The sequence below is a fragment of the Staphylococcus simiae genome, from assembly GCF_017357005.1.
GTDB lineage: Bacteria > Bacillota > Bacilli > Staphylococcales > Staphylococcaceae > Staphylococcus > Staphylococcus simiae_A.
On sequence record NZ_CP071589.1, the window covers coordinates 1499458 to 1557128 of the forward strand.

Genomic DNA, 57671 nt, shown 5'->3' on the forward strand with positions numbered 1-57671 from the left:
ATATTGTTGATGTGTAACAAGTACTCCAATTACAGTGGTAATTAAAATTGCTCCTGCTGATAATAAGACAGTATTGATAACTTCTTTTCTTGTTATCTTTATATCTTTAATGTTTATTCTCATTGTATAGATCATCGGAACAAGCACACCTATGATAAGAAATATAGTCACTGTATTTCCTCCTATGTATATCTTTCGTACGTATTATACACAAGTTTTGACATATATGCTATTAAGCTTAGTCTCTTTATTCAAAATATCCTTCTTCTACTAAGCTAGTGAATTTATTATCACCTATGATGATATGATCTAATAATTCAATTCCTAACAGCTCACCACATTCTTTCAAACGCATCGTTGTAATAATATCTTCTTGTGATGGTGTAACATCACCAGAAGGATGATTATGTACAGCAATTACAGCATTCGCCGTTTCTTTTATTGCTATATTGAAGACCTCTCTAGGATGAACTATAGAACTATTTAATGTACCTATAAAAACACAGACTTGTTTGATAACTATGTTTTTAGAATTTAATAATATCAACATAAAATGTTCTTGTGCTAAATCCTTCATTGATGACATCATTAATTCAGCAACATCTTCTGGCTTAGTTATTTTGAATTTTTTTATGATATCAGGTTGGCTTAGTCTTTCAGCTAATTCGAACACTGCCTTTAAAGTAATGGCCTTATGCAACCCTATACCTTTTATATTAGTTAATTCATTGATAGATACCTTTTTTAATTGACTTAAGCTGCTATACTTCCCTAATAATTCATTACTTATATCAATACTTGAAAATCCCTTTCTACCTGTATTAATAAGTATTGCTAACAATTCACTATTAGATAAACTTTTAGAGCCATAAGTTAAAAGTCTTTCTCTAGGCATTTCAGATATGTTCATTTCTTTAATTTTCAAATATAATATCCTCCTAAAAATCGAAATAAATTATCGTAGAATATTGAATTTAATATAAAAGCTATAAATATAAAAGGTACTAATGGTAATGCAATAATTCTTCTAAATATTAAAATACATAATGCTACCATACCTGCCAGTAGAAATGTCATTATTAAAAGAATGTTTAAAAAACTGAGTGGGAAAAATAAAGAAAGTACACTGATAACCAATATATCTCCATAGCCTATACTTGTTCTATAAACAATATAAAATAAATGGGCACTTAAAGTTACAATAAAGAAGGAGATTATGTATATATGAGTGAAAGTAGAAGTAACAATAACGTATATAATTAATATCCTTAAATCTATAGTCATTGAGTCAATATCGTTGATAGATAGAACTAGAAAAAATAAAAAGGTTGATATCAATAATTGCGAATGAATATTAGTAACGGAAAAGTAAATGAGAAAAAATGGGCAAATTGCTAAAACTTCACCAACAAAATGCGTAAGTGGAATTTTTTGTTGACAATATCTACACTTTGTCTTTAATAAGATATAACTAAATATAGGGAATAATTCAAACCATGCTAATTGGTGATGACAAGCATCACATTTAGATCTAATGAGACATGCTTTAAAATTTAATGTTTTCACACTAGAAATTTGAGATAAAAAACTATATAAACAACTATAACAATACGTTAATACAAGCACATATCTTTCCTCCTTTGTTAAAATTATAATTAAGCGAGTTAAAGTTGTAAATATTGTTAAATGTCATAAAATCCTACTCGCTATCTATGATTTTATTTAGTTATTTATAATAGCTTTAAATTTTCAGAAAGATACAACTTCATTTTTATAATAAATTGTAACTTTAAAGTTTTATATAAAATTTTGGTTCTCTATTTTTCAGGACTGATAAATAAAAAATGAATAATTTAATATATAAATTGTTTTGAAGCCGAGACTCCTGAGGGAGCAGTGCTAGTCGAAGACTACAGGCTGAGACAGCACCCTAGGAAAGCGAGGCTAAAAAAATAATTATGTATCAGTCCAATTTGGGAGAGAACCAAAATTTTTTTGTTTATTCATAAAAGATACCCTTGTTCGTTTTATCAATAAATGTATACGAACAAGGGTATTTCCAATATTTATCAAATTTTTTAATCATTAATGTAATAATACTAAAGTTTTACTCAAATTCAATTTTCGACTTCACTTCACTAATGAAATACAAACTACCTGTAACAATTAGTACCTCACCTTGATAATTACGAATAAATTCAACGTAATCATCAACTAATTGTATATTATCCATCTCAATGTTAGCCACGATTTCTTCTTTTCGTAACGCCTTAGGAAAGTCAAATTCAGTAACATAAATTTGTTGAGCAATCTTGCTTAAATGATTAATCATGTCATTAACTGGTTTACCTTTAATAGCAGAAAATAAAATATCTACTTTATCAAAATGATAATAGTTTTGTATTGTATCAATCAAAGCATCTATACTTTCTGAATTATGCGCACCATCTAAAATAATAATTGGTTGCTCTTGTACTTGTTCAATACGTCCTGACCAATAAACTGACTCAATTCCATCAATCATTTTATTAAAATCAAGTTCAATTAATCCAAGTTCATTTAATTCAATTAATGCTGTAATAGCAAGTGCTGCGTTTTGTTTTTGATGTTCACCTAACATATTCAAAATGATTGTTTCTAATTCATATTCTTTATAGCGATAAGTAAACTCATCCTTTTGTGATACAACTATAATTTCTCGATCTAATTCTATAGGTTTAGCATGTTGTTCAACAGCACGATCCCTAACATATTTAAGCGCTTCTTCATTTTTAACTGCATAAATAATCGGTGTATTAGGTTTAATAATTGCACCTTTATCTTTAGCAATATCTAAATATGAATTACCTAAAATATCTGTGTGGTCGAGTCCAATACTTGTCAAAATAGATAGCACTGGATTAAAAACATTCGTCGAATCATTTTTAATTCCTAAACCAGCCTCGACTATAACAAAATCAACTGGATGTAATTGACCAAAATATAAAAACATCATCGTAGTTATAATTTCAAATTCAGTAGCTACACCCAAATCTGTTTGTTCATCCATTTTTTCGCTAATGGGCTTAACTAATGAAACTAACTCTACAATATCGTCATTTGAAATAGGTGTACCATTTAAACTAATACGTTCATTAAATGTTTCAATGAATGGTGATGTAAACGTACCGACTTCATAACCATTTTCAACTAAAGCTGTTCTTAAATAGGCAACTGTTGAACCTTTTCCGTTTGTACCACCGACATGAATACCTTTGATATTATTTTGTGGATTATTAAATTGTTGTAACATCCATTCCATACGCTTAACGCCAGGCTTAATGCCGAACTTAGTTCTTTCATGGATCCAATACAAGCTGTCTAGGTAATTCATCGTTATTACTCCTATGCTTTTAATTGTTCAATTCTTGCCTTAACACCATTATATTTCTCTTTATAATCTTGTTGTTTACGTTTTTCTTCATTTATAACTTTTTCTGGTGCTTTGTTGACAAAGTTTTCATTTGATAATTTTTTGTCTACACGATCTACTTCACTTTGTAGTTTTTCAAGCTCTTTTTCTAAACGACTAATTTCTTTGTCCATATCAATTAATCCTTCAAGTGGCAATACAACATTACCAGCTAGTACAACTGAAGTCATTGCTTTTTCAGGTATATCAATATTTGTACTAATCGTTAACTCACTTGGATTACAGAATTTGTGTAAGTAATCAGCATTTTCGGATAGTGTAGTTTCTATTTCTTTATCTTTAGCTTCAATTAGAATTGGAATTTCTTTAGATAAAGGTGTATTAACTTCTACACGAGATTGTCTCACTGATTTAATAATTTCAACTAATTGTTGCATTGTTTCTTTACTTTCATTAAATATTAGCTCTGAACGAACTTCAGGCCATGCTGCTTTAACAATTGTGTCACCTTCATGAGGTAAACTTTGCCAAATTTTTTCAGTAACGAATGGCATGAATGGATGTAACATTCTCATTATATTATCTAAAGTATAACTTAAAACGGATCGTGTTGTTTGTTTTTGAGATTCATCTTCACCATTCATTGGTATTTTACTCATCTCGATATACCAATCACAGAAGTCATCCCAAATAAAGTTATATAAAGCACGGCCTACTTCACCAAATTCATATCTATCACTTAAATCAGTTACTGTGGCAATTGTTTCATTTAGCCGCGTTAAAATCCATTTATCAGCTAATGATAAATTACCTGATAAATCAATATCTTCGACTTTGAAATCTTCACCGATGTTCATCAAACTAAAACGTGCACCGTTCCAAATTTTATTAATGAAATTCCAAACAGATTCTACTTTTTCAGTAGAATAACGTAAATCGTGTCCAGGTGATGAACCAGTAGCTAAGAAGTAACGTAAGCTATCTGCACCATATTCATCGATAACATCCATTGGATCGACACCATTTCCAAGTGATTTACTCATCTTACGTCCATCTTCAGCTCTTACTAAACCATGTAATAATACGTCGTTAAATGGGCGACGATCAGTAAACTCTAAACCTTGGAAAATCATACGTGCTACCCAGAAGAAAATAATATCATAACCAGTTACTAACGCATTAGTTGGATAATAACGTTGGAAATCTTCACTTTCTGTATCTGGCCAACCCAATGTAGAGAATGGCCATAAGGCACTTGAGAACCATGTATCTAGTACATCTTCATCTTGTTGCCAATTTTCAATGTCTGTTGGTGCTTCTTCACCAACATATATTTCTCCAGTTTCTTTATGATACCATGCTGGAATTTGATGACCCCACCATAATTGTCTTGAAATCGTCCAGTCACGAATATTTTCCATCCATTGATTAAATGTATGTTCAAAACGACTTGGATAAAAATCAATACGATCATCAGTCTGTTGATTGTCTAGTGCTCGTTGCGCAAGTGTATCCATTTTAACAAACCATTGTGTTGATAAATAAGGTTCTACTACAGCACCTGAACGTTCAGAATGACCAACAGAATGCATATGTTCGTCAATTTTTATAACTAAATCTTGTTCCTTTAAATCTTCTACTAGTTGTTTTCGACAATCAAAACGATCCAAGCCTTCATATTTTCCAGCTTTATCATTCATCTTACCATTTTCATCCATAACGATGATATTTTCTAAATGATGACGTTGACCAATTTCAAAGTCATTAGGGTCATGTGCAGGTGTCACTTTCATAGCACCTGAACCAAAATCAATATCTACATATTCATCAGCTATAATTGGCAATTCACGACCAACAATCGGTAAAATCACTGTCTTACCAATAACATCTTTATAACGTTCATCATTAGGATTAACAACAATCGCTGTGTCTCCTAGCATCGTTTCAGGTCTAGTCGTTGCTATTTCAATATAGCCATTACCATCTGCATATGGATATTTAAAATGATAAAAGGCACCTTGTACATCTTCATGAATAACTTCAATATCAGATAATGCAGTACGAGCTTTAGGATCCCAGTTAATAATTCTTTCACCACGATATATGATACCTTTATTATATAAATCAACAAATACTTTTTTGACTGCTTTACTCAAACCTTCATCTAATGTAAAACGTTCTCTACTATAGTCTAAGCCTAGGCCTAATTTTGCCCATTGTTGACGAATGAATGAAGCATATTCTTCTTTCCAATCCCAAGCTTGTTCTAAAAATTTGTCACGACCTAAATCATAGCGTGATAATCCTTGTTCATTTAATTTAGCTTCTACCTTAGCTTGAGTAGCGATACCGGCATGATCCATCCCTGGTAAATATAAAGTGTCATAACCTTGCATACGTTTCATACGTGTAATAATATCTTGCAATGTTGTATCCCAAGCATGCCCTAAATGTAATTTACCTGTCACATTAGGTGGTGGTATAACAATTGTATATGTTTCTTTTGATTTATCTTCAGACGGCTTAAAATAGCCTTTTTCAACCCATTCTTCATAACGTCCCGCTTCTACTTCACGTGGATTATACTTTGGTTCCATTTCCATATTAAATACCTCCTAAAAAATAAAAAAATATCCATCCTATATATTAAAATAGGACGGATATTCCGTGGTACCACCTATATTCAAGAAGAATTTCCAACAATAATCACAATGTTATTAGTCAAATTCTTCAAGCACTCTAGATAATGATTAACGCTCAAACACGTCTTAGCCTACTGTACATATTTCAACTAAGATAACTAGTGGGCTACCTTCAGTTTAAATCATCTACATACTTTCACCAACCATATGCTCTCTTTGAAAATCATTTAAACTTACTCTTCCCAATTTGTATATTAAACTCTTAACTTATAGTATAATGATTGTCAAAATAAGTCAATGTATTGGTGGGAATATTATGAATGAATGTGCTTTTGGTACAACGGATCCAGTCTATTTAGATTATCATGATCATTTTTGGGGACAGCCCTTATATGATAGTAAAGCATTGTTTAAATTACTTGCTTTAGAATCCCAACATGCTGGATTATCTTGGTTAACGATTTTAAAAAAGAAAGATTCTTATGAACAAGCATTCTATAATTTTGAACCTAGTAAAGTTGCAACAATGACTGCTAGTGATATTAATCAGCTTATGGACTTTCCAAACATAGTTCATCATCGCAAAAAATTGGAAGCTATCGTGGCACAAGCTCAAGGATACTTAGCAATCGAGCAACAATACGGAAGTTTCAGTGACTTTTTATGGTCTTATGTGGATGGGCATCCAATTGATTTGAACTATAAACATGCTAATGATCGTATTACTGTGGATGAAAGAGCAACTCAGCTTTCAAAAGATTTAAAACAATTCGGTTTTAAGTTTTTGGGGCCAGTTACTGTATTTTCATTTTTAGAAGCTGCAGGATTGTATGATGCACATTTACAAGATTGTCCTTCTAAACCACAATATTAACTATCATTAATAAAAATGAGATGAACACTTATAATTTAGTGTCATCTCATTTTTTGCTTGTTACTCTATAATGTAAAATATAATTAATAATAGGTGCTATGATAAATAAAATGAAAAATATTCTAAAAATATGATAACTTGAAATCATCGCAACATCAGCACCTGTTGCAATTGCTACTAACACTATCTGATTAACACCACCAGGTGCAGCACCTAAAAATAACTCGTTAATTGGAATGTGATTAAATAAATGAACCACACACACCATTACAAACGATCCTAATATTAACATAATATTTTGAAATGCGATCGCGATTGCTATTCGTCCTTTCAAATCACCTAATAAATGTGCAATTTGAATACCGATTCTTATCATATACATTAATTGAGCGACATTTAATATCCAATTGTCTAATTTAAATGTTAAACCAGTTGTTAAATTCCAAATAATTAACACAATAATTGGGCCCAATAGTTGATAAGTTGGAAAATTTATTTTAACCATTATAAAATAAATTGCTACAATTGCGAGTGCTAATAATCCTATTTGCCATAATTGTAATGCCTCTGTTAATGGTGTAATTGGTGCAACTTTTTGATTAGAGCTTGTACCACCACTATCTCTAAAGAAATAGGAGATTAATGGTACTAATATGACAACGAAAATAATTCGTGATGTTTGTGTCAAACTAACGACTAATAAATTGGCTTTTTTATTTTGTTCAGCCATAACTAACATTTGACTTAATGCACCTGGAATAACACTGAGCAAAGCTGTTTCTGAGTTAATTTTGGCAATGCGTTTAAAAATCATCGCCATTATGAGTGCTAATGTAAGTAATAATAAAGTGACAAGAACAATACTCCCCCAGTCATCTTTAATATCAAGGATGACATTTTTGGTAAAACTAGCTCCAATTTGTACCCCTAAAACAACAATACCAATTTCACTTAACCAAAAAGGCCATTTTATTTCTAATTTAAAAACTTTGATACATAAAATAGCTGCTAAAATTGGACCAAACATAAAGGGTAATAAAATGTGAGCTAAACTTAAAATTGTACTAATAATAATAGCTGTGATTGCAACAATAATATTATTTCTAGTTATGATAGACATAAGTGCTCACTACCTTCGTTATATATATTTCACAAGATAATTCAAGTTAATTTACTATTATGTTGACTTATTCTTTACATTTTAAATTACAAATTTAAAGAGTCTGAACTTTAGTTCAGACCCTTATAGTAATTGTAATTATACAATACGACTTAAAGCGTTATCAAATGCTTGAATTGTCTTTTCAATATCTTCTTTTGTATGTGCTGTTGATAAGAATGTACCTTCGAATTGAGATGGTGGTAAGAATACGCCTTCTTTTGCCATTTCGCGATACATATTACTGAACAACTCTAAATCACTTTTGTTTGCTTGGTCAAAATTTGTCACTGGACCTTCATTTAAGAAATAACCAATCATAGAACCAGCTCTATTAACTGTAATAGGGACATCATGTTTGGCAAAGACTTTCGTTAAGCCTTCTTCTAATAAATCACCTAATTCATTAAAATAATCATATGTTTCTGGCGTTAATTGACTAAGTGTTTCATAACCACTTGTCATTGCTAATGGATTACCAGACAGTGTACCTGCTTGATAAATATTACCTAGTGGTGCTATTTGATCCATAATTTCTTTTTTACCTCCAAATGCACCTACAGGAAGCCCTCCGCCAATTACTTTACCTAAACAAGTTAAATCAGGAGTTACACCAAAGTATCCTTGAGCACAATTATAACCAACGCGGAACCCAGTCATAACTTCATCAAAAATAAGTAATGCACCATATTCTGTTGTTATATCTCTTAATCCTTGTAAGAACCCTTCTACAGGGGGAACAACACCCATATTACCTGCTACTGGTTCCACAATGACTCCAGCAATATCATCACCATATTTTTCAAAAGCAACTCTTAATGAATCTAAATCATTATATGGCACTGTAATAGTATTTTTAGCAATACCTTCAGGTACACCAGGAGAATCTGGTAAACCTAACGTTGCAACACCAGAACCTGCTTTAATTAATAAAGAATCACTATGTCCATGATAACAACCTTCAAATTTCACTATTTTATTTCTACCAGTATATCCACGTGCTAATCTTAAAGTATCTAAAGTTGCTTCTGTACCAGATGAAACCATTCTTACTTTTTCAATTGATGGAACTCGATCAATGACTAATTGTGCTAATTTATTTTCTTGCAATGTAGAAGCACCAAAACTTGTACCTTTATCAATTGCTTCATGTAAATGTTTAATGACTTGTGGATCTTTATGGCCTAAAATAAGCGGTCCCCAACTTAAAACATAATCTATATATTCATTTCCATCTATATCATATATTTTAGAACCTTCACCATGATCCATAAAAATAGCAGGTGTATCTACTGATTTAAACGCTCGTACCGGACTATTGACACCACCTGGCATTAAATCCTCAGCAATTTTCATGGCATCTTCTGAATTTTGATATCTCATGTAATTATTCCTCCTTAAAAATTAGTGAACTTATATTAATCCAGGCTTATTTATCTAAATAACGGCAAATATCTTTAGCAAAATATGTGATAATCATGTCTGCTCCAGCACGTTTCATTGATACCATTTGTTCCATTACTACTCGTTCTTCATCAATCCAACCATTTTGTGCAGCAGCTTTAGTCATGCTATATTCACCACTAACATTATATGCTACGACTGGAACATTCGTATGGTTTTTAACATCTCGTACGATATCTAAATAACTTAGCGCTGGTTTGACAATCATCATATCACAGCCCTCTTTTAAATCACTTTCTAATTCGCGTAATGCTTCTAAACGATTCGCAGGATCCATTTGATATGTTTTACGGTCACCAAATGATGGTGCTGAGTCTGCTGCATCTCTAAATGGACCAAAGAAACTTGAAGCATATTTAACACCATAACTCATAATAGGAATATTATAGTAACCTGCATCATCTAATCCTTGACGAATTTCAGCTACAAAACCATCCATCATATTACTTGGTGCAATTATATCCGCTCCTGCTTCTACTTGAGAAATCGCAGTTTTAACTAATAATGGTAATGACTTGTCATTATCCACATCATGTGTATGATCATCAATCACCCCACAATGGCCATGGTCAGTATATTCACAAAGACATGTATCAGCAACAATTAATAAATCACTATACATTTTTTTAGCAATTCTTGTTGCTTGTTGTATAACGCCATTGTGATCATATGCACCTGTACCAATGTTGTCTTTATCGTTCGGTACACCAAAGAACATGATTGCTCTAATTCCTAGCTCATATGCTTCTGTAATTTCTTCATGTAATAAATTAAGACTAATTTGGTATACACCAGGTAATGATTTAATTTCTTTTTTTATATCATCTTGTTCAACTACAAAAATAGGATAAATCAAGTCATCTTTTCTAACGTGATTTTCACGAACCATATCTCTCATTGTAGCTGATGAACGTAATCTTCTATGTCTATCAAATTTCATTTATAATTCCCTACTTTCTAATATTTTATCTATCAAAGCCTCTACTGTTTGTGTACGTGCTACTTTAACTGGTTGTCTATACTTTTTAAGTGTATGTGCTGTTTGTTGACCAATTGCAAAGTATTGCTCAAAATAAGGTGTTGGTTGTTGATTAAAATAGTAACGTACTGCTGATGAACTTGAAAATGCAATTGCATCTACACTTTGTTGTGATACCATTTCTTTTACATCTGTAATATTAGAAACATTCGGCACTGGTGTGTAGAGGTCAATTTTAACGACACTATTATGTTTTGACAATTCTTGTTGCAGTAACGGTCTAGCATGTGCGCTAGAAGGAATGAGTATCAATTGATTGTTTTGTTGAAATTGAGCTAAAAATCCTTCTTGTGAATAATCTTGTGGCACAAAATCTACTAAAATCCCCATATCGTGACAATAACGTGCTGTCTTCTCACCAATTGCAGCAATATGTTTAACATTCACGCTATCTAAATATTTAAAGAAGAATTTCACAGCATTTTTTGACGAAAAAATAAGCCAGTCATAGTTATCTTCCAACAAATGAGTATTGAACGAAAGTGGTTCAATATCAATAAACGGTTTATGAATAATTGATACTAATTCACTTTGTACTTCACTTGTTTGTGTCATAACTACAACTGGTTTCATTTAAAAGTCACCTCAAAGGTTATTGTTGTTCATTCAAACGCTTAATTATTTCGTATGCACCTTGATCTTTAAGTACCTGACTTACTTTTTTACCTAAAGTTACAGGATCATTACCATGTTCTGTATGTTCAAAACGCTCTTTACCATCTGGTGTCATAATTAATCCTGTAAATGTAATATCGCTATTATTTATTGTCGCATATCCAGCAATAGGAACTTGACAGCTGCCATCCATTTCAGCTAAGAATGTACGCTCTGCTGTAACACATTGAGCAACATCATGATTATGAACCTTAGATAACAAATCTAGTAATTCAGTATCGTCACTCCTACATTCAATACCTAATGCACCTTGCCCAATTGCTGGTAATAACGTATCGCGGTCTAAATATGTAGTCACAATATCATCTGACCATCCCATACGTCTTAAACCAGCTGCTGCTAAAATAATCGCATCATAATCTTCAGTGTTTAACTTTTCTAAGCGCGTATCAATATTTCCTCTTATCCATTTTATTTCTAAATTAGGATATTTAGATAAAATTTGAGCACCACGCCTTAATGAACTTGTACCAATAATACTACCATCTGGAAGTTGGTCTAAAGGTATATGATTCTTAGCAATATAAGCATCATATGGCAATTCTCTATCTGGTATACATCCTAAAGTTAAACCTTGTGGAATAACACTTGGGACATCTTTCAAGGAATGAATAGCCATATCTATTTCTTTATCAAATAATTCTTGTTGAATTTCTTTAACAAACAAGCCTTTACCGCCAACTTTAGATAATTGCTTGTCCACTATTTTGTCACCTTTAGTAACTATTTCTTTAATTTCTATTTCTAAGTCAGGTTCTATTGCCTTTAATTTATCAATAAATTGCTGGCTTTGTGTTAAAGCAAGTTTACTTCTTCTAGACCCAACAACTAATTTGCGCATATTGACTTCCTCCTAGGAAATACTACTACTAATTTTAATACTTAAGTAAAGTGTGTTGCAAAAAATAAGTTCACCATATTTAAGCAAAACAAGATGATATTAAAATATATTAAGTATCTTGAATTCATCCATTTTTTAATTCTAATAAGAATAAAACTACCATATAGTAACGTAATGATTGAAGATAATATAACCTTCGGATCTATAAATATACTCTCACCTACAGCTATAACACCCCACTGGGCACCTAAAATAATACTAAATATTAGAACAATCCAACCTGTTAATGTTGAATAAAAGACAATGGATTCTAATGTTGCCACACTGCCAATTCTGAAATACTTTTGATCAAAACGTTTTTCTTTTAGATTTCTATACTGAATGATGTATAGCAACGCATTAACAAATGCTAAGGCGAAAAATACGTAACTCAGTACAGCGAGTCCAACATGTATTAATAGCAATTCATTTACGATTGTAACTTTTTGAACATGGCCATTATAATGCGTTGGTTGGAAGGTATTCATAGCTAATAGAGTTAACCCTATTAAATTTAAAAAGAATACTGAAAAATTCAATACTTTGATGACATTTAATACTAATGAAATTGAAATAATTAACCAAGTTAATGTAAAAAAGACATCAGAAATCGAACCTAACGGTACATGCTTCATTTGTATAATAAAAATAGATAAAGAGATTGTTTGCAACACCCAAACAATCCCCAATAAATATATGCCTAAATTTCTGACTTTATGACTTTTTTGTACAAAATCGAAAAAATAACAAATAATACTTATTAAATAGATAAATAGTATTATTTCATGAAATCGGATAAACAGGTTTTCTTGCATATTATCACCATATTAATATGCTTATTCAAAACTAAAGATACGTCGAGCTGAAATCTCCTTAACTTTACTTTCTTTTTGTTGCATAGCTTGTTCGCGAGGATCTTCTGCTTCAATATCAAAAATGTTTTGAAATAGCTCTAATTTTTCGTTACCTTTTTTATCACTACTTAACTCTTTAGCCTGCTTAATTGGATCTTTCAACATTTGATTGATAATACTTTTAGTATGTTTTGAGATAATTTTACGTTCTCTTTCTGATAAATTAGGAAGTTTACGATCAATACTTTCCATTGTCTCAACTTGTATATTCATCGCTTTCTCTCTCAATGCACGAATTACTGGTACAACACCAAGCATATTAACCCAGTCATTATGTAGTTCTATTTCATGTGGTATTTGATCAGCAATTGTCGCTGCTGCTAATTGACGTTCACGTAGATTAGCATCAACTAAGCCTTTTAAATCATCAACGTCATAGTTGAAAACATTTGGAATTGCGCTAATATCTGGTTCAATATCTCTTGGAACCGCAATATCAATCAATACAAGTGAATCTTGCTTTCTAGTGTCTGCAATTGTTTCAACCATACTATTAGTTAAAATATAACCATTAGAACTAGTTGAACTAATTACTATATCAGCGTTTGCTAATAATGATGGTAATGCATCCAAACTATCATATTTCACTTGATGTTTATCAGCTAATCGTTTTGCATTATCCACTGTTCTATTAACAACGGTAATATCAGATATTCCTGAGCCTAAAAGATTTAATAGTGATAATTCACTCATTTCCCCTGCACCAATGATAATAGCCTGTTTACTTTTTAATTTGCCGAACACTTTTTTAGCCAACTCGACAGCTGCATAAGAAACACTCACTGCATTATCTGCAATATCAGTTTCATTATGTGCTTTTTTAGCAAAAGTTATCGCTTGTTTAAATAGATGATTAAAGATAGTTCCAGTTGTACCAGTTTCTTGAGCTAAGAAAAATGCATCTCGCATTTGTCCTAAAATTTGTGTTTCACCTAATACAATTGAATCTAAGCCAGAAGTGACTCGCAATAAATGATTTACTGCTTCGTCCCCCACTTTAACTTCTGACATTGCTTTAATATCATCTACTTCAAATCCAAATGAACGCGCTAAAAATCTTTGAATATAATAACGACCAGTATGGATTTGATCTACAATGGCATATACTTCTGTTCGATTACATGTAGATAATATGACATTTTCTAAAATAGATTTAGTTTCATATAAATCTTCATGGGCAATTCGTACGGCATCATCTCTAAAAGCAACCTGCTCTCTTAGTGCTACATCGGCAGTTCGATGATTTATACTTATTGCAATAAAATGCATTTAACACGCCCCCATATACTAACAATAACTACATTATAGCATAATTTAAAATTCAATTAAGCACGTTGCTTAAATAAATTAGAATCTTTCTAATTTGCATTCAATATTTTGTCAAATTTATGAACAACGTTTGATTCTATAACTAAAATTGTGGTCATGAGACGACTATCATTTTTTTAATAAATTGCTATCGCCAAATATGAGCTTAATTTCAAATAAGTTATTATGGTACTTATTAATACATAAACAGACTTCAATATAATTAAAAACGTCTCGTCCTCGCGAGTTAACATTGCTTAATATGATCTGTCAGCTTCTAGTATACATTAACATGATAGTTTGCCAAGTTTTAGATATACATATTCGTTAAGTTGAATCTATCAAGTTATTCCTAGATAATAACTATTATAAATAAGTTGATATTAAATCCCAAATTTGTTGTTGTTTTCCATTTTTTACAGATGAATAACTTATAATTGTATCATCATCTTCCATATCTAATTTATTTTTGATATTGTTCAAATGTTTCTGTACTTTACCTTTAGGGATTTTATCTTCTTTCGTACAGACAATTAATGTTGGAATATCAAAATGTTTTAAATAATTGTACATTAAGATATCATCTTCAGTAGGATTATGCCTTAAATCAACTAATTGAATAACAAGTTGTAAATTCTGTCTTTTAGTAATATATTCTTCAATCATTTTCCCAAATTTTTCTCTTTGAGCCTTACTTACTTTAGCATAACCATAACCGGGCACATCAACAAAAATGAGTTGTTCATCGATATTGTAAAAGTTTAAAGTTTGAGTCTTGCCTGGTTGTTGTGAAGTTCGCGCCATATTTTTTCTTCCAATCATACTATTGATAAAAGTTGATTTACCTACGTTTGAGCGTCCACTCAAGGCTACTTCAGTTAATTCAGTTTCTGGATATTGTGCTTCTTTAACTGCACTAATTATTAATTCGATATTATTAGGATTTACTTTCATTTTTTATCCTCACTTTATATATATTCTTAGTTAACTTTATCATTATATAATACTTACTGTCATTGGTATATCATCGATAATTACTTTAATATTATATGTCTTTAATTTTTACCTTGGATAACAATAATAAATAGTTTAGGTAATAAGATTGATATAGTCCTTATTATTTAATCAAATTATACTTTATTCATTTAACACGTAAAATTTTAAACCTTAAACTAAAATAATAAGTAATACTAGGATTCTTTTGATGATTAAACTAAATAAATCTATGGTATCAATTGTTTTTATTAGACTTTACCCTCGCTTCACATACAAGCGAAAAATAAAGGATTAAAATGTTTATTATGTTAAGCTTCTGTTACCACTTTTAAATTTATAAAGTTGAATAAACAATTTTTCAATGTTGAGTCTTCATATTATAAGTATTGATACCTTACTTTTTTAAAACTTATATTTCCTTTCTTCAAGTTTCAAAAAAGTCTACGCCATTTAAAAAAGTCCCAAGTTACTTAATTAGTAGCTTGGGACTAAAATTCAACAATATTTTATTAATACGTTACTACGCTGATGTCTTACTATTATTAATTAGATTACCTTCTGAATCATATAAATCTGGTTCAACTTCATCATTAATTGTTTTATCAGTAATGACAACTTTAGCTACATCTTCTGTAGATGGCACATCATACATGATGTCAATTAATGCTTCTTCTATAATTGAGCGTAATCCACGGGCTCCAGTTTTACGTTCAATTGCTTTTTCACTAATTGCTGATAATGCTTCATCAGTAAATTCTAATTCAACATTATCTAATTCTAGCATCTTAGTATATTGCTTAACTAGCGCATTTTTTGGCTGAGTTAAAATATTCTTAAGTGCTGAGACATCAAGTGTTTCTAAATTAGCAACAATTGGTACACGTCCGATAAATTCAGGAATCAAGCCATAGGCTTGTAAATCTTCTGGACGAATTTGTGCAAGTAAAGCTTGTTCATCATACTTATCAGCTTCGTTACTTGAGAAACCAATAACTTTTTCACCTAAACGGCGTTTTATGACTTCATCAATACCATCAAAAGCACCACCAAGAATGAATAAAATATTTGTAGTATCAATTTGAATTAATTCTTGGTTAGGATGTTTTCTTCCACCTTGAGGAGGAACACTTGCTGTTGTACCTTCCAAAATTTTCAGTAATGCTTGTTGAACACCTTCACCAGATACATCACGAGTTATTGAAGTATTTTCTGATTTACGTGCAATTTTATCTATTTCATCGACATAAATAATACCTTTTTCAGCTTTATCTATATCAAAATCCGCTGCTTGGATTAAACGTAATAAAATATTTTCAACATCATCACCAACATAACCAGCTTCTGTTAAACTTGTTGCATCTGCAATAGCAAATGGTACGTTAAGTGTTTTGGCTAATGTTTGTGCTAATAATGTTTTACCACTACCTGTAGGACCAATAAGAGCTATATTACTTTTTTGTAATTCTACGTCATCTTCATTAGGTCCCAATTGTTGGATACGTTTATAATGATTATACACAGCAACTGCTAATGATTTTTTAGCTTTTTCTTGTCCAATAACATATTCATTTAAATGATCCATGATTTCTTTAGGAGTTGGTAATTCAGTTATCGCTTCTGAAGTATTTTGTGATAATTCTTCTTCGACGATTTCAGAGCATAATTCAATACACTCATTACAAATATATACGCCACTTCCTGCTACAAGTTTCTTAACTTGATCTTGATCTTTACCACAGAAAGAGCATTTTAAATTTTCTTCATCTTCATTGAATTTAAACATTCTATTTACACCCCTATTCGTTAAAGACTATACTAGATTGAATTTTACAATGCAACTTTATTACCTTACAATTTTTATGCTCAAATAACAAGGCTGGGACATTAAGTGTCTCAGCCTCATATTTGTGTTTCGACAATCATAGTTCAAAATATAATAATATATTTGTAAAAATGCATTGCCAGGCAAAAGCTGCAAGTTCACAGTTAAACATTGATATGCAACTTAACCTATATTAATTGTATTGATGATTAGTCTTCTTTAGTTGATTCAACTAATTTAGCATTGTCTCTTAATAAGTCAATAACTTTTTGGATACGAACATCATTTTTAATGATATCAGTGTTACCAAGTGTTTTCTTGATATCGTCAACTGAAATATTAAATTGTTCGCTCATTTTTTCTAATTCTTTATCAATGTCTTCATCAGTAGCTTCAATATTTTCAGCTTCTGCAATAGCAGTTAATGTTAAGTTTGTTTTAACACGTTGTTCTGCATCATCTTGCATTTGTTCTCTTAATTGATCTTCATTTTGACCTGAGATTTGGAAATATGTTTGTAAGTCTAAACCTTGTTGTTGAATTCTTTGACCAAATTCTGAAACCATACGGTCTAATTCAGTATCAATCATAGCTTGAGGAATTTCAATTGTAGCATTATCAGTTGCTTTAGTGATAGCTTCCTCTTTTTCAACATTTTCAGCATCTGTTGCTTTTTGTTCAGCTAGACGTTTACGTAAATTTTCTTTATATTCATCAACAGTGTTAGCTTCTGAATCTAATTCATTAGCGATTTCATCTGTTAATTCTGGAACATCTTTAAATTTAATTTCATTTACTTTTGTTTTAAAAGTAGCTTCTTTACCAGCTAATTCTTCAGCATGATATTCTTCAGGGAATGTAACTACAACATCTTTTTCTTCCCCAACTTTTAAGCCTTCTAATTGTTCTTCGAAACCAGGAATGAATGAACCTGAACCAACTTCAAGGTCGTAACCTTCAGCTTGTCCACCTTCAAATTCTTCTCCATCAACTGAACCGTTAAAATCAATGTTTACAGTATCACCATTTTCAACAGCGCCGTCTTCTTTAACTACCATTTCAGCTAAATGACCTAAACTATGATCAATTGCTTCTTGTAATTCTTCATCAGTTAATTCAGTATCTTGTTTTTCGATTTCTAAACCTTTGTAGTCACCTAATTTAACTTCTGGTTCAACTGTTACTGTTGCTTCAAAGATAAAGTCTTTACCTTTTTCAATTTGTGTTACATTTACTTCAGGTTGAGCGACTGGTTTAATTTCTGTTTCATCGATTGCTTCACCGTAAGCTTCTGGTAATAAAATATCAATTGCATCTTGATATAATGCTTCCACACCAAAACGCTGTTCAAAAATTGGACGTGGTACTTTACCTTTACGGAATCCTGGTACGTTAATTTGTTTAACTACTTTTTTAAATGCTTGATCTAGAGCTTTGTTTACTTTTTCTGCTGGTACAGTAACGGTTAATAATCCTTCGTTACCTTCCTTTTTTTCCCAAGTTGCTGTCATGTATATATACCTCCATGATTAACTATTTTATTTTTTCAACTTCCCTATTATATCATAGGTCTTTTTGCTACACAAACATTGGAATTGCAAGGTTTATATAACTAAATTCCAACTATTTTCGTCAAAACTATATTAAATTGGTTTTATTATTTTTGCAACAAATTCAACTTTAGTCATTTGCATCTAAACGTTGAATGAAATGCAGTATTTGTTCATTATTAATTTGACACTCTAGTCCAATCATCTTTTTAAAATAATATTGATATGCATTTATCCAATCTTCTACTTTAAATAGTGCATCGACTTTAATTGGATATAATAGAATTGAATGGTTATTCATAATTCTTTGCGCCTCATCTGAAATATGAAGGGCACCATCTTCAAGTCTCAATAATACTTCAGGTATGATGACATTAGTGTGAAGAGTATTTTCAATTCCAGTAAGTTTGTTAGGCACAATATTTAGTAATTGATCATATTTATTAATCTGTATGTCATCATCGCTATTAGCAAACCTCAAATATTCAAGCATCAAACTAATAATATTGTTGTTAAGTGATAAGTTCTCTATGATATTAATTACAGAATTCTTAAATTGATAATGACCATTATCCATTAACTTTAAGATAATTTGAGTTTGGTCTCTAGCCGATAATAAATGAAATTCACTCAGCATTTGAGACATTTCTTTTTCGTCAATAATTAATTGAGATTGCGCATATTCTTTAAGTGGAAATAATTCCATTCTAGTCATATGGTTATTGACTTCATCGATGATTTGATTAATTACTTCTACAGCTTCAAAATATTGGTGTAAACCTATTAAACTTTTGACATAATAAATCATTAAGGCATCATATTGTTGAATTCCTCTTTTTAACAAAACAATTGTTTCTTCTCTTAATTCTAAAAAAGAATCCATATGATAAAGCATACGACATTTAGTCATTGCTAATTGCTCATCTAACTCAAACTGACTTTCATATTGCGCTATCAGTTCATACATTCTGTCAAAATCTTGTCTTCTCTCAGCTTGGTTTATATCTTTTTTTAATTTTTCTGCTGATTGTGGGAATGGTATGATATCCGACACAATAGTCACCTCAATTATTTATAACTCTTGCAAAATCAATGAACTCCATGTTTCAAAGTCATCGTATGAGTCAATGCTTCCTTTTTCAACCCATTTGATACGTAATGTATCGGTTTCTTTTGCTTCAACATCATTTGAATTAACAGTAATTTTAAAAACTACACCAATATGAACTTCACCAACTTCATTAGTATCGTCATTGATAAAGCCAATATAGTCCATATTTTGTGAATCTTGAGATTGGATGCCAACTTCTTCTTCTAATTCTCTTTGAGCATTGACTCTTAATACCTCATTTATAGATTCAGCACCTGGGACATCATTCATATGTCCACCAACACCTATAGATGATTGACCGTGTAAACGTTCTTCACCACCGCCAGATAAACGTTCATAAACTAATATTTCTCCATGTTCATTTTCTAATAGACAGTACGATATTAATTGTTTATAGCGAGGGTCTTCCTCCATATCTCCACGACGTTTAACTTCATAATGTTTCAGTGCATCGAAAATATTTTGACCTGTTAACTTATTTTTACTTAAAAAACCATTAAAAGCATTTTTTTCATTATCGAATAAAGTCTTTCTTGGTACTACTATAATTTGTTCATCAAATTTAGACATTATGTGACTCCTTTTATTCTTTAATCTCTTACTTGCATTTTAGCAAAGAAATTATATTTAATCGATTAATATTAGGAATGGGCTACAATAAATTTTTCAAAAAATTTATTTCATAGATGTTGTTTTGTACATTAATATAAATTCTGCATATGGATTTTTGATAACGGGACTCCCCCTTAATAAGATAAAACTATTTTCCATTTAAATTCCAATAAAAAAAGAGATGACGAGTCATCTCTTTTACTAGTGATATTATTTTAAAGCATCTTTAGCTTTAGTTACTAATTCAGCAAATGCTTTGTCATCTGAAATAGCGATTTCTGATAACATTTTACGGTTAATGTCAATACCAGCTTTTTTCAAACCGTTCATTAAACGTGAGTAGCTCATTTCGTGTTGACGAGCTGCTGCGTTGATACGTGTAATCCATAATTTACGGAAGTCACGTTTACGTTGACGACGGTCACGGAATGCATATTGACCTGATTTCATTACTTGTTGTTTTGCTACTTTATATAATGTATGTTTTGAACCAAAGTAACCTTTAGCTAATTTGATCGTTTTTTTACGACGCGCTCTTGTTACTGTTCCACCTTTAACTCGTGGCATAAATAATTCCTCCTTAGGTAATTCCTACCGATTTCTATATTTGTTCTTATTTTTTATATGCTAATAATTGTTTTACACGTTTCATGTCGCTCTTAGACACTAATCTAGCTTTACGTAATTGACGTTTTTGTTTAGTGCTTTTGTTCGCGAATAAGTGAGATGTGAAAGCTCTTGAACGTTTTAATTGACCTGAACCAGTTCTTTTAACACGTTTAGCTGCTCCGCGGTGAGTTTTCATTTTTGGCATAATATATATCCTCCTGTGATAGCTTTAATTATTTTTCAGCTGTAGGCGCTAACATAATAAACATTTGGCGCCCGTCCATTTTAGGTTTTTGTTCAACAGTTGCGATATCTTTACATTCATCTGCAAATTTTTCTAACACACGTTGACCAATTTCCTTATGCGTAATGGCACGCCCTCTGAAACGAATAGAAACTTTACATTTATCGCCTTTAGATAAGAATTTACGTCCATTTTTCAACTTAGTTTGGAAGTCATGTTCCTCAATAGTTGGACTTAAACGAATTTCCTTAACATTGATAATTTTTTGTTTCTTTTTCATTTCTTTTTCTTTTTTCTGTTGTTCGAATTTGAATTTACCATAATCCATAATTCTAGCAACTGGTGGCTTCGCATTTGGTGCTACGACTACTAAGTCTAATTCTACACGTTCTGCCATTTCTAATGCTTCACGTTTTGATTTCACACCTATTTGTTCACCATCTTGACCGATTAAACGTAATTCTTTTGCACGAATTTTGTCGTTAATTTGAGTTTGATCTTTTGCTATGGTTGACACCTCCAAAATTTTTACGAAATTTGTACCAAGCAAAAAAGAAGAGCGAGTATTTAGCATACCCGCTCTTCTTATACACATTAAAATGTGTAACATGATTAACCTGCCAACTGCTTTATGCGTCGCTACAGGTGAGAAGCGGGTGCTTCTACTTGGTTCGTTTCGTATTCAACGTTGTTAATCATATCAACATTTCAAATATAAGTCAACACTATTTGTATTAATTATGATGTTTTATTTCTTCCATATCTACTTCTTGTCTTAAATCAACTTCAGATAATGGGATTTTTTTAGTTTTGTATTTAACTTTATGATAAATATAGAAAACTAAAAATACTGGAATACCCATATAAGTTATTAAGAATCTATTTAGATCAAAGTTACCTGTTTTAATAAAATCAACATCTTGGCCGATAATAACTAATACACAAAGTAAACCAGCGAATATCGGTCCAAATGGGAATAATTTTGCTTTATATTTCAATTTTGATTTATCATAATTTTGATAATCGAATGCACGTCTGAAACGATAATGACTAACTGCAATACCTACCCAGGCAATAAATCCTGTCAAACCACTTGCAGCTACAATGTATTGATAAGCGCCATCAGTTAATGTTTGTAAAACAAAGATGATAACAACTACGATTGCTGTTACTAATAAAGACATTAACGGAATACCACTTTTATTTGTTTTACCAAATGCAGGATAAGCTAATTTATCTTTACTCATTGAATACAGCATACGTGTTGATGCATACATTCCTGAATTTCCGGCTGACAAGACAGATGTTAAGATAACAGCATTCATAAATGACGCTGCAAAAGCAAGGCCAGCATTTTTAAATACTAATGTAAATGGTGATGTTGCAATATCATTGTCGCCACCCATTAATGCATTACTATCATATGGAATTAACATTCCAATAACAAAAATAGCTAAAATGTAGAATAATAAAATCCTCCAAAACACTTGCTTAATTGCTTTAGGTACTGCTCTTTCTGGATTTTCAGATTCACCAGCAGTAATACCGATAAGTTCTGTACCTTGGAATGAGAAACCAGCGATTAAGAATACACCTAAAATAGAAAGTAAGCTACCACCTAAATTACCACCTAATATAGGGCCTTCACCTTTCGTAAAGGTATCAAATCCAACGAATTCTCCACCCATAATACCTAATATTGTTAATAAACCAATAGCTATAAAGAATATAACTGTTATGACTTTAATTAAAGCAAACCAATACTCACTTTCACCATAAATACGAACCGAAAGTGAATTCAAGGCAAAAATAATCACTAAGAAAATGGAACTCCATACCCATGCAGGGATACCTTGTAACGGAGTCCAATATTGTATAACTTGTGCCGCGATGGTAATATCAGCTGCAACAGTAACAACCCAGTTAAACCAATAATTCCAACCTAATGCAAACCCTAAAGATGGATCCACAAAACGTGTAGCATAAGTACTAAATGATCCTGAAACAGGTAAATAAGTTGCCATTTCACCAAGTGATGTCATTAAGAAGAACACCATTGCACCTATAATTGCATATCCTATTAATGCACCAAGCGCTCCGGCATCATGGATTGCACCACCTGAAGTAACAAACAAACCTGTACCGATACATCCGCCAATGGCAATCATAGAAATATGTCGATCTTTTAATCCTCTTTTAACACCATTATTACTTTCATCTCTTACTTTCGTCATAAAAGCTCCCTTTCTATGCTTTAGAGGCTAGCCTGACTTAACCTTTTAACCTAGTAAATCATGTTAATTACCTTTAATTAGTCTTTAGTTAAACAAAAATTTACCATATTAAAAAAATGGCTACATACCTTAAAGATATGCAACCATTTTGGTTATTATCTATATAAGGTAGCACATCACAAACTGTGACAGTACAGTTTCTATTCGAAAACTGTCCCAATAAATACAACTTATGGGTTGTATTTATTTCGGCATTTTTACCTTTCACTTGTTCAACACATGTACCATAATACTTCTGACAAGTTAATATTTAAAAATGCAACCTCTAACTCAATTTATTATTTTAACTACCTTGTAATATACATGAAACGATTTATTTTGGCAACCCTATTCACTTGAGTGTGTGACAAAAATAAGTTTGCCTAAAATTTATCTTCTTACTTTCTATACAGCGAATGACTAAGGGGTGCAATATGTTGATTTACTAACATATTACACCCCAAATATTTACTGAGCTTGGGACCAAAACATTACACAGTTAATTTCAAACATTTGGCAGTAACTGTCTGGTTTGTAAATTGTTGATGTATCAATGTTTTACAAACCTAGTCAGTCTTGCCGGGGTGAGAGGGACCCGTCATAGAAAAATATAGGGATTACAATTGGTTGCTAACGCAACAATTGCATAAAAGCTACTAAAGATTAAAATCTAAGTAGCTTTAAATGTGCAAGACGGGCATATACGACATAAAGTTAATATAAAATTTATGTCTGTCCTACTCCCATTTCATGCTTTGTAATTCAGCCTCAAATACAATTTATTTCCTACCTGTGAAAACTTTAAGTATTGAGCAATTATCTTTATTTTCTATTCTTTTTCAAACGAATTTCATCTACTAAATTCCAGATAAACTCGTCTTTTTCCATTGTTTCTTGGTCTTGTGAACCATATTGACGTACATTAACTTCATTGTTTTCAACCTCTTTGTCACCAACAACAATTTGATAAGGGATTTTTTGCATTTGAGCTTCTCTAATTTTATATCCCATTTTTTCATTACGATCATCAATATTTACTCGTACACCTTGAGATTTTAATTCATCTTGCAGTTGACGTGCATAATCATAATGTAAGTCAACATTTACCGGAATAATTTTTACTTGTTTTGGTGCTAACCAAGTTGGAAACGCACCTTTAGTTTCTTCAGTTAAGAAAGCAACAAAACGTTCCATAGTAGATACTACGCCACGGTGAATAACCACTGGTTGATGTTGTTCACCATCTTGACCAATATATGTTAAATCAAAACGTTGTGGTAATAAGAAATCAAGCTGTGCAGTTGATAAAGTTTCTTCTTTTCCCATAGCTGTTTTTACTTGAACATCTAATTTAGGACCATAGAATGCTGCTTCACCTATGGCTTCTTCATATGGTAAACCAAGTTCATCAACAGCTTCTTTAAGCATAGCCTCAGCTTTATTCCACATATCATCATCGTCAAAATATTTTTCTTTATCTTCAGGATCTCTATAACTTAATCTAAAGCTATAATCTTCAAATCCAAAATCTTTATACACTTCAATAATCATATTCACTACACGTTTAAATTCTTCTTTAATTTGGTCAGGTCTTACAAAAATATGTGAATCATTAAGTGTCATACCACGAACACGTTGTAAACCAGATACAGCACCACTTGCTTCATATCTATGCATCATACCAAGTTCTGCAATACGAATTGGTAATTCACGATATGAATGAGGTTTATTTTTATAAATCATCATATGATGCGGACAGTTCATAGGTCGTAATACCATTGCTTCTGTTTCATCCAATTGCATTGGCGGGAACATATCTTCTCTATAGTGATCCCAATGACCAGATGTTTTATATAAGTCTACATTTGCCATAACTGGTGTGTAAACATGGTCATAACCCATACTTACTTCCTTATCAACGATATAACGTTCGATTTCACGTCTTATTGTCGCACCGTTTGGTAACCATAACGGTAAACCAGCACCAACTAATTGATTATTTGCAAATAGTTCTAAGTCTTTACCAATTTTACGATGGTCGCGCTCTTTGCGTTCTTCTAACATTTCTAAATGTGCTTTTAAATCTTTTTTATCAAAGAATGCTGTACCATAGATACGTTGTAACATTTTATTATCACTGTCACCACGCCAATATGCACCTGCAGTAGATAATAATTTAAATTCTTTAATTTTTGCAGTTGATGGCACATGCACACCACGACATAAATCCGTAAATTCACCTTGACTATATAAAGTAACATTTTCATCTTCTGGAATAGCATCAATTAATTCTAATTTATAAGGATCGTCTTTAAAGAATTCTTTTGCTTCTTCACGTGATACGACTTTGCGTTCGATTTTGTAATTTTCATTAACAATTTGTTTCATTGTTTTTTCAATTTCGTCAAAGTCATCAGATGAAATATTTTTTTCAATATCGAAATCGTAATAGAATCCGCCTTCAATGACTGGTCCTACACCAAACTTAACATCACCATATAAACGTTTTAAAGCTTGCGCCATTAAATGTGCAGTTGAATGACGTAAAACTTCAAGTGCTTCTTCGCTACCTGGTGTTACAATTTCAATTGCTCCGTCTACTTCTAATGGTCTAGTTAAATCAACTAGTTGACCGTTAAATTTACCAGCGACAGCTTTTTTACGCAATCCAGGGCTAATTGATTGTGCGATATCTTCAGTAGTTGTGCCTTTGTCAAAAGCTTTCTTATTACCATCTGGAAATTGAATATTAATTTGTTCCATATAAAACCCTCCTATAAAAGATTATGTCAATATCATCTGACCTCGTTAAAATAAATTGAATGCCTCCACGTATATGCATTTACTAAAATATTATCAAGTCATTTTCAGTTTTAAATAGATCGCATTACAAGCTAAAATGTTTCATTAATAAATGAATGATTCAAAAACTTATAACAAACAAAAAACCCCGTCCCTATACAAGGGACGAGGTTGTCGTGTTACCACCCTAGTTATTTAACATATTTATACTATGTTAAATATCTCTACATAAGATAACGGTCTTGAGCCGGGTGTTCATTACAAACACCTATAATGAAGTAGTAACAATTTAGTATAAGAACCATATTCTCAACGACTAATGGCTTTCTGTGTCATAGTGACTAAATTATCTTATCTTCAACTATTTCAACGATTTAGATTTGCCTTCATTATACACCATAAATTAAATTTTTCAATTGTTTCTATAATTTTCTCCGATTAAATAATAAGGTTGTGACAAAGACTTAATTCTTTCTATAATTCTTGCCGCTTTTGTTTTCTCTTCTCCATCTCGCGTAATTGCTAAATGATGTTCTAATTCATTGTAATTAAAATTAGAACTAAAGAATGTTGGTAATTCATGCACCATTCGATAGTGTAGTAATGGACCAATCACTTCATCTCTAACCCATGGTGTAACTTCTTCAGCACCAATATCATCTAACATCAAGACATTCGCTTCTCTCACACGCTGCAATTTGCTTTCAAAAGAACCATCTTTAAATCCACCTTTTAAAGTGCGTATAAATTCCGGAAGATAAACAATAGTTGAACTAATCTTTTTTGACTTAAGTTGATTAGCGATCGCACCTAATATAAATGATTTACCCGTTCCAAACGCCCCATATAAATATAAACCTTTAACTGTGTCACCATTTGTAATGGCCGTACAAATCTCATCAGCAGCCATAGCTACATCTAAGCGTTCGCGGTTAGTCATATAAATATCTTTTAACTTGGCATTTAAAGTATCACGTTGCATATGATGTGACGTGATTAATTGTGAGTCAAAGCGTTCCTCATCATATTTAATTTTACAAGGACATGGTAAATAACGAATTTTGATACGATTGTTTTCAATATACAACTCTGGCACATGCCCTTTGACAAAATTAGGACAATTTGCAAAAGTATGTCCATCATAATGTTTTTGTTGATCTTTATACTCTTGCAAGACATTTAAATCTTCATCAATCATAGCATTGGTTAATTCTGATTGATGTTGTTGTAAGAATGCTTTAACATCCGGGTCATTCACAACATCTTTTTTTATTTTGGCAATTCGTTGTTCTAAATCTTTAGATGACCCCATAATATTTTGGAAACTCTTCATTAATTGTCATCCTCCTCCCATTTTTTAGATAATCTAGCTAAAAATTCCTGTCGATCTTGTTCTAACTTTTGGTCATTTTGTTCATTGTCATTATTCGTCTTATTAGCTAATTCTCGTTCTGCCAACCATTTCGGTGTCTTTTCTTTAGAAATTAATTTGCGCTGGCGATGATAAGCTGAATTTTTACCACTTTGATAGTTACCATGATCTTGTTTTGGCTGGTTAACTTTTTTAGCGTAGTTATAAGCCTCTTTAGCAGTTTTAATATCTTTTTTCTTCCAATTTGATGCTATTTCAAATATATATGCTTTAGGTAATTTCATATCTTCTTTTAACATGACAAATTGTAGCAATACATTGATAACGCCAAATGACATCTTTTCACGATCTATTAACTCTTCAATCATTGCTTTTTGAGATATTGTTGGTTCAGATTCTGACCATGAAGCTAACATATCTATCGGACTTGTTTGCTCTAACAATTCAAACCAATCTTCTAAATTATCTTGTGGATTAAAATCTTCTTTTTGTGTTTGAGATTTAGCTTCGTTAGTTGTATTAACTTGAAGTTTAGGCATACGATTATCATGTTCTATTAAATAATAAGAGCGTGCCTCTTTTCTCATATCTTCAAATGATAACTGTTGTCCACTAGTAATTGACTTAAGGATTACATGTTTCATACCGTCTGGTGTCAACCCATATAGCGTTGCCAATTGAATAATTAATTGTTTAGCCTCTTTCGTAATAATTTCTTTGCTTATAAAATGCTTGCCTAACATTTGACTTAACATGTCAAAATCAAATGTCTCATCTGATAAATCCATACCTTGATAACTTTGATTTATCGGAATATCAGACGTGTCAATATCAACTTTAGTTGTTGGTACTTTAAAAACATCCGTAAAAGTTCTTGTCGTTTGTTTAAAAGCTGACAAATCTTTTTGCTGATATTCAAAATAATGTTTCAACTCTTGGAATCTTTTATGATCAACTTCACTATATAAAAAAATAGACAACATTGGATCATTAAAAAACAAATGCGCAGTGGGAGGTTGAATCAATTCATAGACAAATTGAGATTCTTCCTTATTATGCTTAACGAATGTTTTAACTAATCCAATTGCTTCTAGCAAATCCATTTGTTGTCTAAATTCTAGTAAATTTAATTTTAATTCATTCATAAATACGTAATGTGACAAATAATGGGAAGACGTTCTATGACGTTCCACAAATTGTGTCATAAAATGGTATAGTCCAATAGCTTTTGAACCAATCAATGGTGTAAACAATCGATTTAAGACATCCAAATGACTCTGATTCAATTCGAAATATTGTATCACTTCGAATTGATCTTGTGGTCTTAAACCAAATTCGTATGCTTGCAAACCCATTTAGTTATCACTCCGTTTATTGTCACTTAAAATACCTTGCATTGATGCTAATAGTTGATCAACATCTTTAAATTCTTTATATACCGAAGCAAATCTAACATATGATACTTGGTCAACATTCATTAATAAATTCATAACATGCTCTCCAATATCACGTGATGATACCTCTGTATGTCCTTCATCTCTTAATTGCCATTCTACTTTATTTGTAATGTCCTCTAATTGTTGAAATCTAACTGGTCTCTTTTCACAAGAACGTACTAATCCATTTAATATTTTATCTCTTAAAAATTGCTCTCTGGTACCATCTTTTTTCACTACTATTAATTGACTTACTTCAATATGTTCAAATGTAGTGAAACGTATACCGCAATTTTCACATTCTCTGCGACGACGAATCGCATTTATTTCTTCTGCATGTCTTGAATCAACAACTTTAGAATGTGTCGAATTACATTTTGGGCATTTCATTACATCACCATCTTTATTTTGATTATGCCTCATTATACTATAATTTAAGGTATGACAAAAGAAACGACTTTTCATTATCAAAATCAAGCAATAAAAATATAGCAAAACGATTCATTTATACAGTATTATGCAAGTTGTACACTAAGACGATATAGAAATAATCCCTAAGAAATAGATATATATTAATGCGTTGGTCGACACTTATGACAAACATACTTTTCGACAACAGTGTTTAAACAACTCAAAAGTATTAAAGCTTTGTTAAACAGATAAGTCTTATCACTGTAAAAAATAACAAAACACTTACACAAAGTTTATTAAGTATCCACCATTAGCCAAAGTTATTATTTAATCTAGACTAATTTTTGATGGACACAATCATTCAACTTTGCATAAGTGTTAAATCATTATCATTTATTTAAGTTAACTTGCATTAACCATTTTTTCAGAAGTCATTAACTGGCCAAGCTGTTTAGCTACATCAACTACTCTATTTGAATAACCCCATTCATTATCATACCAAGCAATCACTTTAACTTTGTTATTTCCCATAACCATAGTTGATTGAGCATCGATAATTGCTGAATGTGGATTAGTATTAAAATCAACTGAAACTAACGGTTCATGCTCAACTTCAACAATACCTTCTAAACCAGCATTTTCAAATGCTTTATTAACCGCTTCAGCAGTTACTTGTTGTTCTAAGTCAACAACTAAGTCGACTAATGAGACATTTTTCGTTGGTACACGTAAAGCCATACCATGTAATTTACCTTCTAGTTCTGGTAACACTTCTTTCAATGCTTTTGCTGCACCAGTTGAAGTCGGAATAATACTTTCATTACAAGAACGCGCACGTCGTAAATCTTTATGTGGATTATCTATATTTTTTTGATCATTTGTGATGGCATGAACTGTAGTCATTAAACCATTAATAATGCCAAAATTATCATTTAGAACTTTAGCTACAGGTCCGATACAATTCGTTGTACATGATGCATTACTAAAGATATCATATTGGTCAATATCTAATTGATTGTCATTAACACCTTTCACAATCATCTGTACATCTCCACCTTTTGATGGTCCTGTTAACAGTACTTTTTTAGCTCCTGCATTAATGTGTGCAATTGCTTTGTCACCATGATTAAATTTACCTGTAGCATCTATAACAATATCAATATCTAACTCATTCCAAGGTAAATTTTCAGGATTTCTATCAGCTACTAATTTGATTTCATGGTCTCCTACTTTCAAACCACTTTCTATAGGTTCTACTTTTACATCATATTTACCATGAGTAGTATCATAATTAATTAGATGAGCAATTGTTTCGGGAGGATAGCTCGCATTAATTGCTACTATATTTAAATCTTCTTGTTGTAAAGCAATTCTTAATACCATTCTACCTATTCTACCCATACCATTAATTGCAATATTTGTCGACATTAAAAGCACCCCTTGATTTTTATGTGTTATACTTTATGCAAATAGTATATCATAATAAAATATTTTTGAAAGCGTTTTCTTTAAACTTTTTAAAATTCTCTAACATATCTATTTTTATCTTATTAAGTATTTATCACAAAATGAAACTCACCATAACCAAATATGAACATATTAATAAACGCTTGCTTGAAATATTATTATGAGTGTTCACCATACCGATCTTTGTAGCTATTAAAAAACAATTTACTATGTTAAAGATACTTTGTTTTGCATTTACATCAAAGTATTGCTTTTATATAAAGAAAACAGTAGTACAATAAATTTTCGCTAAAATTATTGCACTACTGTATTAAAATTTACCTTTCTAGTTTAAACACTTAACTAGTTATTGATCAAATGTTGACATTTGTATATCAGTCACATTTCATTATAGCTTTGGTGTAACTATATTATTTAATTATTACTACCACTATAATCTGGTTTTTCAATATAACCTTCTTCTTCAAGTAAACGTTCAACATTTTGTTTAAGTTCTAATTTATCACCTAGATTGTCAATAACATGATCAGCCATTCTACTTTTCTTATCAATGGCTATTTGACTATATACTCGTGCTCTTGAGTCTTCTATAGAAAGATCATTTCGTTGCATTAGACGCTCAATTTGTATACTTTCAGAAGTATATACAACCCATACTTCGTCCACTGTATGTTGTAAGTCATTTTCAAATAATAATGGAATATCCATTATAACATTGTGACCTTCTTTTAAAAGTTGTTCTTTATCGTCTTCCATAATCTCTCTTACAATTGGATGGACAATAGCATTTAATTCTAAACGTTTTTCAGGATGATTAAATACTAATTCGCCCATGTATGCTCGGTCCATTTCTCCATTATCATCCAGGGCTTCTTCTCCAAATGTTTCAATAATTTGTTTTAAACCTTTGCTACCTTTTTCAACTGCTTGTCTTGAGGCTTTATCTGCATCAACTACTTTAAATCCATAAACAGTTAATATATCTGATACTGTTGATTTTCCTGATGCAATGCCTCCTGTTAATCCGATTACTTTTGGCATAGTTTCACTCTTTCTTTATTTCTGACATGTTGGGCAATAATGACTATTTCTAGTTGCTATTACCTGTGTTTCTATATGGTCACCACAAACTTTACAGTTATTCTGTTTATATACATTTAAATGCAATTGCATTGCACCAGTTTTACCGTCTGCATGTCGGTAATCTGAGAAGCTTGTTCCACCATATTTGATACCTTCTTCTAATACTTCTCTAACATAATAAAACACCATTTCTTGTTGTTGATGTGACAATTCACTAACTTTTTTATCAGGGCGTATACCTGCTCTAAAAAGTGCTTCACATGCATAAATATTACCACAACCTGCAATAACTTTATGATCTAGAATAACCTGTTTAATTGGTTTGTTAATATTAGATTTTTGGTTGATACGTTTTAAATAATACATTAATGCTTCATCAGTAAATGGTTCTGGAGCAATATCTAAAAATGGCGGATACGCTTCAATAGTAGCAACATTTCTAATTTCACCAAAACGTCGAATATCTGAAAACACTAACTTTTTACCATTAGATAATTCAAAAATAACGTGCCAATGTTTACGATAATTAGGAATTAAAATATCATCTAGTTGATCAACTATAAAAAAACCACCTGCCATGCCTAAATGACTAATAAGCACTCGTTGATCATGGTCATTCTCAATATTAAATACGATATATTTACTACGTCTAGTTACTTTGTTAATGATATAACCTTCAGTCAATTGTTTGAAGGTATCAAGTTCAATTCCTTTAATAATAGTTGCTCTTCCAGAATCTTTACCTTCGATAACTTTTGGTGAGAACAATACTTTGTCAATTGTTTCTCCAATAATAAAGGGTTCAATTCCACGTTTAACGTGTTCTACTTCTGGTAATTCAGGCATAGTTTTAACCTCACTTTATTTTGCATCGTACCAGGTTGGACCATAACTTGAATCTACTTTTAATGGAACATCCAATTGTATGGCATTTTCCATAACCTCTTCAACAAATTTGCTAAAATCTTCAACTTCTGACTTAGGTACTTCAAAAATCAATTCATCATGTACTTGTAATAATAATGTTGCATGATAGTTTGTATCTTTCACTTTGTCAGCAAATTGTACCATAGCAAGTTTAATAATATCTGCTGCACTTCCTTGAATTGGTGTGTTCATAGCAGTACGCTCAGCAAAACTTCTTAAATTAAAATTACGGCTAGTGATATCAGGAATATAACGTCTACGATGTAATAATGTTTCAACGTATCCAACTGCTTTGGCATCTTTAACTATATCTGACATATATTGTTTTACACCAGGGAAACTATCTAAATAGTCATCAATAAAAGCTTTTGCTTTTTTTCGCGTTATTCCTAAACTTTGGCTTAGGCCGTAATCACTAATACCATATACGATGCCAAAGTTAACTGCTTTTGCTTGTCGGCGCATTAAACTGTCTACTTCGCCAGCTTCAACCCCAAATACTTTCATTGCAGTAGCCGTGTGGATATCATCACCATTAATAAACGCTTCTTTCATACTCTCATCTTGAGTGATATGTGCTAGCACTCGTAGTTCAATTTGTGAATAGTCAGCTGATAAAATAACGCTATCTTTAGATGTCGGTTTAAATGCTTTACGTATTTTTCGTCCTTCTTCCAATCTGACAGGGATATTTTGCAGATTTGGATCTATACTAGACAATCGTCCAGTTTGTGCCAATGTTTGATTAAATCTTGTGTGAATACGTTGGTCATCACTAATTACTTTTTGTAATCCTTCAACATATGTTGACTGTAATTTAGACAGTTGTCGATATTCTAAAATGTAATCAATGATTGGATGCTCACCTTGCAATTGTTCTAACACATCTACAGCAGTAGAATATCCTGTTTTGGTCTTTTTAATAACTGGTAATTTAAGTGTTTCAAATAGCACAACACCTAACTGTTTAGGAGAATTAATATTAAATTGTTCTCCTGCTGCTTCATGAATATTATTGATTAAGACATCAAGTTTCTGTTGTATCTCTTGTTCCATTTCTTTTAAATCATTAACATCAGTATATATACCTGTTTCTTCCATTTGACTTAAAATTCGTGCTAAAGGTAACTCTAAGTCAGCTAATAAAGAAAGTTGATTATATTCTTGTAATTGTTCTTCCATAACAGATTTAGCTTTTTTTATCGCTTCGCTAATCGCTGCTACTTGCGGATTTAGAATATCATCTTCAGGTACTTGGAACTTTTTACCTTTACCATAGATTGTTACGTTGTCTTTAACATAATTTTGACCATACAATGATACAACAGATTTTACATCATCAATCGTGCGTGAAGGATCTATAATGTAGCTTGCTAACATAACGTCAAAATCAATATGCTGAATATCAATATTTAATCTATGTGCAGCAACATACGTTTTTTTAGCATCATACACTATTTTGCTAGTATTTTTATTTTCTAACCAAGCGACAAGCTGAGGATAATCTTTAATATTTTGAGCATCTATAACAATATGTTGATGTCCTGTATACATTGCAAACTTAAGAATACGATCTTTTAAATAATTACTACCTTCTAATTCAAAATGAATAGACGCCTCAGATATTGCTTCAAAATCAATATCGTTAAAATTATCTATAATATCGAATGTTTTTTCAATAACATTGTTTTCATCAGCTTGGTCACTGTCTAATTCTGACAATAATTGTTTAAATTCTAGCTTTTTAAATAACTCAATTTTATCATTATTGTTGTCTTGATCTGTCATTTTAGTATCTGCAAGCGTAACATCAATTGGACTTTCAACATTAATTGTAGCTAAGTCCTTACTCATAAAGGCATCTTCTTTACTATTTTCAAGTTTTTCTTTTAACTTTTTGCCAGAAACGTCATCAAGATGTTCATATACACCTTCAACAGATTGAAATTGATTTAGTAATTTAATAGCTGTTTTTTCACCAACACCAGCCACACCAGGAATATTATCAGAGGAATCACCCATTAAACCTTTCATATCTATAATTTGTTTAGGTTTAAGACCATTATATTTCTCAGCAATAAATTCTGGCGTGTAATGATCCACATCTGTAACACCTTTTTTAGTATAATAAATTGTGACATTTTCTGTTGCTAGTTGCGTTAAATCTCGATCTCCAGTAATTATAATCGTTTGATAACCGGCTTTATCTGCTTCTCTACTCAATGTTCCAATTATATCATCAGCTTCATAATTATCTAATTCATAACGTTTAATATGATAAGCATCTAATAATTGACGTATATATGGAAATTGTTCACTTAATTCTGGTGGTGTTGACTGACGTCCACCTTTATATTCACTATATTTTTCATGTCTGAAAGTTGTTTTACCTGCATCAAAAGCTACTAAAAAATGATTGGGATGTTCTTCTTTTAAAATCTTTTCAAGTAACATGGCAAAGCCATAAACTGCATTGGTATGGATTCCTGCTTTATTTGATAATAATGGTAAAGCATAAAACGCTCTAAAACTTAAACTATTACCATCAATTAATACTAATTTATTCACTATATTAACCTCCAGCCTGATTTATGTATATTTTAGCATATAAAGATATACGTACGTAAAAAAAGCAACTATTATTATTTTTGAATTATTGTATTTATACAACTATATAAAGCTATTGTTCTTAACATTTTCAATCACAACAATAATAAAAAAGTTTGAGTATGGTTGAAATACTCAAACTTTTATTTGTTCATTGACTCATTGTTGTTTGTACCAAAAGGAATGTATTTAACTTTTATGTCATCTGGAATACCATGATATTCATTAAAGAATTTTTGATATTTTTCTTCATTAGGTGTAACTTTCTGCATATAATGTTCAAAAGGAAGTAAAGGTAGCGTATAAACTTTTTTCTTAGGATACGCTTTGATTTGCTGTTTTAAATTTTGGACACGTAATTCATTTTGATGATTAATAAAACTAAATGTACTTAAATAAATAAGTGCTAAAACAGTTGCTATACTAATGATCCATTTTAAATTAAATGTAATATAATCACATACTCTTTTTAATAACATAAGTAAAATAATTAAATGCATAACATAGACAATCAAAAAATTTCTAGGACCAATCGGCGAAACTATAATTAATGTGATACTAATTAAATGCATAGATGCCATAATTATATATGCAACTATAAGTTCTTTTTTATCTATTAAAACGATACGCATCGATAGAATCATCGCAACTATATAGATGATACAAATTAACGTGCTTGCTATATTAAACAAACTAATATGTGTTTCATGCGCAAGTTCAAACTGATTATAAATGATAAAATAATACGTTGGTAATAATAGTAATCCAATAATTAACGTTTTCTGCTTTAATGTATCAAGTTGACAAAACCGTTTACTTTTAACTAACAAAAACAATAATATTATTGTTGTAATAATCACTATGACTATTTCATTATAATACATCCAATTGGGTAATACCGATGTTGTAGTTTCAAATATTTTAGTGAAAAATCCTCTATCATTAGACACTTGTTGATAATCTGTTGCCCCTTCAAAAAATATCTTATGATAATTAGGATTAGAAAACATTAACATCGTACCGATCGTACTCATCAAAAAACCGAACAATAATTTTGTATTTATTATACGATAACCAACAAAATAGTAAATTAAAGATAGAAATAAAAACATACAATTAAATACGGTAATATTTTCTATAAATAATTGACCTATTAAACAAACGATATAAAATATCACTAAACTATGTACTGTCATCTTTTTGTTATAAACAATGATATTTAAAATGGTATGTATAATGAATAGCGTACTCAATATGGGTGGTGCATAGTTATAAAATCCAGCAAACCAACCGAAAGTTTGGCCGAAAATTTGACTTGGCATTATCAACATCATTATAAACGTAATAAAGTAAAAGATAATATTTTTCTGTGCATCTATCGTTTTAATGATTAACCAAATTAACCCTACGCTCGTTAAACCATAGGTTAACCATCTAATCCAACTTATTTTTACTGCTATCATTTCAAAAAAGTTACCTAAATATCTGCCATTTAAAGTAGCTGTTTCTGAATTAAACATCGTATTGCCGTAATCACTGTACCACAATAAGTCATCGTGCATTAATGGTAAGAAAAAGCCTAATAGAATATAAAATATTAATATTGCAATTAAACTTATGGTTGTTTTCTCTAGTTGTCTTATGTTCACATTATCCTTCCTTTAATACTGTTAATTCAAATATTCCCTTACTTTTTTGTTGCTCACATCAATATTATTAAAATGTCTTGTGACTTCTCCTTAGATTATTGTTATTTATACAGAACATATCTATGTACCTTTAATCCATGTTATTAGACGTTTAAATCAATCGTTAATAAATTTTAGGGGGTATATCTTTATTGATCATTTATCTGATTTAAAGTTTATACTTTCATATTATAAATATATTATACAATAAAAATTATTACAACTTATACTCTATCTTTGTTTGTGATTTTAATTAAGATTGTCTTAGAGATTTACCTCAAATTATTTTGCTTTATTTTCAAGAAATGTAAAATAAAGCAAGCAAACAATTATAGAATTGTCTACCTGCTTTGCTATAAGTAAAGTTAAAAATCAACGATAACTCTTACTTCAAATTATACTCTTATACGATAATATTAGTCATTCACTATAGTTATAATCAAGAAGCTGCTTTAATAAAGTGTTGATTTCACCTTCGAAAATATTAAGATTTTTTCTTTTATGTATTTCTTGATATTTCTTGCCATTAGTTAACCAAATTGCAGCCATACCAACATTTAATGCTCCCAGAACATCATTTTTAAATGAATCTCCAATGAATAAACATTCTGAAGGTAATACATTGAATTCAGATGTCACTTTAAAAAATGCTTGTGGTTTTGGTTTCTCATAACCAATATCTTGAGATATAAAAATATTCTCACCAAATAGTAATTTAAGGTCAAGATTATTTATTTTAATATTTTGTTCATCAGACTTTCCATTCGTAAGAATCGCAATGTTTACCTTTTTTCTTTAAAGACCTAAGTAAATCATTCATTTTTTTATTTATAGAAATACTAGATAATAATTTAGTAAAAAATACTTCAAAATATCTATTGGCTTCTTCGCGGGACATTTTCAAATTAAAGTGTTTGCAAGTTTCAATTAACCTTAACGCTCGTAAATCATCTAAAGTAATTAATCCTGCATCATGTTGTTTCCAAAAGTAAGAATCATATTTTCGTAATAACATCATAAAATCATTATAATCAATCTTATTAAATAAACGACATTCTTTAAAAGTATTTCTATTAGCTTCTAACCATAGATTATCAAAAGGAAATAATGTATTATCTAAGTCAAAGATAATCAATTTAATTTTTCCATTCATAATTCATACCCCTTTTAAACTTTAAATTGAAGCTGCAAACTATTAACTAAATCTATAATTATGCATCTTATTATAGAGTAACTTAATACGAACTATTATGTAAATATAAATGTTATATTTCTTCAATATGTAAAAATTACACATATTAATATCATAAATACTTATTAAAATATTCTCGATACTTGATTAAGATACTTTTTCTTTATTCTCCATTGTACAACTAACATTAACTCTATCCATTAACAGAGCTTACTTGCTAATATTATTGACGATTGTTATTTATCAGGATTTTATCTTTAACATAACAAATACACCTCAGCAACCAGCTGTTAAACTGATTGTTGAGGTGTCAATTATTATCATAACATTTATACTTTTTTGAAGTTTTATTCACTTTTGAATATATGAATTCAACTAATCGTTTTATCTTTAACTAATGTAATCGTTAAAGATAACTTTAAAAATTGATCCTTTACCAATTTCACTTTGTACCTCAATACTAGCATGATGAGATTCAACAATATGCTTAGTAATAGACAAACCTAAACCAGTACCACCTGAATCTCTACTTCTTGCTTTGTCTACTCTATAAAATCGTTCAAATATATGCTGTATATCTTCTTCGTTAATACCTATACCAAAATCTTGTATTTCTAACACTGCTGTTGTTTGATTTCGATAAACTTTAACGTTAACTTTTCCGTTATCATATGAATAATTAATCGCATTGTTTAATAAATTAGTAATAACTTGTGCTATTTTACTTTCTTGCGCTTGAATAATAACATCTTCTGTTATTGCTGTAACTATTTCAATATGTTTATTCATTGCTTGCGTCTGTAAATTATCAATTATTCTAAATGTAAGTTCTGAGAGATTCATATAATCCATTTCTAACTTATCTTGCTGTTCAATATATGACAAATCTAGTAAATCAGATATTAAAGATTCAATGCGGTTAGATTCTTTCAAAATAATATTTAAAAACATATCAAGTGACTCACTGTCATTTTTTGCACCATCAATTAACGTTTCTGTAAATCCTTTTATCGATGTTATCGGTGTCTTAAGTTCATGTGATACATTGGCAACAAACTCTCTACGTAAATTTTCTAAACGCTTTAAATTACTAATATCATGCATAACTAATAATATACCTTGTAAACTTTTCTTAGATTTAGTTAAGATAGGTACACAAGATATATCGAAATATTTAGAATGAACATTATTTAACGGTATTTCAAGTTGTTCATAAATAGCTTTTTCAACTTTAAAACATTCTAGTATTAATTCTTCGATATCATGATGTAAATAATTACTGTACCGTTCATGTTCTATATGATGATTAATATTGAATTGTTCATAGTATGCACGATTTGCTACAACCACTCTACCATTACGATCAATCATCAATACTGAACTTGGAATATTTTCTATGGTCGTTTTTAATCGGTTAGATTGAATTTTTTGTTCGTTATTTAATTTTTGTAATTGTCTTGCTAAATTATTCGTCGTAATAAATAACTCTTTTGTTTCAATGACATTACTTTCAGGAACACGAATATGATAATGTCCATCTGCTAATAATTGTGTTGCATATGTCACTTCTTGAATCGGCTTAATAAATGTATGTTTAAAACTTTGACTAACAAAATACAAACAAATTAATACTACGAGGCAAATAATTGTTAAATATAGCCATAAATGCTTTTGCATATCACTAATATCATAGTTGACACCTTTTATGATGACTTGATATTTATCAATTTCTTTCATAAATGTATACGTTTTACCATTATGTATGTAATTGGTATCGTTAGAGGAATTAAAGTTAATCGCCTGCGTTTTAAAAATATCTTTATTATTTTTAATAATTCGAATATCGATATGCTGCTGTTTTGCAATTTTTTCTAGTTGATGGTCTTTATGTTGTTGTGACAAATAGATATACGTTTGAGCATCTTGGGTTAATGATTGCTGTTGTTTATGATTAATTAAACTACCTATGGAAAATTGCAGAATTAAACCTAATGTTATAAAGCTAATTATTAATATCGTACTAATTAGCAACATTAGGCGATGATGAAATTTCATCATTGTTCTTTTGGTCTTTCGAGTTTATAACCAAGTCCACGAACTGTTTTAATCAATTGTGGTTTCTTAGGATTTTCTTCTAATTTATCTCTTAAATGACTAATGTGAACGTCAACAATTCTAGAATCTCCTGCAAATTCATAATTCCATACAGTATTCAACATATGCTCTCTTGTAATAACACGTCCTTGCCTTTCTATTAAATAAAGTAACAATTCGAACTCTTTCGGTGTTAATTCAAGTAATTCATTATTTTTATAGACTTCAAAATATTCGGGTCTAATTCTTATAGCGCCTATTTGAATGTCCTCTTCAATGTCTTCAACACTTTTAGTAATTTGAGATCTTCTAAGGATGGCTTTAACTCTTGCTACCACTTCTCTAGGTGAAAAAGGCTTAGTCATATAGTCATCAGCACCAAGCTCTAACCCAAGAACTCGATCAAATTCATCATTTTTGGCAGTAAGCATTAAGATTGGAACTAAATTTTTATTTGAACGAATTAATTTACAAACTTCAATGCCGTCTTTCTTAGGTAACATTACATCTAAAACAATTAAGTCAGGTTGCTCACTGTCAACCATTGCCATTGCCTCATCACCATCGAATGCGACTGCAACTTCATAACCAGCTGTTTCTAAATTATATTTAAGCAATGTAACAATAGATTGTTCATCATCTACTACCAGCACTTTTTGCGACATGTTATCCTCCTAATTTAAAACTATATTTACATTATAACCGAACTATTTAGAAAAATAACATGATAGAGCGCATCTTTACATACTTTTTACAAAAGTAAAGATTAAGACATACACATTTTTTCAAAAGAGTTATGTCTTAGATACTCCCCTTACACATTGTCGTCAAAAAAACACTCTCTATTAAAATCAACAGAGAGTGTTCTTAGGTAAGTTTATATCATTATATAAACTATAATATATTATTTTAAGTTTTTGATTAGTTCATCTGCAAATTCTGATGTTGATACTTCAGTTGCTCCATCCATTAAACGTGCAAAGTCATAAGTTACAACTTTAGAAGCAATAGTATCTTCAATAGCATCAGTAATTTTATCTGCAGCTTCTTGCCATCCTAAATGTTCAAGCATTAATACTGAACTTAAGATAACTGATGAAGGATTTACTTTATTTAATCCAGCATATTTAGGCGCAGTACCATGAGTTGCTTCGAAAATTGCATGACCAGTTTCATAGTTAATATTGGCACCTGGTGCAATACCGATGCCGCCTACTTGTGCAGCTAGGGCATCTGAAATATAGTCACCATTTAAGTTCATAGTTGCAACTACATCATGTTCAGCAGGACGTGTTAGGATTTGTTGTAAGAAGATATCAGCGATAGAATCTTTAATAATAATTTTACCTTCTTTTTCAGCTTTATCTTGTGCAGCATCAGCAGCATCTTTACCTTCTTTTTCAACAATTTCATCATATTGTTGCCAAGTAAATACTTGGTCGCCAAATTCGTTATGTGCTAAATCATAACCCCATTGTTTAAATGAACCTTCAGTAAATTTCATAATGTTACCTTTGTGTACTAATGTAACTGATTTACGGTCATTATCTAAAGCGTATTGAATGGCTGCTCTAACTAGACGTTCAGTACCTTCTTTAGATACAGGCTTGATACCAATGCCAGAAGTTTCAGGGAAACGAATATTTTTAGCACCCATATCATTTTGTAAAAAGTCGATAACTTTCTTAACTTCGTCAGTACCTTCTTTAAATTCGATACCAGCATAAATATCTTCAGTATTTTCACGGAAGATAACCATATCTACATCTTGTGGACGTTTAACTGGAGAAGGTACACCTTGGAACCAGCGAACTGGACGTAAACAAGTGAATAAATCTAATTCTTGACGTAAAGCAACATTTAATGAACGAATTCCTCCACCGATAGGCGTAGTTAATGGTCCTTTTACAGCAATTAAATAGTCTTTAATCGTGTCTAATGTTTCTTGTGGTAACCATTCACCAGTAGTATCAAACGCTTTTTGACCAGCTAAAACTTCTTTCCATTCAATACGTTTGTCACCATTGTATGCTTTATCAACAGCTGCATCGATAACACGACTTGCTGCATGCCAAATATCTGGTCCGATACCATCACCAATAATAAATGGAATGATAGGTTCATTTGGTACATTTAATCCGTTTGTTCCTTGAGTAATTTTTTCTGCAGTCATTCTTTATACCTCCAAAATGTTAACTTATTTTATACTATTAATTATTTTCTTTCTTCTAATGGAATATATTTACGGTCCGTTTCACCGATATATTTTGCTCTTGGTCTCATAATTCTATTATCTCTATATTGTTCTAATATATGTGCAATCCATCCTGCAGTACGACTTACTGCAAAAATCGGTGTGAATAGATCATGTGGAATTTCCATACTATGATAAACACTAGCACTATAGAAATCAACATTTGGAATTAAGCCTTTTTCATCAGCAATACGCTCTTCAATTTTCATAGACATATCAAACAAATGTTCTTGACCAGCATCTTTTGTAATTTTACGACTCATTTCACGTAAATATTTAGCTCTTGGATCTCCATCTTTATATACTCTGTGACCAAAGCCCATAATTTTTTCTTTATTCGCAAATTTGTCATCTAAATATCCATCTACATTATCAATTGAACCAATGTCATTTAACATTGACATAACTTGTTCGTTAGCACCGCCGTGTAATGGACCTTTTAAAGAACCGACAGCGGCTACAATACCAGAATACATATCTGATAATGATGAAACAGCACAACGAGCTGTAAATGCTGATGCATTTAATTCATGATCTGCATGTAAAATGAGCGCCTTGTTAAACGCTTCAACTTCAATGTCATTTGGTTTTTCACCACGTAACATGTATAAGAAGTTTGCTGCATAACTTAAGTTTTCATCTGGTTTAATTGGATCTTTATCTTGTCTCACTCTAGCAAAAGCTGTTACTAATGAAGCTACTTTAGCTTGGATACGCATAGCTCTTTCATAACGATTTTCATCAGATTCATCCTCTGCATCTGGATCAAAATGTGCAATATAAGAAAGTGATGTACGCAATGCAGTCATTGGATGAACTTGGTCAGTTACATACTCTTCAAAATGTGTATAAACACGAGGATTTAATGTCATATAATAATTTAATTTTTCTTTTAAATGAGTCAATTCTTCTTCATTTGGTAATCTATAATTCCAAAGTAAGAAAATGACTTCTTCAAATTGTGCATGCTCTGCTAAATCATCGATATCATAGCCCGCATAAGTCAATTGACTATCGATAATAGAGCTTATTTTAGTTTCTGCTGCAATAACCCCTTCTAAACCTCTTTGTAATTCTGCCATGATAAATTTCCCCTTTACTGTTTCTTTATGAAATGGCTTTCAACTAACATTATAGCTAATGCTTGTTAGTTTGTGAAATATAAAAAACGATATTAAGTCTTCAACAATCCTTTTATAAATCAAAGTAAAATTCACATAATCTTCAAAAACGCCTTTACTATAGGTTTTATAATATAGATATCACGTATAGCTTAAGTTATTCTATTTAAATTTTTAATTCGTTATTAAGAATGATTATAAAATATAAAGTGTGTTAACATGGAATTTTACACAATTTCGCTAAAAGTAATTGTATATATTTTAATATACGTGCATAATAAAATTATCTAGATTTAAGGGAGAGGTCTTATGGCTGAAAATTTACAAAGGGGGCTTAGCAATCGTCATATCCAATTAATCGCAATTGGTGGTGCTATTGGTACTGGTTTATTCTTAGGTGCTGGTCAAACGATTGCAATGACAGGTCCTTCAATATTACTGACTTATATTATCATTGGATTTATGCTTTTCATGTTTATGAGGGGTTTAGGAGAAATAATCATTCAGAATACTGATTTCAACTCATTTGCAGATGTCACTAATAAATACATAGGTCCGTTTGCAGGATTTGTAACTGGTTGGACATATTGGTTCTGCTGGATTATTACAGGTATGGCGGAAGTAACAGCTGTAGCAAAATATGTCAGCTTTTGGTTCCCACATATACCTAACTGGATAAGTGCTCTATTTTGTGTATTGGTACTAATGTCATTCAATTTATTAAGTGCCAAACTTTTTGGTGAATTAGAATTTTGGTTTGCAATTATTAAAATTGTAACCATTATTGCTTTAATTGTTGTTGGTTTTTTCATGATTCTATTCGCTTACAAAACACAATTTGGACATGCTAGTCTAACAAATTTATATAATCATGGTGTCTTTCCAAAAGGTGCATCTGGCTTCTTTATGTCATTCCAAATGGCATTATTCTCATTTGTCGGTATAGAAATGATTGGTGTGACTGCTGGTGAAACTAAAGATCCAGTTAAAACAATTCCAAAAGCCATTAACAGTGTACCAATTAGAATATTGATTTTTTATGTTGGTGCTTTAGCAGTAATTATGTCAATTATTCCATGGCAACAAGTTGATCCAGATAATAGCCCATTTGTTAAATTATTTACATTGATCGGTATTCCTTTCGCTGCGGGATTAATTAACTTTGTAGTATTAACGGCTGCTGCATCATCATGTAATAGTGGTATTTTCTCTAATAGTCGTATGTTATTTGGTTTATCAAACCAAAATCAAGCACCACCAAGTTTTGCTAATACTAACAAAAATGGTGTGCCTCATATCGCTATTTTTGCATCATCAGCATTATTACTTATTGCAGCATTATTAAACTATATTTTCCCTAATGCAACGTTAGTATTTACTTATGTTACTACTATTTCAACTGTATTATTCCTAGTAGTATGGGGCTTAATAATCATTGCTTATATTAATTATAGTAGAAAGAATCCAGAACTACATAAGAGCGCAACCTATAAGTTATTTGGTGGAAAATATATGGGATATATCATTTTAATATTCTTTATTTTCGTATTTGGTCTATTATTTATCAATCCTGATACAAGAAGAGCTATATACTTTATCCCAGTATGGTTTATACTTCTTGGATTTATGTATTTAAGATATAAACGCGTAGAAAGAAAATTAAACTCATAATAAAAAATCAACATACTGTTAATTTATACAGTACATTGATTTATATAAACCAATCACACTTTAGTCAAAGCGTCGTGATTGGTTTTTTATTTATTTAAAGTATTGAATATAGAAAACTTTATTTATTATAAAAAATTTCTAGTAACTATAGACTTGTTAAGATTGTGTGATCTATTATTAAAATCCACGTGTAAATCAAGATGGACAACATCTACGACATTAATTTTTGAATAAAATATAATTCTTTCTACGAATAATTCCTAATACAAAATATCCATGATAAATACTGCTGTTCATAGTGAACGTTCATGAGAAACTATTACTCTAACGTATTACTCCCATTTAACAATAAAAACCCGATAATAGCTATAAATAACTATCATCGGGTTTTTATTTAAATCATTTATTTGATATTAAAGTACGTTTGCATATCCTTCAAAAATCTTACCTTGTGATGCATCAATTGTAACTAACATATCATTTTTAATATTTTTAATAGCTTTTTCTACGCCAACAATTGTAGGAATACCTTTTTCTAAACCAACAATCGCACTTGGAGAAGTAATACCATTTTCTTCAGTAATTAAGCCTAGTGCATTTTCGATAAATGGAACAAATGTTTCATCAACTGAACTTGTAACAATAACTTTATCAGTTAAATCTTTACCTTCTAAATCTTTAGCAGATTCAGCAACAACTGTTGTACCTACTACTGATCCACGTCCAATTCCTTGTCCACTAGCAATTTCATCACCAACTAAGTGAATTTTCATCATGTTAGTTGTTCCAGTTTCACCTGTTGGTACACCAGCTGTAATAATAATTAAGTCACCATTTGAAACTCTACCAGTTTCAACAGCAGTTGCAACAGCATTATTTAATAACGCATCTGTGCTCTTACGTCCTTTTTTAACTACTGGTTGAACACCCCATACAATTGAACATTGACGTGCTGTTTCTTCGTTTGGCGTAACAGCAATAATATCTGAATGTGGACGATATTTAGATATTGTTCTAGCAGTTGAACCACTTTCAGTTGCAGCTACAATTGCTTTTACATTTAAGTTAAGTGCTGTATGTGCTACTGAAATACCAATAGCATTTACTAATGAAGTATCTACTAATTTTGTACGATCAGATAATAACTTTTTATAATCTTGGGCTGCTTCTGCAGATACAGCAATATTTCTCATAGTTTTAACAGCTTCTTCTGGATATAATCCTGCTGCTGTTTCACCAGAAAGCATAACAGCATCTGTACCATCATAAATAGCATTTGCTACGTCACTTGCTTCTGCACGTGTAGCACGTGGATTACGTTGCATAGAATCTAACATTTGAGTAGCTGTAATAACTGGTTTACCTAATTTATTACATTGTCTAATTAAATCTTTTTGCACCATTGGTACTTTTTCTGGTGGAATTTCAACACCCATGTCACCACGAGCAACCATTAATCCATCAGAAACTTCAAGAATTTCTGCAATATTATCTATACCTTCTTGGTTTTCAATTTTAGGGAAAATTTGGATATTTGCATTTTTCTCTTCTAATAGCTCACGAATTTCAAGTACATCACTAGGACGACGTACAAAGCTTGCAGCTATAAAGTCTACGTTTTCTTTAATACCGAAGCGAATGTCATCAGCATCTTTTTCAGTGATACCTGGTAAGCTCACGCGTACACCTGGTAAGTTAACACCTTTTTTATTTTTAAGTTCTCCTGAGTTTAAAATATCACATTTAACTTCATTTTTAGCTTTATCAATATCTTTAACTTGTAATTCAATTAAGCCATCATCAAGTAAAATATATGATCCCACTTGAACATCATTAATTAAATTTTCATATGTTACTGAGAACATATCTGGTGTACCTTCAACTTCATTCATACTAACAATCACTTCATTGCCTCGTTCAAGTTCAATTACACCATTTTTCATGTTATGTGTACGGATTTCTGGACCTTTTGTATCTAATAAAATAGCTACAGTTTTACCTAGACGTTTAGAAACTTTACGGATTGTGTCAATTCTACCTTTATGTTCTTCATGACTACCGTGTGAAAAGTTTAAACGCGCTACGTTCATACCTGCATTAATTAATTTTTCAATCATTTCTTCTGATTCTGAAGCTGGTCCTATAGTACATACAATTTTAGTTTTTCTCATTACTAAATTCCTCCTGAGATTTTATATAGACAATTTTTTAGCTAATTCGTATAATTCTAAATCAAATTTATGATCATTGCCATCAAAGATGTCATCAAACGGCGTTGCAGTTACTTTATTATTTTTAATACCAACACCTTTAGCAGTTTCACCATTCATTAATAATTCAACTGCATATCCACCAAGACGTGATGCTAATACTCTGTCTGCGCCGGTTGGACTACCACCGCGTTGAATGTGGCCTAATACTGACACTCGTGTATCAATATTAATAAACTCAGCTAGTTGATTTGAACATTCTTGAGCTGTCATAACACCTTCTGCTACTAACACAATCGAATGTTTTTTACCTCGTTTAATACCTTGTTCAATTTTTTCAGCAACTTCTTTAAGATCTGTCTTAACTTCAGGAACCATTATTGTTTCAGCTCCTACTGAAAGTCCAGCCCATAATGCTAAATCTCCACAATCTCTTCCCATTGCTTCAATAATGAACGTTCTTGCATGACTTGATGCAGTGTCTCTGATTTTATCTACTAAGTCAATAATAGTATTTAAGGCAGTGTCAAATCCAATTGTAAAATCAGTACCATTAATATCGTTGTCAATAGTACCAGGAATACCAATTGTTTGGATTTCTTTACACTCTTGACTAATCAATTGAGCGCCTCGATAACTACCATCCCCACCAATAACTACAAGACCCTCAATGTCACGTTTACGTAAATTGTTAATAGCAATTTGACGCACTTCTGGCTTTTTAAATTCAAGACATCTTGCTGAATATAAGAATGTTCCACCTCGTTGGATTGTATCTCCAACAGAGCCAAGTTCAAGTTTATGAATATCATCGTCTACTAAACCTTGATATCCATGATATACTCCGTAAACTTCGATTTCATTATAAATTGCTGTACGAACTACTGCTCTAATGGCAGCATTCATTCCCGGTGAATCTCCACCACTTGTTAAAACTGCAATTTTTTTCATGACGACATACCTTTCTATAACAGATTTATCTTTAACTCTAAATTACCATAAATTATTACACCATTCCATCAAAAGAAATATATTGTGTCAATGTAAACGTTTTAAATATTGAAAATTATTTTAACACAATAAAAAAGATTAGTAATCAATAAAATGACTACTAATCTCTATTATTATTATTCAATATATGAACCTATATTTCTAAATTTATCAAAACGATCTTGAGCAACTTCTTCTGCAGAAAATTGTTGTAATTCAGCTAATTGTTTTACAAAAGCATCTTTAATAGCTAAAGCTTGAGTCTCAATATCTTTATGGGCACCACCGATAGGTTCATTAATAACTTGATCGATAATACCTAATTGTTTAATATCATTAGCCGTGATTTTCATAGTTTCAGCTGCTATTTTAGCAAGATTACTATCTTTCCATAATAATGCTGCAGCACCTTCTGGTGAAATAACAGAATATGTACTATTTTCTAGCATTAACACTCTATTGGCAATACCAATTCCGAGTGCGCCTCCACTTCCGCCTTCACCGATTACAATTGCAATCACAGGTACTTTTAATGATGCCATTTCTACAAGATTTGTAGCAATAGATTCACTTTGACCACGTTCTTCAGCAGCTTTACCTGGGTAAGCACCTTTTGTATCTATAAAAGTAAATATTGGTCTATTAAATTTTTCAGCTTGTTTCATTAGACGCAAAGCTTTTCTATATCCTTCAGGGTGAGCCATACCAAAGTTTCGATAAATATTATCTTTGGTATCTTTACCACGTTGTTGTCCTACGACAGTCACTGCTTGACCATTTAAAAAACCGATACCACCAATCATAGCTGGATCATCTCTAAAGTTTCTATCTCCGTGTAATTCCATAAACGAATCAAATATATATGGAATATAATCTAATGAGGTAGGTCTTTCTTGTAAACGTGCAATTTGTACACGATCCCATGGTTTTAAATTGGTATATATTTTTTTAGTTTCTCTTTCTAAAGATGTTTCTAGCATGTCAATTTCTTCTTGTAAATCAACATCATTTTTTTCTTGGGATTCTTTTAATGAGTCAATTTTATGTCTAATTTCATAAAGTGGTTTTTCAAAATCTAACATTATTTACTCACCCCTTGATGTATTTTAAGAATTTGTGATAAAGTTTTACGCATTTCCTTACGATGAACTACTTTATCCAATTGACCATGCTCTAACAAGAATTCAGCCGTTTGAAAATCGTCCGGTAACTTTTCATTGATTGTTTGTTCAATGACACGACGACCTGCGAAGCCAATTAAAGCTTTCGGTTCACTTAAATTAATATCTCCGACTGAAGCAAAGCTCGCTGATACACCACCAGTTGTCGGGTTTGTTAAATAAGAAATATATAATAAACCAGCATCTGAATGACGTTTTAAAGAAACGCTTGTCTTGCCCATTTGCATTAGAGATATAATCCCTTCTTGCATACGAGCACCACCACTAGCTGAAAATAAAATAAATGGTAAACGATGTTCCGTACAGTAATCTATAATACGACATATTTTCTCACCGATAACAGATCCCATACTTCCCATTCTAAAACGCGAATCCATAACTGCAACGCCATATTTTATACCATCTAACTCTGCTGTACCCGTAATAACCGCTTCATTAAGACCTGTTTTTTGTTGGTCTCTTTCAATTTTTTCTAAATAACTAGGAAAATCTAATGGATTCGCAGAGGTCATTCCCTTATCGAATTCTGTAAATGTTCCTTCATCTGAAATTGCTTCTATTCGTTTATCAGCTGTTAAAGCAATATGATGATCACAGTTAAAGCACACATTTAAATTTTCAGCTAATTCTTTTGTGTACATTATTTTTTTACAATTAGGACACTTAGTCATAATACCTGCTGGCACTTCATTGTTCTTAGAGTCTTGCACCGTAAGATATTTTTTCTTCTTTGTTCGATTAAAAAAATCTTTAAACATAGGTAAACCTCCAAATAACCTCTGTTCTAACCATATAGAGTATCAAACGACAATTTTATAAAAATTACTACTTTATCAACTCTGATTATGACAAATTAAAATATAGATTTCTTAGTATGATTAAACTTAATTTATTGTAAATCTGTTAATTTTATTGTTTTATCATACACATCTTGTGGATCCACTTCAATTCTAGCAACACCTGATTCCATAGCTGCTTTAGCAACATTGCGAGCCACTGATGGTGCAACACGTTTATCAAATGGTCCAGGTATACAATAATCTTCATTTAATTCACTACTATTTATTAAATCAGCAATTGCTTCGACAGCTGCTTTTTTCATGTCTTCATTTATGTGAGTTGCTTCAACTTCTAATGCACCTCTAAAAATACCTGGGAAAGCAAGTACATTATTTATTTGGTTCGGATAATCTGAACGTCCTGTACCTATTACTTTAGCACCTGCTTCTTTAGCATCATCCGGGTTTATTTCAGGATTAGGGTTTGCCATTGCAAAGATAATTGGATCAGTTGCCATACTTTTAACCATATCTTGTGATAATGCATTAGCAACAGATACACCAATAAATACATCGGCATCTTCAATTACACGCTCTAATGAACCTTCAATTTTATCTTTGTTTGTCCATTTTGCTACTACATCTTTTGTTTCATTCATACCATATGGGCGACCTTCAAATATCGCACCTCTTGAATCACACATAATCATATTTCTTACACCATAAGAATATAATAATTTCACTATAGCAATACCTGCTGCACCAGCACCATTTAAGACAACTTTAATTTCTGATAGATCTTTATGAACAACTCTTAATGCATTAATTAAACCTGCCATCGTCACTATTGCTGTCCCATGTTGATCATCGTGAAAGACTGGAATATTTGTTTCTTTTTTTAATCTTTCTTCGATTTCAAAACATCTAGGTGCAGAAATATCTTCTAAATTAATTCCACCATAATTAGGTTGTAATAATTTCACTGTTTTGATAATTTCTTCTGTATCAGTAGTATCCAATGCAATAGGTACACCATTAATTCCAGCAAAACTTTTAAATAATACTGCCTTACCTTCCATAACTGGAATACTTGCTTCCGGACCGATATTTCCTAAACCTAATACAGCCGTTCCATCAGTAATAACAGCAACTGTATTACCTTTTATTGTATAGTCGTATACTTTACGTGGATCTTCATAAATTGCTTTACATGGTTCGGCAACACCTGGAGAATAAGCTAAACTTAATTCTTCTTTATTAGTCACTTTCACGTTAGGTTTTACTTCTAATTTACCTTGATTACGTTTATGCATTTCTAATGCTTCATCTTTTAATGACATGTCTACATCCCCTATTTTGATATTTATTTGTAAAAAATTAATATTTTAAAACTCATTACATCATAAAAGGTAAAAAATGGGTTAGTCTTTTAAATAAGTTAAACATTAAATGTTAATAGTAAATATATGGACTTATTTTACTTTTGAATACTAAATCATAATTTTATTTTTTCATACAATATATTAACTTGTTTGTGCTTTTTGTGCTAATTATTGTTATGTAAATACTTAAATTAACTAAGCAGACATAAAAATAATAAGAATAAAAAACAATATAAAAATAAACTGATAGTTAATAATATCTAACCATCAGTTTACTATATCATAATTTTTTATTTGATAAAAGTTATATAAGTCTAATATCTGTAGGCTTGAACGATTGAATAAACTCATCTAAGCGACTTTCTTTTTGATTAATATAACCAATAGGTATCATATTATTTGTTGTTTCATCATAAAACATTATTTCTATATCAATTTGATGTTGCTTCTGATTATATATAATCTCCTTAAATTCATCTATGTTTTCTTTTGTTCGAATAACAATTTGTTTAGTCGATAATCTTTTTTGCTCTTCATAATGATCAAGTTGCATTATATCATTGATAATAAATTGTTTTTGTTGATTTCGCACATCAAATTTACCGCTAATAATATAATAATCATGTTGTGATAGTTCTGTTTCATACTTTTTATATTTATCAGGGAAAATAACCCCGTCCAACATTTGTCTGCCATCATTCAGTGTCACAAAGGCCATATTTTGACCATTTTTAGTACGAATTTGTTTGATATTATCAAATTGTACTAATATAGGATGATAGTTTTTAGCATTTGCTAACTTGTATATAGTTAAATATTGTTTCTTTTCGAACATTTTTTCAACAGGATGTTTTGAAATATAAAATCCTAAATATTCCTTTTCGAACTGGCTTATCAAACCATCAGATAATTCTTCTTTTTCTTCATAAATTTCTTTGGGCGTTAACATATCAAATAATAAATTTTCTTGTTCAATATTTAAGCCATCATCCATAACTTGATCAATGGCATGTAATAGCGTTGCACGTGTCTTGTTAAAATTATCAAACGCGCCTACCAAAATTAAAGCTTCTAACAATTTCTTGGTCTTAACACGCTTAGGAATACGTCTTGCAAAATCAAAAAAATCTTTAAATTTACCATTTTGATAACGTTCGTCAACAATTACTTTAACACTTTGGTAACCAACACCTTTAATCGCTCCTAGTGACAGGAAAATGCCTTTTGGTGTTGCTTTATAAAACCAATGACTCTCATTAATATTCGGTGGTAATATTTTTATATTTTGTTGCTTAGCTTCTTCAATTATTTGAGCCGTCTTTTTATCTGCACCAATCACATTACTTAAAATATTTGCATAAAAATAATTTGGGAATCTTACTTTCAAATATGTCATAATATAAGCAATTTTTGAATAGCTTACCGCATGCGCTCTAGGGAAACCATAATCAGCAAATTTTAAAATTAAGTCAAAGATTTGTGTACTTATCGCTTCACTATAACCATTAGCGATAGCACCCTCAATAAAATGTTGACGTTCACTTTCTAATACTGCTCTATTTTTTTTACTCATCGCACGTCTCAATATATCCGCTTCACCATAACTGAAATTAGCAAACTTACTAGCTATTTGCATAATCTGCTCTTGATAAATAATAACACCATAAGTATTTTTTAAAATAGGTTGTAAGTCAGGATGTAAATATTGAACTTTTGAAGGGTCATGACGTCTACTAATATATGTTGGAATTTCTTCCATTGGTCCTGGACGATATAATGAAGTAACAGCAACAATATCTTCAAAATGTTCTGGTTTTAATCTTTTTAACACATTTCTAACACCATCGGATTCTAATTGGAAAATACCTGTCGTATCTCCTTTTGATAATAATTCAAAGACTTTCGGGTCATCTAACGGTATTTTTTCAATATCAATATGAATATCCAAATCTTTATTAACTTGATTAATGATTTGATGAATAATTGATAAATTTCTTAATCCTAAGAAATCAATTTTTAGTAGTCCAATTTTTTCATCTTCGGTCATTGTCCACTGCGTCAATAGCCCAGTATCGCCTTGTGTTAACGGAACATAATCATATAAAGGTTGATCATTAATAATAATTCCAGCTGCATGGGTAGATGTATGTCTTGGCAAACCTTCTAATTTTTTACTTAAATCAAACCAACGCTCATGACGGTGATTACGATGGACAAAATTTTTAAATTTTTCATTTTGATATGCTTCATCTAAGGTTATTCCTAATTTTTGTGGTATCAAACTGGAAATTTCATTTAAAGTAATATCATCAAAGCCCATAATTCTACCAACATCTCTAGCAACTGCTTTAGCTAATAAGTGGCCAAATGTCACTATCCCAGAAACATGCAATGATCCGTATTTTTGTTGAACATACTGTATGACTTTTTCACGTCGAGTATCTTCAAAATCAATATCGATATCTGGCATTGTTACACGCTCTGGATTTAAAAATCTTTCAAACAGCAAATTGAATTTTATAGGATCAATGGTTGTAATTCCTAATAAATAACTCACTAGCGAACCTGCAGATGACCCCCTACCAGGTCCTACCATAACATCATGTGTCTTAGCATAATGTATTAAATCACTTACTATTAAGAAATAATCTTCAAAGCCCATATCCGTAATGATTTGATATTCATAGGTTAATCGTTGCTGATATTGTTCTTGTTGCAGATTTAATTGTTCTAACTTCTTAACTAATAAGCCCCACAAATATTCTTTTGAAGGTTGTTCTTCAGGTGTTTCATATTGAGGTAAGAGTGATTGATGGTATTTTAATTCAGCATTGCAAAGCTGTGCTATTTTATCAGTTTCTTCTATAAATTTTTGATTTATAGAAAGATCTTGTCTCTCATTTTTAGTAATAAAATGTTCACCATAGTCTCTAGGTTCATGAATTAAATCTAATTTTTGATTATTCTTTATCGCAGACATTGCTGCAAGTGTATCTGCATCATTTAAAGTTAAATATCTGATTGACTGTAACCATGTATGCTGCATGTGATCCATTGATATACTAAGATGATCTAAATAAACAAATGGATGGTGCTTAAATTCTTCCACGATAGCTTTATGTTGTGGCTCGACATGCTTAAAAATCATTATCAAGTTTTCATTATAGCGCTGTAACAAGTCACATTGTACATTTTCTAATTGATTCATTTTAATTTCAGATGATAGTTGAAATAATGCTTGTAAGCCCTCATTATTTCTAGCTAGAACTACCATTTCTAAATAGTCTAAACCATTAGTTACATGAAGTGTCATTCCAAAAATGGGTTTAATGTTATGCGCTAAACATGCATCATAAAATTGTGGATAGCCATACAACACATTGGTATCAGTCAACGCAATGGCACTAACATCTTCAGACACTGCTTTTTTAACAATATCTTCTATCTTTAAACTAGAGCTTAATAAATCATATGCTGAATGTATATTTAAATATGCAACCATGGTTGTATGACTCCTTTCTTAGTTTAATTTTGTTCGCAATGCTTGAGCTAATTCATCAAATTGTACCCATGTAGCAACTGAAACACCACAAGCATTAGGATGTCCACCACCACCAAATTCATTAGCTATATCATTAATTGCTATATGACCTTTTGAACGTAATCTACATCTAATTTCATTACCTTCATCGACACCAAACATCCAAATTTTCAATCCTCTGATATCAGCAATAGTATTAACAAATTGAGAAGCTTCATTTGCTTTAATATCAAATTGCTTTAGTACTTGTTGTGTTATTTTCACTTGGCAAAAACCATCATCCATTAATTCAAAATGTTGTAATACATATCCTTGAAACGGTAGCATTTTAGGATCTTTTTCCATCATTTTATTTAATTCTGCATTATGATCAAAATCTTGAGCGATAAGTTTACCAGCAACATCCATTGTATGTTCAGTTGTATTATTAAATAGGAAACGACCTGTATCTCCAACAATCCCTAAATAAAGTACTCTAGCAATATCTTTGTTAATAAGAGACGTATCATTAAAATGATTAATAAAATCAAATATAATTTCACTTGTTGATGAGGCCGAAGTATTCACAAAATTTATATCACCATATGGATCAGTTTCAGGATGATGATCGATTTTTATTAATTGTTGTCCTAAATTAAAACGGCTATCATCAATACGTGGTGCATTTGCTGTATCACACACTATAACTAAAGCATTTTCATAAGTTGCGTCACTTATATTATCTAAATTACCAATAAAAGCTAAAGATGGTTCTCCATTACCTACGGCATAGATATCTTTATGTGGGAATTTCTGTTGTAAGTAATATTTCAAACCAAGTTGTGATCCGTAAGCATCAGGATCTGGCCTAACGTGTCTATGGATGATTATAGTATCAGCTTGTTCAATTTTTTCCATTATATTATTCATTGTCTTTATCATAATATTTCCCCCTTTTAGAGCTAGTAAGATTTTTAATCTATACTAGCTCTTATGCAGTTGTACCTCAGTACAACTGTATTCCTTTTATCATTTTTAATCTATACTAGCTCCCCAACTTGCATATTTTTGTAAAAATTCTCCAAGTAGAATTTTTAGATGTTGGGGCCCCTATGCAGTTGTATGTCAGTACAACTGTATTCCTTTTAAATTACTATTTTAATAGTTAGAAGTTCCTCATTATCCCACATTTTTACAGTTCATCAAACATTTGACATATTACAAGTGCACTTGCTACTTTTTCTTTACCACTAACCATAGTAACTTCAATCTTAGCAAAATTACGGCCTAAATCTAGTATGTCATAATCAACGGTAATATAAGACTCAATCGGTACAGTTTTAATATAGACAATGTTCAAATTTTCTATCATTACATTACCTTTTTTATATTTACGCATTTCATACTGTATGGTTTCTTCAATGATACTAACAAAAGCACCTTTACTCAAAGTACCATAATAATTAATAAATAGTGGAGAAACTTCAACTGTAATTTCATCTTGATTCATCGTAATATATTTAGCAATTTGATCATTGATAGTGTCACCCATTTGAGGTTGACGTCCTATCACTTGTAATGATTTTAAAACGTCTTGTCGATTAATGACACCAATCGTTTTATTATTACTTGCCACTACCGGTATCAATTCAATACCTTCCCAAATCATCATATGCGCACAACTAGCTACAGTACTTGAAGCTGTAACACAAATTGGATTTTTAGTCATAATTGAACCAATTTCATCATTATCTTCGGTATTAATTATTTCTCTACTTGTTACAATGCCAACTAACTTATATGTTTCATTAACAACCGGGAATCTAGTGTGCCCTGTTTCATTTGCAATTCTTTTATAATCTTCAATTTTCATATTATCAAATAAAACGGATAAATCATC

46 protein-coding genes, 1 riboswitch and 2 other annotated features (2 of these 49 only partly in view) are annotated in these 57671 nt (G+C 31.0%); of the genes, 2 read left to right on the forward strand and 44 right to left on the reverse strand.

Annotated elements, in window-relative coordinates; genetic code table 11:
• The 5 genes from J3R86_RS06745 to J3R86_RS06765 all read right to left on the reverse strand — a co-directional run.
• Positions 1–171: the 5' portion of a hypothetical protein gene (locus J3R86_RS06745; RefSeq protein ID WP_207516636.1), read on the reverse strand. The gene continues 117 nt to the left of window position 1, outside the view; the window shows 171 of its 288 coding nt (coding positions 1–171); it begins with the start codon at positions 169–171; the stop codon falls past the left edge of the window.
• Positions 172–247: 76 nt separating this feature from the next.
• On the reverse strand, positions 248–925 hold the full coding sequence (gene radC, locus J3R86_RS06750; protein WP_207516637.1) for a RadC family protein: 678 nt from the start codon (positions 923–925) through the stop codon (positions 248–250).
• Entirely contained in the window at positions 922–1626 is a 705-nt protein-coding gene (locus tag J3R86_RS12310) for a prepilin peptidase (RefSeq protein ID WP_207516638.1), read from the reverse strand. Before J3R86_RS12310 ends, radC begins: the two co-directional genes overlap by 4 nt.
• A gap of 481 nt (positions 1627–2107) precedes the next feature.
• A complete protein-coding gene (locus tag J3R86_RS06760; RefSeq protein ID WP_207516639.1) occupies positions 2108–3373 on the reverse strand; it encodes a bifunctional folylpolyglutamate synthase/dihydrofolate synthase in 1266 nt (421 codons plus the stop codon).
• An 11-nt stretch (positions 3374–3384) separates the two neighbouring features.
• On the reverse strand, positions 3385–6015 hold the full coding sequence (locus J3R86_RS06765) for a valine--tRNA ligase (protein ID WP_207516640.1): 2631 nt from the start codon (positions 6013–6015) through the stop codon (positions 3385–3387).
• A gap of 46 nt (positions 6016–6061) precedes the next feature.
• Positions 6062–6313 (reverse strand) — a binding site (T-box leader).
• 57 nt (positions 6314–6370) lie between these two features.
• Here J3R86_RS06765 and J3R86_RS06770 point away from each other — a divergent pair.
• Positions 6371–6928: a DNA-3-methyladenine glycosylase I gene (locus J3R86_RS06770; RefSeq protein ID WP_207516641.1), complete on the forward strand. Its 558-nt coding sequence runs from the start codon at positions 6371–6373 to the stop codon at positions 6926–6928.
• A gap of 46 nt (positions 6929–6974) precedes the next feature.
• Here the strand turns inward: J3R86_RS06770 and J3R86_RS06775 are convergent, their stop codons facing one another.
• The 31 genes from J3R86_RS06775 to J3R86_RS06920 form a co-directional block, all read right to left on the reverse strand.
• Entirely contained in the window at positions 6975–8048 is a 1074-nt protein-coding gene (locus J3R86_RS06775) for an AbrB family transcriptional regulator (RefSeq protein ID WP_207516642.1), read from the reverse strand.
• Between the two features lie 138 nt (positions 8049–8186).
• On the reverse strand, positions 8187–9470 hold the full coding sequence (hemL, locus tag J3R86_RS06780; protein WP_207516643.1) for a glutamate-1-semialdehyde 2,1-aminomutase: 1284 nt from the start codon (positions 9468–9470) through the stop codon (positions 8187–8189).
• A gap of 46 nt (positions 9471–9516) precedes the next feature.
• A complete protein-coding gene (gene hemB / locus J3R86_RS06785) occupies positions 9517–10491 on the reverse strand; it encodes a porphobilinogen synthase (protein ID WP_207516644.1) in 975 nt (324 codons plus the stop codon).
• Positions 10492–11163 carry a uroporphyrinogen-III synthase gene (locus J3R86_RS06790; protein ID WP_207516645.1) on the reverse strand — a complete coding sequence of 224 codons (672 nt, stop codon included), beginning with the start codon at positions 11161–11163 and terminating at the stop codon, positions 10492–10494.
• A 19-nt stretch (positions 11164–11182) separates the two neighbouring features.
• Entirely contained in the window at positions 11183–12106 is a 924-nt protein-coding gene (hemC, locus tag J3R86_RS06795; protein ID WP_207516646.1) for a hydroxymethylbilane synthase, read from the reverse strand.
• Positions 12107–12147: 41 nt separating this feature from the next.
• Positions 12148–12960, reverse strand: coding sequence for a cytochrome C assembly family protein (locus J3R86_RS06800; protein WP_207516647.1), 813 nt, complete (start codon positions 12958–12960; stop codon positions 12148–12150).
• Positions 12961–12981: 21 nt separating this feature from the next.
• A complete protein-coding gene (gene hemA, locus J3R86_RS06805) occupies positions 12982–14328 on the reverse strand; it encodes a glutamyl-tRNA reductase (RefSeq protein ID WP_207516648.1) in 1347 nt (448 codons plus the stop codon).
• A gap of 405 nt (positions 14329–14733) precedes the next feature.
• A complete protein-coding gene (yihA, locus tag J3R86_RS06810; protein ID WP_207516649.1) occupies positions 14734–15321 on the reverse strand; it encodes a ribosome biogenesis GTP-binding protein YihA/YsxC in 588 nt (195 codons plus the stop codon).
• A 562-nt stretch (positions 15322–15883) separates the two neighbouring features.
• Entirely contained in the window at positions 15884–17146 is a 1263-nt protein-coding gene (gene clpX / locus J3R86_RS06815; protein ID WP_207516650.1) for an ATP-dependent Clp protease ATP-binding subunit ClpX, read from the reverse strand.
• A gap of 248 nt (positions 17147–17394) precedes the next feature.
• Positions 17395–18696: a trigger factor gene (tig, locus tag J3R86_RS06820; protein WP_207516651.1), complete on the reverse strand. Its 1302-nt coding sequence runs from the start codon at positions 18694–18696 to the stop codon at positions 17395–17397.
• A gap of 169 nt (positions 18697–18865) precedes the next feature.
• Positions 18866–19789, reverse strand: coding sequence for a hypothetical protein (locus J3R86_RS06825; protein ID WP_207516652.1), 924 nt, complete (start codon positions 19787–19789; stop codon positions 18866–18868).
• Between the two features lie 18 nt (positions 19790–19807).
• Positions 19808–20416, reverse strand: coding sequence for an NUDIX domain-containing protein (locus tag J3R86_RS06830; RefSeq protein ID WP_207516653.1), 609 nt, complete (start codon positions 20414–20416; stop codon positions 19808–19810).
• Positions 20417–20668: 252 nt separating this feature from the next.
• Positions 20669–21025 (reverse strand): 50S ribosomal protein L20, encoded by a 357-nt coding sequence (rplT, locus tag J3R86_RS06835; RefSeq protein WP_002465063.1) that lies wholly within the window; start codon positions 21023–21025, stop codon positions 20669–20671.
• A 46-nt stretch (positions 21026–21071) separates the two neighbouring features.
• Positions 21072–21272, reverse strand: coding sequence for a 50S ribosomal protein L35 (gene rpmI / locus J3R86_RS06840; RefSeq protein ID WP_207516654.1), 201 nt, complete (start codon positions 21270–21272; stop codon positions 21072–21074).
• A gap of 28 nt (positions 21273–21300) precedes the next feature.
• Entirely contained in the window at positions 21301–21828 is a 528-nt protein-coding gene (gene infC, locus J3R86_RS06845; protein ID WP_002465061.1) for a translation initiation factor IF-3, read from the reverse strand.
• Between the two features lie 28 nt (positions 21829–21856).
• Positions 21857–21985 (reverse strand) — a sequence feature (ribosomal protein L20 leader region).
• A gap of 60 nt (positions 21986–22045) precedes the next feature.
• Complete coding sequence (locus J3R86_RS06850; RefSeq protein ID WP_207516655.1) at positions 22046–23545, reverse strand: amino acid permease; 1500 nt, start codon at positions 23543–23545, stop codon at positions 22046–22048.
• A gap of 161 nt (positions 23546–23706) precedes the next feature.
• Positions 23707–23881, reverse strand: a riboswitch (Lysine riboswitch).
• A 525-nt stretch (positions 23882–24406) separates the two neighbouring features.
• Positions 24407–26347, reverse strand: coding sequence for a threonine--tRNA ligase (gene thrS / locus J3R86_RS06855; protein WP_207516656.1), 1941 nt, complete (start codon positions 26345–26347; stop codon positions 24407–24409).
• A 451-nt stretch (positions 26348–26798) separates the two neighbouring features.
• The gene (gene dnaI, locus J3R86_RS06860) at positions 26799–27719 is read right to left on the reverse strand and encodes a primosomal protein DnaI (protein ID WP_207516657.1); all 921 of its coding nucleotides are present in this window, start codon (positions 27717–27719) and stop codon (positions 26799–26801) included.
• Positions 27719–29113 carry a replicative helicase loading/DNA remodeling protein DnaB gene (locus J3R86_RS06865; RefSeq protein WP_207516658.1) on the reverse strand — a complete coding sequence of 465 codons (1395 nt, stop codon included), beginning with the start codon at positions 29111–29113 and terminating at the stop codon, positions 27719–27721. The genes dnaI and J3R86_RS06865 overlap by 1 nt, the downstream gene beginning before the upstream one ends.
• Entirely contained in the window at positions 29114–29584 is a 471-nt protein-coding gene (gene nrdR, locus J3R86_RS06870; protein WP_095092752.1) for a transcriptional regulator NrdR, read from the reverse strand.
• Positions 29585–30007: 423 nt separating this feature from the next.
• A complete protein-coding gene (locus tag J3R86_RS06875) occupies positions 30008–31033 on the reverse strand; it encodes a glyceraldehyde-3-phosphate dehydrogenase (RefSeq protein ID WP_207516659.1) in 1026 nt (341 codons plus the stop codon).
• Between the two features lie 453 nt (positions 31034–31486).
• Entirely contained in the window at positions 31487–32113 is a 627-nt protein-coding gene (gene coaE / locus J3R86_RS06880; RefSeq protein ID WP_207516660.1) for a dephospho-CoA kinase, read from the reverse strand.
• Positions 32114–32128: 15 nt separating this feature from the next.
• The gene (mutM, locus tag J3R86_RS06885; protein ID WP_207516661.1) at positions 32129–33001 is read right to left on the reverse strand and encodes a bifunctional DNA-formamidopyrimidine glycosylase/DNA-(apurinic or apyrimidinic site) lyase; all 873 of its coding nucleotides are present in this window, start codon (positions 32999–33001) and stop codon (positions 32129–32131) included.
• Between the two features lie 15 nt (positions 33002–33016).
• Entirely contained in the window at positions 33017–35650 is a 2634-nt protein-coding gene (gene polA, locus J3R86_RS06890) for a DNA polymerase I (RefSeq protein WP_207516662.1), read from the reverse strand.
• A 182-nt stretch (positions 35651–35832) separates the two neighbouring features.
• Complete coding sequence (locus J3R86_RS06895; RefSeq protein ID WP_207516663.1) at positions 35833–37338, reverse strand: DUF6056 family protein; 1506 nt, start codon at positions 37336–37338, stop codon at positions 35833–35835.
• Positions 37339–37797: 459 nt separating this feature from the next.
• Positions 37798–38157 (reverse strand): HAD family hydrolase, encoded by a 360-nt coding sequence (locus tag J3R86_RS12275; protein WP_347563483.1) that lies wholly within the window; start codon positions 38155–38157, stop codon positions 37798–37800.
• On the reverse strand, positions 38129–38530 hold the full coding sequence (locus J3R86_RS12280) for an HAD family hydrolase (RefSeq protein WP_347563482.1): 402 nt from the start codon (positions 38528–38530) through the stop codon (positions 38129–38131). Before J3R86_RS12280 ends, J3R86_RS12275 begins: the two co-directional genes overlap by 29 nt.
• 429 nt (positions 38531–38959) lie before the next feature.
• Positions 38960–40627: a two-component system histidine kinase PnpS gene (gene pnpS / locus J3R86_RS06905; protein WP_207516664.1), complete on the reverse strand. Its 1668-nt coding sequence runs from the start codon at positions 40625–40627 to the stop codon at positions 38960–38962.
• Positions 40624–41328 carry a response regulator transcription factor gene (locus J3R86_RS06910; protein WP_207516665.1) on the reverse strand — a complete coding sequence of 235 codons (705 nt, stop codon included), beginning with the start codon at positions 41326–41328 and terminating at the stop codon, positions 40624–40626. Before J3R86_RS06910 ends, pnpS begins: the two co-directional genes overlap by 4 nt.
• A 239-nt stretch (positions 41329–41567) precedes the next feature.
• Positions 41568–42836 (reverse strand): NADP-dependent isocitrate dehydrogenase, encoded by a 1269-nt coding sequence (gene icd, locus J3R86_RS06915; protein WP_207516666.1) that lies wholly within the window; start codon positions 42834–42836, stop codon positions 41568–41570.
• A 41-nt stretch (positions 42837–42877) separates the two neighbouring features.
• Positions 42878–43999, reverse strand: coding sequence for a citrate synthase (locus J3R86_RS06920; protein ID WP_207516667.1), 1122 nt, complete (start codon positions 43997–43999; stop codon positions 42878–42880).
• 348 nt (positions 44000–44347) lie between these two features.
• Here J3R86_RS06920 and J3R86_RS06925 point away from each other — a divergent pair, with 348 nt between their 5' ends.
• Complete coding sequence (locus J3R86_RS06925; RefSeq protein ID WP_207516668.1) at positions 44348–45709, forward strand: amino acid permease; 1362 nt, start codon at positions 44348–44350, stop codon at positions 45707–45709.
• Positions 45710–46122: 413 nt separating this feature from the next.
• Here J3R86_RS06925 and pyk read toward each other — a convergent pair whose 3' ends face one another.
• From pyk to J3R86_RS06965, 8 genes are all read right to left on the reverse strand, one after another.
• The gene (gene pyk / locus J3R86_RS06930; RefSeq protein WP_207516669.1) at positions 46123–47880 is read right to left on the reverse strand and encodes a pyruvate kinase; all 1758 of its coding nucleotides are present in this window, start codon (positions 47878–47880) and stop codon (positions 46123–46125) included.
• 21 nt (positions 47881–47901) lie between these two features.
• Positions 47902–48870, reverse strand: coding sequence for a 6-phosphofructokinase (gene pfkA / locus J3R86_RS06935; protein ID WP_207516670.1), 969 nt, complete (start codon positions 48868–48870; stop codon positions 47902–47904).
• A 176-nt stretch (positions 48871–49046) separates the two neighbouring features.
• Positions 49047–49991 carry an acetyl-CoA carboxylase carboxyltransferase subunit alpha gene (locus J3R86_RS06940; protein ID WP_207516671.1) on the reverse strand — a complete coding sequence of 315 codons (945 nt, stop codon included), beginning with the start codon at positions 49989–49991 and terminating at the stop codon, positions 49047–49049.
• The gene (accD, locus tag J3R86_RS06945; RefSeq protein ID WP_207516672.1) at positions 49991–50848 is read right to left on the reverse strand and encodes an acetyl-CoA carboxylase, carboxyltransferase subunit beta; all 858 of its coding nucleotides are present in this window, start codon (positions 50846–50848) and stop codon (positions 49991–49993) included. Before accD ends, J3R86_RS06940 begins: the two co-directional genes overlap by 1 nt.
• Before the next feature lie 131 nt (positions 50849–50979).
• The gene (locus tag J3R86_RS06950) at positions 50980–52209 is read right to left on the reverse strand and encodes an NADP-dependent malic enzyme (RefSeq protein ID WP_207516673.1); all 1230 of its coding nucleotides are present in this window, start codon (positions 52207–52209) and stop codon (positions 50980–50982) included.
• Positions 52210–52555: 346 nt separating this feature from the next.
• Positions 52556–55753, reverse strand: coding sequence for a DNA polymerase III subunit alpha (locus J3R86_RS06955; RefSeq protein ID WP_207516674.1), 3198 nt, complete (start codon positions 55751–55753; stop codon positions 52556–52558).
• A gap of 18 nt (positions 55754–55771) precedes the next feature.
• Positions 55772–56713: a DHH family phosphoesterase gene (locus J3R86_RS06960; RefSeq protein ID WP_207516675.1), complete on the reverse strand. Its 942-nt coding sequence runs from the start codon at positions 56711–56713 to the stop codon at positions 55772–55774.
• A gap of 250 nt (positions 56714–56963) precedes the next feature.
• Positions 56964–57671 carry the 3' portion of a DRTGG domain-containing protein gene (locus J3R86_RS06965; protein ID WP_207516676.1) on the reverse strand. It continues 591 nt past the right edge of the window, so only the last 708 of its 1299 coding nucleotides appear in the window; its start codon lies beyond the right edge, outside the window; it ends in the stop codon at positions 56964–56966.

Excerpts from the sequence above, each read along its gene's own strand:
- J3R86_RS06760 (WP_207516639.1), bottom strand. The coding sequence starts at position 3,373 with ATGAATTACCTAGACAGCTTGTATTGGATCCATGAAAGAACTAAGTTC.
- J3R86_RS06765 (WP_207516640.1), bottom strand. The coding sequence starts at position 6,015 with ATGGAAATGGAACCAAAGTATAATCCACGTGAAGTAGAAGCGGGACGT.
- J3R86_RS06770 (WP_207516641.1), top strand. The coding sequence starts at position 6,371 with ATGAATGAATGTGCTTTTGGTACAACGGATCCAGTCTATTTAGATTAT.
- J3R86_RS06775 (WP_207516642.1), bottom strand. The coding sequence starts at position 8,048 with ATGTCTATCATAACTAGAAATAATATTATTGTTGCAATCACAGCTATT.
- hemL (WP_207516643.1), bottom strand. The coding sequence starts at position 9,470 with ATGAGATATCAAAATTCAGAAGATGCCATGAAAATTGCTGAGGATTTA.
- hemB (WP_207516644.1), bottom strand. The coding sequence starts at position 10,491 with ATGAAATTTGATAGACATAGAAGATTACGTTCATCAGCTACAATGAGA.
- J3R86_RS06790 (WP_207516645.1), bottom strand. The coding sequence starts at position 11,163 with ATGAAACCAGTTGTAGTTATGACACAAACAAGTGAAGTACAAAGTGAA.
- hemC (WP_207516646.1), bottom strand. The coding sequence starts at position 12,106 with ATGCGCAAATTAGTTGTTGGGTCTAGAAGAAGTAAACTTGCTTTAACA.
- J3R86_RS06800 (WP_207516647.1), bottom strand. The coding sequence starts at position 12,960 with ATGCAAGAAAACCTGTTTATCCGATTTCATGAAATAATACTATTTATC.
- hemA (WP_207516648.1), bottom strand. The coding sequence starts at position 14,328 with ATGCATTTTATTGCAATAAGTATAAATCATCGAACTGCCGATGTAGCA.
- yihA (WP_207516649.1), bottom strand. The coding sequence starts at position 15,321 with ATGAAAGTAAATCCTAATAATATCGAATTAATAATTAGTGCAGTTAAA.
- clpX (WP_207516650.1), bottom strand. The coding sequence starts at position 17,146 with ATGTTTAAATTCAATGAAGATGAAGAAAATTTAAAATGCTCTTTCTGT.
- tig (WP_207516651.1), bottom strand. The coding sequence starts at position 18,696 with ATGACAGCAACTTGGGAAAAAAAGGAAGGTAACGAAGGATTATTAACC.
- J3R86_RS06830 (WP_207516653.1), bottom strand. The coding sequence starts at position 20,416 with ATGTCTAAATTTGATGAACAAATTATAGTAGTACCAAGAAAGACTTTA.
- rplT (WP_002465063.1), bottom strand. The coding sequence starts at position 21,025 with ATGCCACGAGTTAAAGGTGGAACAGTAACAAGAGCGCGTCGTAAAAAA.
- rpmI (WP_207516654.1), bottom strand. The coding sequence starts at position 21,272 with ATGCCAAAAATGAAAACTCACCGCGGAGCAGCTAAACGTGTTAAAAGA.
- J3R86_RS06850 (WP_207516655.1), bottom strand. The coding sequence starts at position 23,545 with ATGACGAAAGTAAGAGATGAAAGTAATAATGGTGTTAAAAGAGGATTA.
- thrS (WP_207516656.1), bottom strand. The coding sequence starts at position 26,347 with ATGGAACAAATTAATATTCAATTTCCAGATGGTAATAAGAAAGCTTTT.
- dnaI (WP_207516657.1), bottom strand. The coding sequence starts at position 27,719 with ATGAAGAGTTTCCAAAATATTATGGGGTCATCTAAAGATTTAGAACAA.
- J3R86_RS06865 (WP_207516658.1), bottom strand. The coding sequence starts at position 29,113 with ATGGGTTTGCAAGCATACGAATTTGGTTTAAGACCACAAGATCAATTC.
- nrdR (WP_095092752.1), bottom strand. The coding sequence starts at position 29,584 with ATGAAATGCCCAAAATGTAATTCGACACATTCTAAAGTTGTTGATTCA.
- J3R86_RS06875 (WP_207516659.1), bottom strand. The coding sequence starts at position 31,033 with ATGTCGACAAATATTGCAATTAATGGTATGGGTAGAATAGGTAGAATG.
- coaE (WP_207516660.1), bottom strand. The coding sequence starts at position 32,113 with ATGCCAAAAGTAATCGGATTAACAGGAGGCATTGCATCAGGAAAATCA.
- mutM (WP_207516661.1), bottom strand. The coding sequence starts at position 33,001 with ATGCCTGAATTACCAGAAGTAGAACACGTTAAACGTGGAATTGAACCC.
- J3R86_RS12280 (WP_347563482.1), bottom strand. The coding sequence starts at position 38,530 with ATGAATGGAAAAATTAAATTGATTATCTTTGACTTAGATAATACATTA.
- pnpS (WP_207516664.1), bottom strand. The coding sequence starts at position 40,627 with ATGATGAAATTTCATCATCGCCTAATGTTGCTAATTAGTACGATATTA.
- J3R86_RS06910 (WP_207516665.1), bottom strand. The coding sequence starts at position 41,328 with ATGTCGCAAAAAGTGCTGGTAGTAGATGATGAACAATCTATTGTTACA.
- icd (WP_207516666.1), bottom strand. The coding sequence starts at position 42,836 with ATGACTGCAGAAAAAATTACTCAAGGAACAAACGGATTAAATGTACCA.
- J3R86_RS06920 (WP_207516667.1), bottom strand. The coding sequence starts at position 43,999 with ATGGCAGAATTACAAAGAGGTTTAGAAGGGGTTATTGCAGCAGAAACT.
- J3R86_RS06925 (WP_207516668.1), top strand. The coding sequence starts at position 44,348 with ATGGCTGAAAATTTACAAAGGGGGCTTAGCAATCGTCATATCCAATTA.
- pyk (WP_207516669.1), bottom strand. The coding sequence starts at position 47,880 with ATGAGAAAAACTAAAATTGTATGTACTATAGGACCAGCTTCAGAATCA.
- pfkA (WP_207516670.1), bottom strand. The coding sequence starts at position 48,870 with ATGAAAAAAATTGCAGTTTTAACAAGTGGTGGAGATTCACCGGGAATG.
- J3R86_RS06940 (WP_207516671.1), bottom strand. The coding sequence starts at position 49,991 with ATGTTAGATTTTGAAAAACCACTTTATGAAATTAGACATAAAATTGAC.
- accD (WP_207516672.1), bottom strand. The coding sequence starts at position 50,848 with ATGTTTAAAGATTTTTTTAATCGAACAAAGAAGAAAAAATATCTTACG.
- J3R86_RS06950 (WP_207516673.1), bottom strand. The coding sequence starts at position 52,209 with ATGTCATTAAAAGATGAAGCATTAGAAATGCATAAACGTAATCAAGGT.
- J3R86_RS06955 (WP_207516674.1), bottom strand. The coding sequence starts at position 55,753 with ATGGTTGCATATTTAAATATACATTCAGCATATGATTTATTAAGCTCT.
- J3R86_RS06960 (WP_207516675.1), bottom strand. The coding sequence starts at position 56,713 with ATGATAAAGACAATGAATAATATAATGGAAAAAATTGAACAAGCTGAT.